General features: G+C 32.8%; 52 protein-coding genes, 1 pseudogene and 1 CRISPR repeat array (2 of these 54 only partly in view). Of the genes and pseudogenes, 10 read left to right on the forward strand and 43 right to left on the reverse strand.

Features of this window, described 5'->3' with window-relative positions; translation table 11 throughout:
* The 4 genes from V1503_RS24225 to V1503_RS24240 form a co-directional block, all read right to left on the reverse strand.
* On the reverse strand, positions 1–787 hold the 5' portion of the coding sequence (locus V1503_RS24225) for a DUF3895 domain-containing protein (RefSeq protein WP_410629771.1). It extends 254 nt beyond the left edge of the window; the window shows 787 of its 1,041 coding nt (coding positions 1–787); it begins with the start codon at positions 785–787; its stop codon lies off the left edge, out of view.
* 584 nt (positions 788–1,371) lie between these two features.
* Positions 1,372–1,734 (reverse strand): hypothetical protein, encoded by a 363-nt coding sequence (locus tag V1503_RS24230; RefSeq protein ID WP_410629772.1) that lies wholly within the window; start codon positions 1,732–1,734, stop codon positions 1,372–1,374.
* Between the two features lie 104 nt (positions 1,735–1,838).
* Entirely contained in the window at positions 1,839–2,408 is a 570-nt protein-coding gene (locus V1503_RS24235; protein ID WP_410629951.1) for a hypothetical protein, read from the reverse strand.
* 67 nt (positions 2,409–2,475) lie between these two features.
* Positions 2,476–2,673, reverse strand: a complete 198-nt coding sequence (locus tag V1503_RS24240) for a hypothetical protein (RefSeq protein ID WP_410629774.1) — start codon at positions 2,671–2,673, stop codon at positions 2,476–2,478.
* Between the two features lie 752 nt (positions 2,674–3,425).
* Between V1503_RS24240 and V1503_RS24245 the strand changes: the two genes are divergently transcribed.
* A complete protein-coding gene (locus V1503_RS24245) occupies positions 3,426–4,133 on the forward strand; it encodes a hypothetical protein (protein ID WP_410629775.1) in 708 nt (235 codons plus the stop codon).
* A 134-nt stretch (positions 4,134–4,267) separates the two neighbouring features.
* Here V1503_RS24245 and V1503_RS24250 read toward each other — a convergent pair.
* Positions 4,268–5,826 (reverse strand): IS3 family transposase gene (locus V1503_RS24250; RefSeq protein ID WP_410629777.1). Its coding sequence is split into 2 segments (ribosomal slippage): positions 4,268–5,184 and positions 5,184–5,826, totalling 1,560 coding nucleotides; the frame shifts between segments, so codons are not numbered across the junction.
* Positions 5,827–6,116: 290 nt separating this feature from the next.
* Here V1503_RS24250 and V1503_RS24255 point away from each other — a divergent pair.
* Entirely contained in the window at positions 6,117–6,299 is a 183-nt protein-coding gene (locus V1503_RS24255) for a hypothetical protein (RefSeq protein WP_410629780.1), read from the forward strand.
* 157 nt (positions 6,300–6,456) lie between these two features.
* Here the strand turns inward: V1503_RS24255 and V1503_RS24260 are convergent, their stop codons facing one another.
* From V1503_RS24260 to V1503_RS24290, 7 genes are all read right to left on the reverse strand, one after another.
* Positions 6,457–6,957, reverse strand: a complete 501-nt coding sequence (locus V1503_RS24260) for a DinB family protein (RefSeq protein WP_410629784.1) — start codon at positions 6,955–6,957, stop codon at positions 6,457–6,459.
* A 313-nt stretch (positions 6,958–7,270) separates the two neighbouring features.
* Positions 7,271–7,834: a GNAT family N-acetyltransferase gene (locus V1503_RS24265; protein ID WP_410629785.1), complete on the reverse strand. Its 564-nt coding sequence runs from the start codon at positions 7,832–7,834 to the stop codon at positions 7,271–7,273.
* 795 nt (positions 7,835–8,629) lie between these two features.
* On the reverse strand, positions 8,630–9,451 hold the full coding sequence (locus V1503_RS24270; protein ID WP_410629788.1) for an SDR family NAD(P)-dependent oxidoreductase: 822 nt from the start codon (positions 9,449–9,451) through the stop codon (positions 8,630–8,632).
* 114 nt (positions 9,452–9,565) lie between these two features.
* Positions 9,566–10,282, reverse strand: coding sequence for an SGNH/GDSL hydrolase family protein (locus V1503_RS24275; RefSeq protein ID WP_410629790.1), 717 nt, complete (start codon positions 10,280–10,282; stop codon positions 9,566–9,568).
* A gap of 161 nt (positions 10,283–10,443) precedes the next feature.
* Positions 10,444–11,034, reverse strand: a complete 591-nt coding sequence (locus tag V1503_RS24280) for a TetR/AcrR family transcriptional regulator (protein ID WP_410629792.1) — start codon at positions 11,032–11,034, stop codon at positions 10,444–10,446.
* Between the two features lie 99 nt (positions 11,035–11,133).
* Positions 11,134–11,274 (reverse strand): hypothetical protein, encoded by a 141-nt coding sequence (locus V1503_RS24285; protein ID WP_410629794.1) that lies wholly within the window; start codon positions 11,272–11,274, stop codon positions 11,134–11,136.
* A gap of 46 nt (positions 11,275–11,320) precedes the next feature.
* Complete coding sequence (locus V1503_RS24290) at positions 11,321–11,551, reverse strand: hypothetical protein (protein WP_410629796.1); 231 nt, start codon at positions 11,549–11,551, stop codon at positions 11,321–11,323.
* Positions 11,552–11,656: 105 nt separating this feature from the next.
* Between V1503_RS24290 and V1503_RS24295 the strand changes: the two genes are divergently transcribed.
* A complete protein-coding gene (locus V1503_RS24295; RefSeq protein WP_410629798.1) occupies positions 11,657–11,803 on the forward strand; it encodes a DUF6019 family protein in 147 nt (48 codons plus the stop codon).
* Between the two features lie 893 nt (positions 11,804–12,696).
* On the opposite strand, the gene V1503_RS24300 is transcribed toward V1503_RS24295, so the two are convergent.
* The 6 genes from V1503_RS24300 to V1503_RS24325 form a co-directional block, all read right to left on the reverse strand.
* On the reverse strand, positions 12,697–13,107 hold the full coding sequence (locus tag V1503_RS24300; RefSeq protein ID WP_410629799.1) for an NUDIX hydrolase: 411 nt from the start codon (positions 13,105–13,107) through the stop codon (positions 12,697–12,699).
* Between the two features lie 250 nt (positions 13,108–13,357).
* Positions 13,358–13,762, reverse strand: coding sequence for a cytidine deaminase (locus V1503_RS24305; protein ID WP_410629801.1), 405 nt, complete (start codon positions 13,760–13,762; stop codon positions 13,358–13,360).
* Between the two features lie 903 nt (positions 13,763–14,665).
* Positions 14,666–15,244: a hypothetical protein gene (locus V1503_RS24310; protein ID WP_410629803.1), complete on the reverse strand. Its 579-nt coding sequence runs from the start codon at positions 15,242–15,244 to the stop codon at positions 14,666–14,668.
* A 616-nt stretch (positions 15,245–15,860) separates the two neighbouring features.
* Entirely contained in the window at positions 15,861–16,256 is a 396-nt protein-coding gene (locus V1503_RS24315; protein ID WP_410629805.1) for a hypothetical protein, read from the reverse strand.
* Positions 16,257–16,491: 235 nt separating this feature from the next.
* The gene (locus tag V1503_RS24320) at positions 16,492–17,355 is read right to left on the reverse strand and encodes a NosD domain-containing protein (protein WP_410629807.1); all 864 of its coding nucleotides are present in this window, start codon (positions 17,353–17,355) and stop codon (positions 16,492–16,494) included.
* A 433-nt stretch (positions 17,356–17,788) separates the two neighbouring features.
* The gene (locus tag V1503_RS24325) at positions 17,789–18,151 is read right to left on the reverse strand and encodes a hypothetical protein (protein ID WP_410629808.1); all 363 of its coding nucleotides are present in this window, start codon (positions 18,149–18,151) and stop codon (positions 17,789–17,791) included.
* A gap of 1,137 nt (positions 18,152–19,288) precedes the next feature.
* Here V1503_RS24325 and V1503_RS24330 point away from each other — a divergent pair.
* The gene (locus tag V1503_RS24330) at positions 19,289–19,459 is read left to right on the forward strand and encodes a hypothetical protein (protein WP_410629809.1); all 171 of its coding nucleotides are present in this window, start codon (positions 19,289–19,291) and stop codon (positions 19,457–19,459) included.
* A gap of 850 nt (positions 19,460–20,309) precedes the next feature.
* On the opposite strand, the pseudogene V1503_RS24335 reads toward V1503_RS24330, so the two are convergent.
* The 5 genes and pseudogenes from V1503_RS24335 to V1503_RS24355 form a co-directional block, all read right to left on the reverse strand.
* Positions 20,310–20,792 (reverse strand): annotated as a pseudogene (locus V1503_RS24335) (peptidoglycan recognition protein family protein); the annotation flags it as partial.
* Positions 20,789–20,965: a hypothetical protein gene (locus V1503_RS24340; RefSeq protein ID WP_410629811.1), complete on the reverse strand. Its 177-nt coding sequence runs from the start codon at positions 20,963–20,965 to the stop codon at positions 20,789–20,791. The pseudogene V1503_RS24335 and the gene V1503_RS24340, both read right to left, overlap by 4 nt.
* Before the next feature lie 34 nt (positions 20,966–20,999).
* A complete protein-coding gene (locus V1503_RS24345; RefSeq protein WP_410629813.1) occupies positions 21,000–21,287 on the reverse strand; it encodes a phage holin family protein in 288 nt (95 codons plus the stop codon).
* Between the two features lie 329 nt (positions 21,288–21,616).
* Positions 21,617–21,769, reverse strand: coding sequence for a hypothetical protein (locus V1503_RS24350; protein ID WP_410629815.1), 153 nt, complete (start codon positions 21,767–21,769; stop codon positions 21,617–21,619).
* A gap of 1 nt (position 21,770) precedes the next feature.
* Positions 21,771–23,027 carry a tetratricopeptide repeat protein gene (locus tag V1503_RS24355; protein WP_410629817.1) on the reverse strand — a complete coding sequence of 419 codons (1,257 nt, stop codon included), beginning with the start codon at positions 23,025–23,027 and terminating at the stop codon, positions 21,771–21,773.
* Between the two features lie 236 nt (positions 23,028–23,263).
* Here V1503_RS24355 and V1503_RS24360 point away from each other — a divergent pair, with 236 nt between their 5' ends.
* The 3 genes from V1503_RS24360 (at position 23,264) to V1503_RS24370 (ending at position 25,618) form a co-directional block, all read left to right on the forward strand.
* Positions 23,264–24,238 carry a S8 family peptidase gene (locus V1503_RS24360; protein ID WP_410629819.1) on the forward strand — a complete coding sequence of 325 codons (975 nt, stop codon included), beginning with the start codon at positions 23,264–23,266 and terminating at the stop codon, positions 24,236–24,238.
* A gap of 62 nt (positions 24,239–24,300) precedes the next feature.
* Positions 24,301–25,215 carry a hypothetical protein gene (locus V1503_RS24365; protein WP_410629821.1) on the forward strand — a complete coding sequence of 305 codons (915 nt, stop codon included), beginning with the start codon at positions 24,301–24,303 and terminating at the stop codon, positions 25,213–25,215.
* Positions 25,216–25,330: 115 nt separating this feature from the next.
* The gene (locus V1503_RS24370; protein WP_410629823.1) at positions 25,331–25,618 is read left to right on the forward strand and encodes a hypothetical protein; all 288 of its coding nucleotides are present in this window, start codon (positions 25,331–25,333) and stop codon (positions 25,616–25,618) included.
* Between the two features lie 625 nt (positions 25,619–26,243).
* Here V1503_RS24370 and V1503_RS24375 read toward each other — a convergent pair.
* The 3 genes from V1503_RS24375 to V1503_RS24385 form a co-directional block, all read right to left on the reverse strand.
* Positions 26,244–26,666, reverse strand: a complete 423-nt coding sequence (locus tag V1503_RS24375; RefSeq protein WP_410629825.1) for a hypothetical protein — start codon at positions 26,664–26,666, stop codon at positions 26,244–26,246.
* 246 nt (positions 26,667–26,912) lie between these two features.
* Entirely contained in the window at positions 26,913–27,242 is a 330-nt protein-coding gene (locus tag V1503_RS24380; protein WP_410629827.1) for a hypothetical protein, read from the reverse strand.
* A 927-nt stretch (positions 27,243–28,169) separates the two neighbouring features.
* On the reverse strand, positions 28,170–33,737 hold the full coding sequence (locus tag V1503_RS24385) for a DNRLRE domain-containing protein (RefSeq protein WP_410629828.1): 5,568 nt from the start codon (positions 33,735–33,737) through the stop codon (positions 28,170–28,172).
* A gap of 832 nt (positions 33,738–34,569) precedes the next feature.
* On the opposite strand from V1503_RS24385, the gene V1503_RS24390 reads away from it, so the two are divergent.
* The gene (locus V1503_RS24390) at positions 34,570–34,878 is read left to right on the forward strand and encodes a YolD-like family protein (protein ID WP_410629830.1); all 309 of its coding nucleotides are present in this window, start codon (positions 34,570–34,572) and stop codon (positions 34,876–34,878) included.
* Between the two features lie 88 nt (positions 34,879–34,966).
* Here the strand turns inward: V1503_RS24390 and V1503_RS24395 are convergent, their stop codons facing one another.
* From V1503_RS24395 to V1503_RS24450, 12 genes are all read right to left on the reverse strand, one after another.
* The gene (locus V1503_RS24395; RefSeq protein WP_410629832.1) at positions 34,967–35,842 is read right to left on the reverse strand and encodes a hypothetical protein; all 876 of its coding nucleotides are present in this window, start codon (positions 35,840–35,842) and stop codon (positions 34,967–34,969) included.
* A 171-nt stretch (positions 35,843–36,013) separates the two neighbouring features.
* Positions 36,014–36,646: a hypothetical protein gene (locus V1503_RS24400; RefSeq protein WP_410629834.1), complete on the reverse strand. Its 633-nt coding sequence runs from the start codon at positions 36,644–36,646 to the stop codon at positions 36,014–36,016.
* Positions 36,594–37,103 carry a hypothetical protein gene (locus V1503_RS24405; protein ID WP_410629836.1) on the reverse strand — a complete coding sequence of 170 codons (510 nt, stop codon included), beginning with the start codon at positions 37,101–37,103 and terminating at the stop codon, positions 36,594–36,596. The genes V1503_RS24400 and V1503_RS24405 overlap by 53 nt, the downstream gene beginning before the upstream one ends.
* Positions 37,104–37,463: 360 nt before the next feature.
* Positions 37,464–38,591, reverse strand: a complete 1,128-nt coding sequence (gene dnaN / locus V1503_RS24410) for a DNA polymerase III subunit beta (RefSeq protein WP_410629837.1) — start codon at positions 38,589–38,591, stop codon at positions 37,464–37,466.
* 138 nt (positions 38,592–38,729) lie between these two features.
* Positions 38,730–38,912 (reverse strand): hypothetical protein, encoded by a 183-nt coding sequence (locus V1503_RS24415; protein ID WP_410629839.1) that lies wholly within the window; start codon positions 38,910–38,912, stop codon positions 38,730–38,732.
* A gap of 595 nt (positions 38,913–39,507) precedes the next feature.
* Positions 39,508–39,702, reverse strand: coding sequence for a hypothetical protein (locus V1503_RS24420; protein WP_410629841.1), 195 nt, complete (start codon positions 39,700–39,702; stop codon positions 39,508–39,510).
* Entirely contained in the window at positions 39,674–40,873 is a 1,200-nt protein-coding gene (locus V1503_RS24425; RefSeq protein ID WP_410629843.1) for a hypothetical protein, read from the reverse strand. Before V1503_RS24425 ends, V1503_RS24420 begins: the two co-directional genes overlap by 29 nt.
* Positions 40,874–41,140: 267 nt before the next feature.
* Positions 41,141–42,586: a hypothetical protein gene (locus V1503_RS24430; RefSeq protein WP_410629845.1), complete on the reverse strand. Its 1,446-nt coding sequence runs from the start codon at positions 42,584–42,586 to the stop codon at positions 41,141–41,143.
* Entirely contained in the window at positions 42,586–42,879 is a 294-nt protein-coding gene (locus V1503_RS24435; protein ID WP_410629846.1) for a helix-turn-helix transcriptional regulator, read from the reverse strand. Before V1503_RS24435 ends, V1503_RS24430 begins: the two co-directional genes overlap by 1 nt.
* Before the next feature lie 108 nt (positions 42,880–42,987).
* Positions 42,988–48,216: a PKD domain-containing protein gene (locus V1503_RS24440; RefSeq protein WP_410629848.1), complete on the reverse strand. Its 5,229-nt coding sequence runs from the start codon at positions 48,214–48,216 to the stop codon at positions 42,988–42,990.
* Positions 48,217–48,353: 137 nt separating this feature from the next.
* Complete coding sequence (locus V1503_RS24445; protein ID WP_410629850.1) at positions 48,354–49,826, reverse strand: S-layer homology domain-containing protein; 1,473 nt, start codon at positions 49,824–49,826, stop codon at positions 48,354–48,356.
* A gap of 78 nt (positions 49,827–49,904) precedes the next feature.
* Positions 49,905–50,186 (reverse strand): helix-turn-helix transcriptional regulator, encoded by a 282-nt coding sequence (locus V1503_RS24450; protein ID WP_410629852.1) that lies wholly within the window; start codon positions 50,184–50,186, stop codon positions 49,905–49,907.
* Positions 50,187–50,377: 191 nt separating this feature from the next.
* Here V1503_RS24450 and V1503_RS24455 point away from each other — a divergent pair, with 191 nt between their 5' ends.
* Both V1503_RS24455 and V1503_RS24460 read left to right on the forward strand, forming a co-directional pair.
* The gene (locus tag V1503_RS24455) at positions 50,378–50,587 is read left to right on the forward strand and encodes a helix-turn-helix domain-containing protein (RefSeq protein WP_410629854.1); all 210 of its coding nucleotides are present in this window, start codon (positions 50,378–50,380) and stop codon (positions 50,585–50,587) included.
* A 110-nt stretch (positions 50,588–50,697) separates the two neighbouring features.
* A complete protein-coding gene (locus tag V1503_RS24460) occupies positions 50,698–51,399 on the forward strand; it encodes a peptide arginase family protein (protein WP_410629856.1) in 702 nt (233 codons plus the stop codon).
* 295 nt (positions 51,400–51,694) lie between these two features.
* On the opposite strand, the gene V1503_RS24465 is transcribed toward V1503_RS24460, so the two are convergent.
* From V1503_RS24465 to cas9, 5 genes are all read right to left on the reverse strand, one after another.
* Positions 51,695–52,627 carry a hypothetical protein gene (locus tag V1503_RS24465; protein WP_410629858.1) on the reverse strand — a complete coding sequence of 311 codons (933 nt, stop codon included), beginning with the start codon at positions 52,625–52,627 and terminating at the stop codon, positions 51,695–51,697.
* A 54-nt stretch (positions 52,628–52,681) separates the two neighbouring features.
* Positions 52,682–53,365 (reverse strand): hypothetical protein, encoded by a 684-nt coding sequence (locus tag V1503_RS24470; protein ID WP_410629860.1) that lies wholly within the window; start codon positions 53,363–53,365, stop codon positions 52,682–52,684.
* Between the two features lie 751 nt (positions 53,366–54,116).
* A CRISPR array of direct repeats spans positions 54,117–55,738; the repeat unit is 36 nt; unit sequence GTCATAGTTCCATTAAAGCCATTGCTGTACTATGAT.
* A gap of 190 nt (positions 55,739–55,928) precedes the next feature.
* Entirely contained in the window at positions 55,929–56,249 is a 321-nt protein-coding gene (gene cas2 / locus V1503_RS24475; RefSeq protein ID WP_410629862.1) for a CRISPR-associated endonuclease Cas2, read from the reverse strand.
* Positions 56,242–57,135, reverse strand: a complete 894-nt coding sequence (cas1, locus tag V1503_RS24480) for a type II CRISPR-associated endonuclease Cas1 (protein ID WP_410629863.1) — start codon at positions 57,133–57,135, stop codon at positions 56,242–56,244. The genes cas2 and cas1 overlap by 8 nt, the downstream gene beginning before the upstream one ends.
* 101 nt (positions 57,136–57,236) lie before the next feature.
* Positions 57,237–57,671, reverse strand: partial view of a type II CRISPR RNA-guided endonuclease Cas9 gene (cas9, locus tag V1503_RS24485; RefSeq protein WP_410629865.1) — the end only. The gene runs 2,808 nt beyond the window's last position; 435 of the gene's 3,243 nt are visible here — the last part of the coding sequence; its start codon lies off the right edge, out of view — the gene reads right to left on this strand; it ends in the stop codon at positions 57,237–57,239.

Genomic DNA, 57,671 nt, shown 5'->3' on the forward strand with positions numbered 1-57,671 from the left:
GATTTAATAGAAGTATTATGGCTTCCATATACTTTTTACTGAGTTCAATATTAAGGTATCCTATATGGATAGTCCTTATGGTTATATTTCGTTCTTCTATTAGTTGTTGCTCTTTAGCCTTTTGCAACTCTCGTTCTTTTGCCTTTTCTTCTTCGCTCTGTTCTTCTTTTCTGAGCCATTCTTCTTGTTGCTTTTCAATGTGTTTCTGCCTTTTCTGCTGTTCTAACTCATTTATATGATTCTTAATTTGTGCTTTTAATCTGTTAATTTGCCGGTCTAGGAGAGGTATGTCATTTTCAAAGTGTTCTTTAATATCTTGAGGAATGCAAAAGCCATCTGGTATCAATATGTTAATATCTCTAAAGTTCCATCCATATTTTATTTTTTCTAGTATTTCGTCCATTTCATAGTCTATATTTTCAAATCCTTTAATAATGTCTCTAACTAGCTGAGCTGGTAAATTTGTGTGTTGTTCAAAATGCGTTTCCCCAAATTTATGTGTATCACCAGTTTGGTTGTTGACAACAATATACTGGTAACGAAGCAATTTTCCACAATCACAAAAGAGGTCTGATGTTTCTTTCCAAGTTTCACCCGCATCTAGAAAGTCTATCAACACCCAACTGTCTGCTATTTCTTCTATTCCTTCTGTTACAGAACTAGCTTTCCATTCTGCCAAAACATTAGAAAATATTGTTTTCTTACCACGCTTTAACTGTTCATTTATGAATTGCTTTTTGTTTTCATCCAATGTTCTAATAATGGCATCACGTTCTGATTGGTTCATAATTTCCCTCCTCGCTTGTTAATTAATCGATAATAAAAAGACAGCCCAAAGTTACCTTAATAGGCTGTGACGACAGCCTAAGATAATAGTTTTTTATTTATCTTCTATTAGTTTGATTATACTATTAACTAAAAAAATATAATTTGAAAATTTTACAATATTTATAAATTTAGTACGGTTAATATTAATTCTGTTAAATATAATAGTGTTGCTAGAGCGCTTTTTGGGTCAATTACTTTTTCTTTTATGTAATAGTTATTATCAATAAACACTTACTCAAGAGCAAAGGCTGACTAGAACCCCATCTGATAACAAATTATGTGTTGGTTTAAAACAAATTTTAATTAAAAGTATCTCAAAAAACTTGAACCTATCACTAATAAAAAGGAGACATTTTGAAAAAAGATTGATCAGTTTATACCCATGTTAATCCATATTCGCTCCATATTGTGAAATAACAATTCTCAGTTTGGGCAGTAGGAAAAACTAATCGACTCATTAATCATTGTGATTAGTTATTAATGGTAATATAAAAACATGTACATTTACTTTTGGTATTTTAAACACTCAATTGTTTCAACTAATTATTTCGACCTAATTAAAAAGACTACTGATAAAATAATGTAATACCATGCTATTAAAGAAACTGTCAACGATAGTATGACTTCAAAAATAACTGATGAAAATAGTAAAATGTTTAGAGAAAATAAAAATGATAGGAGAAATAAGGTGCCGGTAAGTATAAAAACAACTGATGATTGTTTTACATATTTGAATAATAATAATGATGGGATTGCAAAAAATGTTACATAATACGATGCTAAAAAAATAGGTAAAAATATATCTGTGAACAAAGGAAATTCATTATCCTCATAATCAGGCCAATAATTATATAAGGTGTATATTGATATTATTGCGGAAAATATCACCCAAATTATCAATCTCATATTATTCTCCAAATATTTCACGTTAGCGCCACTGATTGTGGAAGAAGACTTGTATTTCTTATCATTTAATTTTGAAAAAGAGGACTTTTTGTAGCTCTTTAAGTTTATTCAACTTTATGCCATTTAAAATCTTCTTTCTTTAATACATTTGATCCTTTAGGGTAGCCATAATAATATAATTTGTTTCCATCTTTATCATATGCCGTGGGATGCAGAAAATCTATTTGCATACTAAACGGAAACAAGAAAGAGATTTGCTCATCCTTGTTGATTTCTTTTCTTTCTACATTAGGTACCACACCAGCTTCTATATATGCTACATCTTCATCATTCGATGTTATACTCAAAAAAGAAAATTCAGTATTTTCCGATGTAAAACTCATACCTCCAACTGTTTGAAGTTTATCAGTACTATAAGGAAAATAAGTAGATGCATTACTCCTAAATAGCACTCCTGATTTTTGAGTTAAAACGGTTCGATATAATTGTTCTTTATCACTCTTAAATAGAAATATAACAGATGAACCTATTTCATACTCCCCCAACAATTCTGCATCTTTAGATAAGGAGGAATTACTTTTAGCAGCACTTAATGCCGTAAACCTATGCCCACTAATAAAAAATATCAACATGATTACAACTAACATTGTTATTACATTCATCAATTTTTTCATATTTTTCAATATCCAACCTTCTTTTTATTACTTTTCAATAAATGTTTCTATCTTTTTATATAGAAAATTATCTATGATAAAAATTCCGAAAGACTTCAATTACCAAAGGAAATACACAGACCATTAACAATATAAATCCACTATATTGAAATACCACATCGACAATATCTATTATATCTTCCCAAAAGAAAAAATGAGGGACAGGTAAAATTATCAATACAAATCCAGCTATAAATCCGTAAAAATATGTACGTTGCTTATCCATCTTAGTCCTCCTAATATAATTTTATATTCAAACTCTTTAATTGTTTCCATTTTAGAAACTCACTAAATAACGATTATACTAATTAATCAGTAAATAACCACAATTAGACATTGCAAAATACGTAAGTTTTTCCTATCTATCCATATTTACCCTCCTAATTGTACAATATAAGATTTGCAATTTGAACGGAGAAATAAGTAAACAAATAAAGGCGCTTTTCAGTATTATTTCTGAAAAGCGCCATATTGTTGAATAATATTGTCATGTAGCATTAGAGCTATTCGACTCATTAATCATTGAGTTTACAAATATACGATATCATTGTAATTGGTTATAATTACATGTTCTTTTGTTCTAACAATTACTGTAGAGTTATTTATGCATGAAGATTATTACTTTTTTAGGAGAATAAATGATTAAACAATTTTAGGGATTATAAATATTCTCTTATTTACTACCACAATCATATTGGGTATTTTTTTGAATCGCTCTTGAAGGTTTTTCCTAATAAAGTAAGTCCATACTTATCCGTTATTACACATTGACATTATATATTAATAATAGTTATAAATTAGCATTTTGGACTTTGGAGATACTTACTTTTTATACCTTTACTAATTGTTATATTACATACCTTACTTTAATAGCATTATCAAAAATTATGGTGTGGTTGATATAACAAATTTAATATTGTTATATTAACGAATAGTTTGTCTTTGCCATTTAGCAATAAAGGAGGAGCGAGAATCGAAATGTTGAAAGGTGAGTCTACCAAGAAATATTTAGCAATAATAAAAAAAATCCTTTTATTTTTTTCAATCCTAATATTTGCCTTTCCTTTATTCCTTATTGGAATATTTTATTTTTATGAGAAAGAACTTGACAGTAGCACATCTCCTAAAAACATCAACAAAATTAAAATCGTTGAAAAAGGAATGACTGTAGGGTTTGGTAGCTCAACTGTTAGAATAAAAAGTGGGTGGAGCTATATAGATAGAAAAATTTATAATGATGGGGGGACACTTACCTCTGCAAATGTTTCTATAACTTGGGAAGATGACTATAAAGCAACCATTAAACTTTTTGGAGACGAACAAATCCCCGAAATCATTAAATTTAACGCTGAAAGTGACAACCCTTTTATGGAAGGACAATATGAATTAGGCTCTTTTTCTTTTAAAGTAAGTGAATCTCCCAACCTTATCAATATCATTGAATTAAGAGAAATATCTAAATCTAAAGGACCTTCCCCATATGCAATTCTTAAAATATTTTATGGTAAAAGAGGAAGTCCTCTTCATGAGTATATAGAATACACCCCTACTGATAACATTTTTCCTGACGATTTTAAAATCAAATGGACAAATGATGAACAAGTTACTATTGAAATAGTAAAAGAAGATGCAATGGGTGAAGCCTATATAGAAGATACCATTGAACTAGATTTATCAAATCCATAAAGATATTCTAATCTTCAACAATCTAAAATGAAAGAATGGCACCATTATCTCAGACTTGCGCCATTTCGTAATATAAGGTTATCAGTTTTGATATGCTCCCTGTCTAGTAGACAGCGGAAATAATAAAAAGTCACTTAAGCGGCTTTAGCTCTATATTCCATAGGGCTAAGGCCATTTAATCGTTTTTGGTACCTATCGTAATTATAAAAATGTATATAGTCTTCTATGGCTTGAGATAATTCTTCAAAGTTCTCATATTTATTTAAATAATACTTCTCACATTTTAGTGCTCCCCAAAAAGATTCCATCGGTCCATTATCAATGCATCGACCTACTCGCGACATACTTTGTGTCATCTTAGCGGCATCTATTTTTCGTTTAAACCCTTTAGATGTGTACTGAAATCCTCGATCACTATGTATTAGTGGATAATCCCCGTTCAGTTGGTCTATCGCTCGGTCAAGAGTATTAAACACAAGAAGGTTATTATTCGAATTCCCTAAAACATAACTAATAATTGAGCCATCATATAGATCGAGAATAGCACTTAAATAAGCTTTCTTTGATACTCCATATTTAAATTCCGTTACGTCCGTTACCCATTTTTCATTCGGTTTTTCTGCCGTGAATTCGCGATTTAACACATTTTCTGCGACATGTTGAGGAGTAGAGCTCTTATAAGAATTTTTCTTTCTTCGAATGACAGACTGTATGCAGGCTACCTTCATTAGTCTATAAATACGTTTGTAATTAAAGTTCTCTTCAAATTTCCGATTGATATTTAACGTCATTCGACGATATCCATATATCCCATCGACCTTCTTATGTAGAACCATCATTTCTTTAATAATCTCTTCGTTCTGAAGTTCTTGTGCCGAAGGCTTCCGTTTTAGCCACTTATAGTAAGCACCTCTTGTAATACCTGCCACTTCACAAAGCAATAGAATACTCAGGCCTTTGCTTTCATTAAGTTCCTGAATGGCAATATACTTGTCTTCATATCGAATGCAGCTTACTTTCGCCTCCTTTCGATTTCCTCTAACTTTTTTAAGAATAAATTTTCCGCACGTAAGCGCTCATTTTCTCTTTCTAGCTTTTTCATCTGGAGTTCAATCTTCTCTTCTGGAGTTAGCTTTACTTCTTCTTTCTTTTTTCCACGTTTATCTTTAAGTCCTTCATCTCCACCATTTTCATACTTCTTAACCCATTGGTACACCTGTTGATAAGAGACCTTGTAGGTCTCAGCTGTTGTTTGATAATCTTTGCCATTCCCTAAACAGTCCATTACAATTTGTATCCGTTCTTCCCAAGTCGTATCTCTTCTGTTAGTCATAGTCCTTGTCCTTCCTTGTTTCGTATCTTTTAATTCACTATGACTATTATACTTGTAAACCCATTTCTCAAGGACGGAACAACTTGAAATTTCATATTTACGAACAACCTCACGTTGAGAGTATTCCCCTGACAAATAATCTTTAACTGCAGCTTCCTTTAATTCTTTGGAGTAGTTTTTCCATGTTTTAGAGTCAATTAATCCATCAATTCCACTTTTCTCAAATCGCTCTACCCATTTATAAATAGTATTTTTAGGAATTTGGTACATTGTTGTTAGCTCTTTTAGAGTGAAGTTTTCGTTGTTATATGCCCTCACCACTTCATGTTTAAATTCAATAGAGAAAAATTTATTGGACATAAAAAAGCCCCCTTAAGGTAATCAGATTTTATTTTTTAATCTGTCTACCTTAAGGGGAGCATATCATTTTTGGTTGACCTTTTTTCATGAAGTCTTATGATAGAGGTAGTCGGGGTAAAACGCAGCGCCAGTGTGACTTGATCCCGTCAACAAAACTGTTCGCCCCCCTACAAGTATAAACATGTTTTTGGCTGGTTGGGACATAGATCCCGTTTTACAAGCGAACCTATGGCATTATAAGGAGCTTAGGGGTTACCGACTCATTCATTTTTCTAGGAGGAGATTGATAGATGAATCCAGTGGTTGGTCTGAATGTTTCAAAAGGAGAGAGTCATGTTCTTATTAGATTTCTTACAGGAGGTTACAAAAGTATCAGGTGGGCTGAAACCTTCGGTATCTTTGAGTCAACTGGTTCTTACCATTCACCTGTTGTCCAGTTTTTAGAATCCACTTGTGTCTCATCGCTCACGTAGTACAAATCTAAGAAAGGTAAAGACAGACCCTGTGGATGCAGCTAAGCTACGTTATTCAACGAAGTAGATTCATGATTATGTAAAGAAGTTCCGGTTTTTCATTTCTGAAGAACTGGAACTAATCGATTCACTTATCATTATGTTTCGTAAACTACTATTATTTTGGTGCATCCATACCCATAAGCGCCCATTCTTCTTTGGAAGGACCGTAAATACCTGGAACACTTAGGCCTGCTTGCCTCATAAGAATAGTTATTTGTCCTCGATGATGTGTCTGATGTTGGTTCAAAAATAATAATAGGGATCCCTTCGGCATTTTTTGACCAAAGAAATCAATTTGATCCAAAAGACTCTCATCTGTCCATTGAGCCTTCAAAGCCTCAACAAATGCATTAGAAGATTGATCATAACTCTCAACTATAGTATCTACAGAAGAAGGGATAGACCAATCTTCACTAGGAGCTTCAAAACTTAAATCTCCTTGTGAACTAATAACCTTAATAGAAGTAACAGTATGCCATGCTATACGTCCTAAAGTCCAATGGTGTGGGGCAACCTCAAAACTTAAAGATTCATCATTGAGATTTTTTAGAATTTTGCTTGTTGCTTTAGCTTCGAATTCCCAGGATATTAAAAAATCATTTAAACTACGATACATCTGAAATCCTCCTCTTACAAAAAGTTCTAGTTTAAACATCCTCTATTACATTATTATTTCCTTCATAAATAATTTATTTAGAACTGTTCCTATTTAAAATGTAAAAGCACTATTTTTTCATTACGGAAAAATTGGATAATACAACACGCAAAACTGACTTATGTAGCTAATACGCTTATTCTATAATGTACACTATGTCCATTAAGTTTCCTTAAAAAATATCCCTGTCTAAAAAATTGCTTAGTAAATTCTTAATAACACCTTCTCAAACATCCTACTGTATATAGGCTTCTCTCATATTTAACAATACTAATCATTTTATGTGTTTTTTATTCAGAATATATTGATAATATTCTTCACCTTCAATATCAATCGTTTTCATGTAGGTAAAACCACTTTTTGTGATTACCCTGTTTGAGCTTTCATTATTTGTTAAAGCTATCGCATTTAGGATTTCAAGATTCGTTTTTTCAAATAGATATTTAGCCAGTCCTTTCACAGCATTAGTTGTATACCCCTTATTCCGATAGTACTCTGATATTACATAACTAATTTCTCTATTTGGAGCTGGTAGTTCATCCTTCATGGAAGTAGCTATACAGCCAATAAACTCTTCAGTCTCTTTTAAAATAATCCCTAATTTTAAACTCTTAGTTCCTATATCAGGGACAGAATGTAAAAACTCTTTACCACCAGGAATCTCCCAATTTACCAGCCAATCTAATCTTTGTTCTTTTGTTGATTTCCAATCAGGTAAAAACTCCTCAACACCAGGGTGTGTAGTAATTTCATAATATTCATCTAAATCTTCAAGTCTCAATTCTCTTAAATATATATCTCCACAGTCTATGTTAAATTCAATATTAAGTTCTTCCATATCTTTACCTCCTTGATGATGACCGAATACATGTTGCAAATGTTTTAATAATGTCCATGAGGCTGTCCATTAAGTAGACTTTTCAAGAGTTGGATGTGCCTTATCATCAAAAGAATTCTGATCGATCAATATTTTTCATGAGAAATTTTGGTAGAATTTCTTTTCTTTTGGACAACCCATCTTACACTATATGCTCCATGCCCTTAATAGGTGTGAATAGGTTCATTTCTTTAACAAGATAATAAAATTACATAGTTGTTATCATGAAGATGCACCTCTTTTAAAATTTAATACGTAAATTATATTAATTTTTTACCATAATTTTCATTATAAATACAGTTATGAAGTCTTCATTCGTTTTATACATTGACAAAACATATATGCCATTTTTAAAAATCTAAACTTATTATATTAACTTTCAATTAGTTTTCAAATGGAAGATAACTACTATGTTTGCACTTTTCCGACTTCTTTTAATATCCTATTTTCAAAAAGAAGTTGGATTTTTGCTAGTGATCACAATATCCATGTGGTGAATTAAGCATAAACTACACGTAAGATCCACATATTCTAGACATTCAAGTGGTTTAATAGGGATATAGCTTTATATATACCCTTTTTTTGACTCATTTGCTATTATGATTCTTACAAAATTCTATTTTCACTATTCAATTATCTCACTATTTTATGGAATAGGGGGAATCGATTTCAGAAAGTCGTTTTTGTCGACGTCCCCCTTGTTACAACAGGTTGCTCACTCTTCATTCAATTACTAAAACGCAAACGTATTAGTATTTATTGTTCTATATGTGCTTTTCTACCTACTTTACATACCAATCTCATTAATTTTCTGTGTGCTACTGGGAATAATGTGAAAATGATTTCCATTGTTTTTCGCATAGGCATTGGACAGATTATAAGCTTATTTTGATGTATTCCATCTATGGTGATTTTTGCAAGTTTTTCTGGAGACATCATTTTTTGCTTTTTCATTTGTTTTGTCATGATGGTTTTATCCATATTGACAGCTTTGGCATTCTTAAAAACTGGTGTATTAACGAAGGTTGGGCAAAGCGTGCTTACTTTAATGCCAAAATTTTCTGCTTCATAGTGCAGGGATGTGGTCAAACCTATGACAGCATGTTTCGTTGTAGAGTACGCTGCAGATATTGGGGAAGGACCTAATCCAGCTGCGGATGCAGTATTTACTATAAAACCGAAACCTTGTTTTTTCATCAGGTTGTATCCTATTTGAGTTCCATGAATGACCCCCCACAAATTAATATCCATTATTTCTTTCCAATTCTCAATCGACATATCATATAATTCGCCATACATAGCAATACCCGCATTGTTAAAGAGATAGTCTAGCCTACCAAACTCTTCGTATACATTAGTAATTACAAGTTTCACACTTTTGAATTCAGTAACATCTAAAAATACATATCTAGACGTTATTCCTTTTTTGTTAAGTTCACCTTCAAACAGCTTACCCTCTGATTTATTAATATCTGTGATGATTACAAATATATTATGGGATACTAACTCGTTACAAATTGCTCGACCTATTCCAGACGCACCACCCGTGACAATAGCTACTTTTCTGTTCTCTGCCATCAGTCATCTCTCCTCTTTAACGAAATATCCCACTTATCTATTAATTGCTACTAAATAGTATCTTTATTGTTGTATAAGATTTGGTACTATGTTTTAAGTTGTTTCTATTTTATATTACGTATATAGAGATTTATTTAATGACTTCTTCTTTTTGTCATCAAAAATATCATCTATCATTTTTTCATATTGATTGGCTACAAGTGTAGCCCCAACTGAATTTAAGTGAATACCATCAAGGGTATAATATAACCCTCTTTTTTCTGATAAACGATCAATTCGATTTATGTTTTTATAAAAAAGAACATCAATTAAGATTCTTATGGTGCTAGTTGAAATATAATCAGAACTATTTTTACCATTAAGTTTTTTTTCAAAGTTGTCATGGAGATTTAAGTAGGTTACATTGGGGTATTGATTAGATATAGCATGAATAATAGCACACAATTCTCTTACTTCATGATTTGAGTCATTATCTAGTTGTTCTCCTACTATAGCTGGTGTAACTGTAACAATTTTTGCTGATGATTCAATCAAAAGATCAAGTACCTTCTGAAAATACACCTCAAATTCCTGATGATTTTTTGCGATAGGTTGTGCTTGTACTCTCAATAATTTAGAGTAGACATCGTTAACTCCAATCCATAAAAATGAGACATCGTACTTAGAGCTTTGTGGTTTTTTTAACAAGCGGTTATATAAGCTAACTACGGTTTCTCCAGGTTTTCCATGAATATCAATGACAGCGTTTTCATATCTTGTCTGAAGAATTGAAGCAAAAGATACTCCTGGCCTTCCTTCTGTCAAACTATCACCGATTAATCCAATTCTCATACACTTCCACCTCAAATTGTTCTTATTTTTTCGGATGTATATTTCCATATTTTTGAACCACATAAGAGTGTTGATGATCCCATTAATAAAGTAATCGATATACTTTTCAGCTGTATTTTTGAACGATCGTTCAAACTTACATAAAAATATAATGAGGAGTGTCAATCTTGAATTGATTTTAAAAATATCGTTACAGCATTATCAAAAAGACGTTCTAGTGTGACAAAATCTAATATTCCAATAGACGCACATAATCCACCTAGCCATGAACTATATAGCAATGTCGTTTCTTGGATATTCATAATTGAAAACTCTCCACTTTCAACCCCTTCTTGAAAAATCTTAAAATAAGCTTGATTTGGTACGGCAGTGAGATCTGTGTATAAATTCTTGACAGTCTCTGGATCTACATGCTGATTCGTAGCCATTTCACGCCCGGCTTGTAGTAAAGGGGTTTGAAAATTATATAAAACGTGTCTTGCCATACCATATAGTTTATCAGTTGCATTGCTGTAAGAAATTTCGGTTTTCAGCCATTTTTCTCTCCATTCTGTCATTGATTTTTTTGCTAAAAATACAAATAACATTTCTTTATTTTCAAAGTAATAATAAATATGGCTTTTACTTAAACCTGTTACTCTGGATATATCACTTATAGAAGTTGCTGCATACCCTTTTTGAGAGAAAAGTGCTGTGGCATGCTTAATAATTTTTGACTTTGAATCATCTTTTGATTCATTTTGAGTACTCAAATCATCACTCCACAAATATCAACATAATTTTGAACGATTGTTCAAATATAGAGTATCATATAACAAAATTAATAACAATACTTTCCACAAATAAGTCTATCATTGGTATATTTCTTTTTCAAAAGGAAAGCCTCCAAAACAATTATTTTGATCTGCTTTCTCAATCACTTCTAATAGTTCTTTTTTCATTTCTTTAGCAAACCACACTTTATTATCAATAAATCCATCAAATGCATGCATTACTTTTTCCTTTAAAGAGACTTGTTTCGTTTTAATCCCCTCCTACTTACCCAATTGGCTTTAATCTCAGTTCAAGCTCTTCTACTTCCATTCCTAGAAAATCGGCTGCTTCTTCTGCCTCACCAAGTTCGTAAAATCTATAGGAACTATTAATATCGTTTGTGTAACCTGGATTAAATAATGAATCTGATAAGTTTGTCTTAATTACTTCTGGAAAGTCTCCTTTAATTTTAGAAGGAACCATTCTCGAACTGTAAACTACATATTCTTTATCCATACCTTCACTCTCCAGTTAAAAATTAGTGAACACAACTATAATTATGTTTACTAATCTTTGTTATAATTTTCCTTGTACATATCTTTTTTAATGGAGTGATTCATTTTGGAACTTTCGCTTTTATTTGCTATACCTATTATTTTGATCATCTTTTATGAAATAATAAAACGTGCTGTTAAAAATGGTATCGATGAATCTATGACGAGTAAATTGATTAGACAAGATATTAAAAAAAGACATGGGTCGAAATAACGACACTACAAACACTCCCATTTTGTAACGGGTATTGTAAATAGATGGATCACCTGTCCTATACCAACTGGAATCTATTAGCATAGTATATTGTATAAGACTATAGGAGGTGTTAAAAGGTGGATTTATTTAATAATGTGGCACTTATATTGGTTTTATTTATCTTGTTGGTTATCGTATTAGTATCAGGATTAGAATCTAACATGAGAGCTCTACTATTATTAAACATATAACAAATAAAAAAGCCACCGACATAAGTCAGTGGTTGTAATACATAGGGGTTGTTCAAAAAATTTACCGAGATATTGAACAATCTATAATAGTATGTATATATACCCAGAAATAACTTTTTTATGATTTATATCTCTATCCTTTAGTGCTAGGATTTTTCGCTCAAAAAAACGCGATGTTATATCATCGCGCCATATTGTTGAATAATATTGTCATGTAGCCTTAGTCTAATCGACTCATTAATCATTGAATTTACAAAAATAAATAGCAATAACCACAATTTCTACTATGTTCCATATAACCTTGTTAAGGACTTTATTTTTTCCCGATTAACCAATTAATCACTGGTCATTATGGACAATACCCATAAATATCCTATTCCTAAGAATCCAATTGATATAGTAAGAAAAAAGATGGATAGATTAATGATCCATCTTTTTTTAAGGTCAAACCCTAAATTTAACATTATTACACCGATGATAAGTATAAAAATGTTAATATGAATTATCCCAAATCATACACTCCTTCTTTTTGTTCATTCAATAGATATATTACGAAACACAATATCACTTGTGTTTACTTAATAGGTAACTATCCTTAACATAGTCCAGATAGCCTTTACTAGCTTCTTGCGCCATATAGTTGAAGAACCGGAGGGTTTATTAACCTTGAAATGTATAAGGAGAAGAGGCTTTTAGTAAGCTATCCACTCCATAAGGATGATAAGGCATTAATTCATTAGCCCTTTGTATGTCTACCCACTCAATTTCTGAAATTTCGTCTCTATCTATAATTGAAATTTCTCCCTCGATGACTTTTGCTTTAAATGTTATAAATAAAGCGTGATGTCCCTTTTCTTTAAAAAACGCTTCATTGACAGCTATAACCTCAGCAGCTTCAATTGTTAAACTTGTTTCTTCCTTAACCTCTCCAACAACTGCTTGTTCTAAAGTTTCCCCTTGTTCCACTGCACCACCAGGAAGAGACCAACCTCCACCCTTATTATTAACCATAAGGATTTTATTCTCATCCTCTTTATAAATAAAAGCATATGCTACATTTACTCTATTCATTTATTACACACTCCTATCTATTTTTTTCAGGATTAAATCATATATAACAGAATGTTCTGCAATTTCTCTGCAAGTTTGCTTAATACTAATTATTTCAAAGTCAGCTAGTTTAGACAATCAAAAAATAGACACAATTCTTATTCCTGAAATGGGCCCGATAGTCGAAAGCTTGAATTCGAGATAACTTGTAATATGTTCTTCGATTTAAGCCCCCTTTACTTTAAGTACATTACTTCACAAACTCTACATTTTAGTTATCTTCATAGACTTTATACCAATGGTATGGTTGTATTTCCTTCAACATTTTATATTCCAGTTTTCCATTTGGATTGGTTATAGCTGCCTTTACATTTTCTCCCCAGTAAAATAATCTTTCTTGGCAGATACCACAAGGAGTTAAAATTTTAAATTCGGCATCTTCATCTTCTCGCACAACACAAATAGTGTGTGTGACCTTTGCATTTAATTTATGTGCTTCAAGAATTGCACCAGTTTCAATACACAATTCTGTTGAAGCATTGATAACTTCTGGTGAAACACTGGTTAAGATTTGACCATCTTCAGTGTACATCGCCGCAGCTCCTCCCCAACCAGAAGGATACCTTTTTTCTATTAACTCAATCGCTGACTGATAAATCCGCTCTTCAATACTCAATTTTATCCCCCTATATCATCATTAAAAATTATACTACTTTTCTGAGAACCACTGTTCCATTAAGCTGAAAAATCCTTACTAATTATTTCAAAATTATCTATATTCCACAAGGTTTTTTATTCCATAACATCCATTCATAAAGAAAGGGGCTTTTCTATTACAGAGCTTTTTGCCTCTGATTCAGTTCTTTTAAGTTATTATCTCGATTTCAAGTCTTCTACAATCTAGCCCTAAAATGGATAATGGCACATATCTATGTTTCAGATATGCGCCATATCGTATTATAAGATTCGTAAATTACCTGGTGCCCATTCTTAATAGACTTATCCTTAAGGTACTCAGGATCGCCTTAACTACATTCTTGCGCCATATTGTTGAACAACACTATCGGTTACTTAGTTGGAAACTCAACTTATGTTTACTAACACCTCCTGTTGCAAAAACTTTTTATGCAAGAAATTAAGGAAATAATAAGATTCCCCCTCTTCAAAACCTTTATAATTAACAATATATAAAATCATGTATATATGAAAAATTTTCAACCTTTAAAAAACGTTGTTATATTAAGGATTGTGAAATTGTATTGGTTCCGATAGTTATGATTATGTAAACTAAGTTTGTATATCTTATTCAATGATATACAAAGAAGCTGAAGGTTCATTAACAGCTTCTTTGACTTTTGTACACCTAAGATAATTGAATAACCTGCAGTGAAAGGGTAGTAAAATCTACAGAAGTTCCTGGCATGTCGGTGTCTATGACAGTAGAAACTACATCACCCCCAGTTAAGGTACGAATGGTGGTTCTTGAGAGTGGGAAATCTATCAGCCCTGAGTTAGAATCAAATATAAATAGTCTTGTATCATCCCGAGTTACGTTATTAATTGTTAAAAAATGAGTGTATCAACTTAATCTAATTACATTAAGAACTGGATCAGAATAAACTGGGGTATTAGCACCAACACTATCAACAGTTGGTGTATCAACTGTTATTATGTCATTCACTGCATTACTATATAAGACAGTTTTAGCTATCGGAATTTCAATCGCACCACCAGAGGTGTTTTCTATATCTAAATTCCCTCCAGTTATCACAGTGCCATTTGCTCTAATTTGAAAGAATATCCTTTCTGTATCTTCTAAATCACAGTATGCTCCGAATGAAATTTCATAAACCCCAGATTCAGTTAGTTGGATACTTTGATTACCCATTGGCACAGTTATATTTTGACAAGGTCCCAGATTTCCAAAAGATACAGTACCACCTTCTTGTGCCGGTACTTCACCGGGGGATCCATTTATTTGACAGAATCCTAATGCGGTACCTGGTGGTCCCGTTGATCCTGTTTCTCCAGTAGGTCCTTGAATTCCCATTGTCCCCTGTGGTCCTTGAGGGCCTTGAGGACCTTGTTTCCCCGGTGGTCCCTGTGGCCCTTGAGGTGGTGGTGGAACAACTCTACATTTACAATCTTTATCTTTCATTATTATTTTCACCTTCTATAATTGTTTTAATTTATTTTATGGTCATTTTCTATAGAAAGTTTGGACTAACATGCTTAGCGTGACAAAAATGTACTGAAGTCTATGTAAATTGTGTGTGTTTAAACAAGTTTCTATAGTTGCTATTATGTAAACTAGAATTGTATATTATATTCATTGTTATACAAGAGAAACGCAGAACTCGCCATTAAAGACGAGTTCTGCGTTTCTCTACAACTATGTACAATTATCATTTCCTTAGCTCAGGCGGTGGTGGTATGGAGCCTCCTCCTACTCCGCCTTCAATAGCATAGACTGTGTATTGATTAACCATTATTTTCACCTCCTTGAAAATATCAGATAACTTATTTACCATTATATTCTTTATTTTCAGAAAATACAATCTATTATTATTATGAAAGCTAATTAAGAGGAAACTATTTATGTGTGAACTACACGCCACTTAACACCTTCTACCGTTATTCTACACTTGTCTCAATAGGGTGTACTCTTTTGAGACTCTTTGGTTCAAAATATGTATAATACATTGGCTCCAATTGTTCAATGTATGGGTAGCGACTTTTCAAAAATAATAAGGGCTGAGACAGCCCTAGAATAATTAATTTGAATCAAATAATCTACAAATTGCATAATCGAATACAATAGGGTCCCCATTCACGGGATTCGGATTGGTTGCTTTGATTTCGACTATATTTGCAAAATTAAAAGTCCCTCCTTCACCTTCAGCTAATGATATATTTACATCCGGTCCACTTTGAGGTACAAAGGTTAAATTTACTGGTCCACTGGGTAGATTATCGAAGCCGCTATTACCATCTATAGAAAGCATCCCTGTTGTACCGATCTGGTTTGAAATATTCCGATAAAACACACGGGTTTCTCCAGCTTGAATCCTAACTGAAATGTCCGCATCTGTCTGGTTACATAAGATTTTGCAACATTTTGCTGTGTCAACCTTAAATGGGACTTTATTTTTACATGTGCAGGCACTCATTGAATCACCTTCCAAATAAATTAATACTATAAGATACGTATCACTTATTGAGAAAGTGTGTGTGTTTAACTACGAGGATCAATTATATAAAAACTAGTTAACTTCCTATAACTACTATTATGTAAACTAAAAATGTATAAAGAATACAACCTTATACATTTTTAGAACACTAGACTTTCCAGACTTTCTAACTTTTCTAACTCAATCTTTAGTAATCAATAACAGTCTACTATTACTATAAAATTTCTTTTTCAATTTTATTACTATTAAAAATAGTTCCTTCCCCTAAATTTACAATATCAGCTGATTTATTCCACAGAAAAACGTTTCCTATTACTTCGGTTTTATTTCCAACTATAGTTAGTCCAACATTACTATCAACAACAAGATTATTTAATAATTTATTATCATCTCCTAGAATATCTACACCCTCAAGTTTATGAGATTTAATGATATTTCTAGAAATTTCATTCCCAGAATTTTGTATGATAATTGCAAAATCATTATTAGCAATCAGATTTTTTGAAAAAACATTGTTAGTTGAATTTATTGTTAACCATCCTATTGCTATCTCAGACTCAAAAATGGTATTGTTTTCAATTAAATTTCGAATTGCACTCCCTTCTGAGCAAATAAATCCACCTATTACATTTTCATCGCAAATATTATTTCTACAAATATTTGAACTCCCTGCAATATTTACTCCAGTTATAACATTTAGACGAAATAAGCAATCTTCAATGATGTTATTATCTCCTCTTAGAAGACAGCCGTATATAGCATTTGATGTTGCTGATACATCTATAATCCTATTCTTGTTTCCTCTTAAGAAAATCGCAATTGAATAGTTAGTAATCACTAAATCTTGAATGATCACACCTTCTACACCTTTAATATCTATACCAATTCCTGTTTGGTTGAATCCCCTAATTGTGACACTGGCTCTGTCTAATGCTTGAATTGTAATGAAATTTTTATCAACAATGACATTTTCAGAGTAAGTACCCTCTTTGATCTTAATGATATCTCCTGATTCAGCCTGATCAATAGCCGAATTGATTGTTGGTGTGTCATCTGAAGGCACAATAAAAATGGTCAAATCATCACTTCCTTTAGGTTTGGGATAAGATATATTATTCGTCTGCTCTCCAAAATGATTGTATGCTGTGTGATATATACAAGGGTATATTGCAGCAAAATCTCCTGTTATAAGGGTATGACAACGGTTCATTACGAAATTTTGTTTTTAAGGTAAAGGGAGCTAAGCTACGATATACCGCAAAGTAGAATCCTGATTATGTAAAATAAAAATAGTTCCAATACTCCATTATTGAAGAACTGGAACTAATCGACTCAATAATCATTGTGTTACGTAAAAATGATTTATTTGACCTATCCATTCATACAAGCTTAACTAAAATACTTCCATAAAATAAATTACACCCTTTATTATCACTCACTCTCCTTGTCGCCTTCTTTCAAAAAACAGGGAGAGTTTACATATCTTAAGATAATAAAAATAATGTTCCTACTTAGTAACAGTCATATGGTACATCTATAAAATCATTGTTATATACAGGTGTACCTACCGTACAATTATCCTGGTCACGAAAATAAAGATTTGCGAAAACACCCATACATTTACACTTATTTTCAGTTTCTATAACAAGTTCAGCGTGTCGAGACATTTCGAAATCAAATGCTGCCCGAGTGTTCGGATCAATGACTATTATCTCTTCTTTAATCAACATTGGTTCATTTTCATCTTCCCAATCAAATGCTGTAGCTTTTATTGTACATTCCTCTTCGCCACGATTTAGGATTTCTGTGTGTCCTTCAACGGTACCTACTTCTCGGTACAAAACACCGGTAGTTCGTATTTTTCCTTTGGCCATAAATACACCTCCTTTAACCTTTATAGTTCATTATATTCATTAATTAGAGAATAGCTTGGATATGTATATGTGATTTTAAAAAACTATGCTTTTATATAGAAGCATAGTTTTTGTCTTTTTATGGACAAAAGCTCAAAATAAATAAAGTTATAATGCATACAATATAATCTACCAGTAGAATCCTTGTATAAGGCTATTTATCACCTCGCGAAAATTTCGGGAGGTTACATAATATCACTTGTGTTATGCGCCCATAAGGGCAGATAAAAAATCGCTGGATGGCAACAGCGTAGGTTAAAATTCACAATCGAAGCCTATCATCACCCAACTTATCCGAAGGGGAAACCTAACGGGGAGTGTAGCATGTTGCGTAAAGCCATAAGTTGACGAGTTACCACGCCACGACTGAAGGGCAAGATGAATTTTGTAAACAAGGAAGAAAGCTAAACTGCTTGAACGATAGTCTAAGAGCGATTAGTGATGCGTATAGCGAAAGGTAACTGTAACGCTATAAGGATAAGGGTTGATTATAGAAACATAGTAAGAGGCCAAGTGTATCTTATCCTCTCAACTACCATAAGTAGAAACAGACGAAAGTCGCTTCCTCCATTACAAAAAGCTTGTTTCTATCTGTCTAAATGGGGATTACCTAAGTCGGAATGCCTCAAAGGTTATGGTACGTACGGTATCTGAATATCCGATAAGGTAACGGAGTCCTCGTAGTAGTCCGAGATAGGGAAAGCCTATCACATGGCAAAGGAGGACAGCCTATCAGTTTAATACAAAATGAGGTTAATGCGTGAGGCATTATAAAATCTAAAAGTAGTATTAAACAAGTCTAAACATTTAGATGATAAGTGGAGAGCCGTATACATTGAAAGGTGTAAGTCCGTTTCGGAGGGGAGCGTTTGGAAACCTGTCATAGCAATACGACAAGGCACCGGGCGCTTACCCTAATACTATAAACTATTTTATCTGCTACCCTCATCTTTACAATGATTACAATGAGAATAAAAAAGTATTATATATAGGATTTTTTGTAGAAAACATAGACCTTATCAATAAAAGTTAGTATAATTTAAATGTTCAAATTATTCTGTCAAAGAGGTGATTTAGTTAAGAAAAAATTAATGATGTTTGCAGCAAACCTTCACATTACTATTCGGGATGGGGCTAGGTACATCTAATACATATTATCCACCACCACCTTCTGATGATGGTGGTGGTACTGGTGGTACTGGAGGCGAAAATTGTGATCCATATCCAGATGGTATTTCTCTTAATAAAATTTGTCCACCTGAAGATTAAGATGCCAATGTCATTTAAAGTACCTCTCCATTTGTGACGAGGTACTTTCCTTTTGTATCTAATCACTCTTAGATACGATAACCACAATGTCCATTTTGTTTACTAACTCATTATTAATTATTGTTATAATTTACCTTGTAAATAACTTTCTAACTTGAGGTGATTAGCTTGGATGCTATACTTTTTCTTGCATTATTTGCTGTACTATTTTCTTTTTTGTCTTTTATGAGATACTAAAACGCGCTGTAAAAAATGGTATCGATGAATCTATGACGAGTAAATTGACTAGACAAGATATCACTTAAGTTGCATAAAAATGATTTATATCACCTATCACATTTATACAAGCTTAATTAAAGATACTTACATAATATATAGTACACCGTAAATACCACACTTTCACCTCTCTGATGCTTCCTCCTTTCATGAACAATCAGCGAGGTATACATATGTTGCTGTGATGCTCTCAGGCCAATTTATCTTTTCTTTTATGTACAAAAAAAAAGCCTCTATCCAGAAGAATAGAGGCAATACAGTTGGAAATTCCCATCCGATTTATAAAATATGTATCCCCTGCCAGTTTGGTGAGGGCAGGGGTATTCGTGGAAGCCATTCGTGATGTATTATAGTATATGCAAATGTTATATATTGGTATACATTATTTCAAAGCTCGATCAACAATAACTGTGTTTAAAAATATCGCTTCATCAAGAGTAATTTCTTTCTTTTTAGCTTTTTCTACCCATTCATTACTCTTTAAAATGTTTCGATCATATGCGTTTTGGTAGGCTACTTGTAAATCTTTGTATTGCCAATCCTTCAATTTCATGTTTACTTCCTCCTGCTTTGAATTTAATTCTGCTTCAATAGCTCTTAGAAACGCATTCCATCTACCCTCACCTAAAATTCGATGAGGACAGTATTTATTTGACCAATCTTGGTGTTTTTTTACCTTATCTATACCCCAATTACGCTCTTTTAACAGTTGAGCAACATATTTTACTGTCAATGCTTCTGCTTTTCTATATCGCTCTCCCCCACCTTTTTAGTAACAAATTTCAATACCAATTGATTTACGGCTTCCTTTACCTTTGAGACCATCCCCACAATGCCAGGCATTTCGATTAATTGGAATACCTTGGACAACTTCTTTGTCATCTACCGCATAATGGAATGACACTTCATTATTATTGTAAATCATATACTTAATTTCATTTTCTGCTGGAGCATCATTTGCAGTATTATGAAGAGTGATATACTCAGCATTCATCGTATATGGGCATTTAAGTTTATGTTTAGTTTTAGATACTAGGCTTTTACGTACTGGAATCATTTGTGCTCACCGTCTTTATTCTCTGGATAAATAACTTCTCTTCTTTTATTAGATCTTTCTGTTTTCGCTTTGATTTCAGATGCTACACTTTCTACAACTTTAATTGGCACCCATTTTCCCCACCCAGCACGTTCAAAATTAGCAGCCGCACTCATTAAGGTGTGATAAATCAAACCTCCAGTTATTAACGAGAAAAACATACCAATTTCAATTTCGTACAGAATAAAAATGGTCGATAGTGTTTTTGTCAACTATGTTTCCTAGCACTGGAAGCAAAAACATAACTAACGTTCTGTAAATGCCTGATTTCCCATACTCAGACGTGTACGTTCCATCAATTTTTGATGCTCTAATTCCACTTACCCAATCTAATACTGTAACGAGTGCTAACATTGCAATAAAGATTAAATTTCCTACTCCATACATGAAGTTTAACGCAGTTCCAATAGGGCCTAATTTTATAAATCCCGCTGAAAATTTTTTAATTAAATTCATGTTATCCCCTCTTTTTCTCCATAATTAAAAGCCCTTGTGACAGGGCTTGAATTTACCGTTATTCACCTCAATGGGTATTGTGTCTACTAAAATGTCTACAACTATGGATTCATAAAATAGATAAATCAAAAATACTTGTTATTCCACAATATGGCCCTAAAATGATAAGAACGCTAACCTTTATTACAGATTAGCGCCATTTTGTGGAATATTAACTTTGAAGCTTAAACACTATGAAACACAACTAAACTTGTGTTTCATAGTGCTTTTTAATATAAGAGATTTTGCAATGAACTAAATTTGGTTGTCAAATATTCCTGGATTATATATTACTCATCAGGCCAATCAGGTTCTGGTAAATTATTAAAAGTTACAATTTTTTGTTCACCGGCATTAGGTGCCGATTCAGCATTGACTAATTCTGACATAGATGTTCCATAAATTATTGATCCAATTAGAAAAACACTCAACAATTTTTTCATTTCAGTATCCTCTTTCCTTGTTAAAAATATTATGAAGAGCTTCATTACTTAATGATAAATATTTATATGCTTTTTGATGGTATTTAATTTCAGAATAATAGGAAGCCATTAATTCTCCGTATTTAGATACTAATTGCCATTTTTTATTTTTCAGAAAAAAAGGTAAAGCATAAGACTCAATGTATTTGTACATTTCTTCACAATTATTATTTAATTGATGCGAGTAAATTGTAAACACCATGACATTTGTTGTCAAGTCCTTTTTAATAGACAATTCTATAGTTCGATTTATTAACTCTCTAGCTACTTCTCTTTCATTCAAATATATATATGATTCAGAAAGTCCCGATAAAGTTATAATATAATCTTCAGAGCCAAACTCTTTTATTTCTAAACTTTTCTTAAAATACTGTGAGGCTTTGTGATACTCTTTTTTCAAAAAATACAAATTACCCATATTATGGTAAATTTTAGCTAAGTGTCTATTACTATTTAATAACTCTGCTTTATCAATTAATGTGAGGTAAATTTCTAATGCTTCATCAAAAGCTCCTGTCTGTTTTAAATTTATTGCTATAACCAATTGGGTATCAATAATTCTTAGATAATTATTGTCCTTTTGAAATTTTTCCAAAGCTTTTTCACCATATAACATAGAAAGTGAGTATTTATTTAATTTTCCATAAGATAGAGACAAATAATAATAGACTTCACTTGGTGGATCTTGCTCTATTTGTTGTATCTTCTTTAAAATATCAAGAGATTTTTTTGGATTATTTTTCTTATGATAGTAGATAGATACAAATAAATCATATAAAATTCTCTCATGTTGGGAAAATTTTTTTTCTTGTTTCATTAACAGGGCCTTTATATGTTGTGCTTTACTAAGCTCATTAAAAAATAAGTAATAACGGAAAATTACTATATTAAATAAAAAGACAAGTGTTGTAGATTCAATCCATTCTTTTTTTTCAATAATATTCGTGTAAATCATTTGGCTTTTTTGTATATTTAAACTTGTTAACGCTTTATTCAATGATTTAATATCTTTTTCGATACGGTTAATGTGGTGTTTCTCTTCTGATAATTGAATATTTAATCTCTCACAGAGTAAATGCATTGTTTCTTTGCTCATTTCTGTTGAGTTATTTTCAATTTTACTCAAATGAGATACTGAACAAATTCCTTCAACCAATTGTTGTTGTGTTAAACCAGTCCGCTTCCGATGGTAGTATATAAGTCTTCCAAAATTCATCATAAACTTCAAATCCCCAAAATTATTTATAATAACTACGTATAGCAATAATCTTCTATCGAAATCAAAATAAATTTCCCAATACAAATTTATCATACTTTGCTTTATTATAAAACTCGTTGTTCATCGGCCGATTTTCAATAAAAACTTATTAGAATAATGTTGTTTTATGAAAAATTCAATATTAACATAACTAATACTTATACGTACATTTGTAATCATTCTTTAGAGGGGGCATAATGTTAAAACGATTTTTAATCCTGTCCTTATTTTTACCAGTAATTATTTCATCATGTATTTATTTTTTTCTTACTACAAATAACGATAGCAAATCTCAGCCTTCTCTGATAAACGCACAGTATGTTGTAAGTGTTTTTCAAGAATTATTTGAATCTGAGAGTTCTTTTGGAAAAGAAAAACCTAACTCAGATTCTGTAATACCTTGGGGAATTGAAAAAGTAATAAGTCCTTTTATTCCGTCTGACAACTTTGGTAGCGGGGTCAAAATTGCAATTTTAGATAGTGGTATAGATAAAAATCACGAGGATTTAAAAAGTAGTGTCGCAGGTGAATTTAATGCTATTTCTCCAAACACTCCTGTAATTGATGATCTAGGACATGGGACAAATGTAGCCGGAATAATATCTGCACAGAATAACGATGTTGGTATCATCGGCATTGCACCAGGTGCAGAACTATACTCTATCAAAGTGTTAGATGAATTTGGATATGGAGAGTTATCCCACATACAGGAAGCTATTGAGTGGTGTATTGATAACAAAATACAAATTATTAATATGAGTTTTGGAATTGAAGAAGACAAGGTTGAACTTCGAAATGCAATAAATAAAGCAATTAATGCAAATATTGTTGTAGTGGCTGCTGCTGGAAATTCTAGTAATGGGAGTGTTGAATACCCTGCTGCATACGATGAAGTCATATCTGTAACTGCAGTAGATAAAGAAAATAACATAGCCTCATTCTCTCCAAACGGAAAAATAGATTTTGCAGCACCTGGAGTTGATATTCTTACAACAACGACCAATAATAGTTACCGTTCATATAACGGGACATCTCTTGCAACAGCACATATCTCTGGAATTGTTTCTTTAATCTTGCAATACTCTCAACAACTGGGTATTGAAAAAAATGATACTTTCTTGCATGAAAAAGTGTACGAGATATTATTAGATATGTCTGAGGATTCATCGTAAAAAAGATAAGACAACATTTTCTAAAAATATTCATTTCAATACATTAATTAAGGAGAATTATAATGTTTAAGAAAATATTACCATCTATAATGGCTTTGATTTTGGTATTTGCTTATACCGTAAATGAAAAAACATTTGCAACGAATAACACCGAAGAAAATAGATATGTTTTTGCAGATGACGAGTATTTTGAAGAGTTAGATATGACTGCAAAAGAAGTAAGAGATAATATTGAAATTATCACAGATAACGAACAAAAAATTATAGCAAAATTCGAAATTGAAAATTACAATGCTAAAATGACATATGATAAGGAAACAAAGGAAATAACGGTAAAAGAAAAATATAAAGAGCAAGACCAGGGTAACAAAAATAAAGATGTAGAGAATGATTACATAGTTCATGTTAACGATCTTTATTACAATGAAGATCTTAAGAAGAAGATACTTGATGTAGAGTTTGAAAACATTACTACTGGTAAAAAACATAAAGTAGTTAAAAACAAGGACAACGTTAAGGCATCAGCAATCCCAATAATTGTAGGTATAGGCGCTGTTATAGGTACTGGCCTTCTCGAAGCACTTGCAGCTGCCGCACTAGTTATTATTATTAGTGCACAAGAATTTGCTCGTGTTGTTGAAATTATAGAGAAGTTAAGAAATAACAATAAATACGATTATTATGCTGCTGCAATTCAAAATGATAATGTATATGTTGGTCCAGCTATAACTAAAACAGATGCTACAAATAGAGTAAAGTGGTCAAAATCTGCAGCGTTTGAGGAAAGGGATGTTTGGGCAAGAAATCAAATTTTAGCATACAATCTTGCAGATGCCGCTGCTCAATACGTTTGGGGTTACGAAATACACGGTGGTCAGACAACACCAGGAAATGGTTATTACTACCATTACCATGCATCCAACACTAAAAAACCTGAAGATTTTGGAAAGTTACCTTCTCATATCTTTTTTTGGTAAACTAATCTAGAATCTATACTGAGCCAAAAGATAGGAACATTCCTTTTGGCTCGACTTTTATATAATGGAGAATTCTCATAAAAGAGGACTAAATGAAATCAAAGGGGTCTTATCAATGATTATAGAATTAGATTATTTTCAGCACCAGGACTATATAACTGTTCCTGCCCACGTTGGAAAAAATATAGATGATATTAAGGTTAAATTTTATACTTGGTTAAATGATAAAGGTAATGACCATAAATATTGGATATATCATAATGGTCAAAAAGATGGTCTTTTAGTGAATACAGAAGGACTTGTGGAATGGCTTAACACTCACTATCTAAAACAAGAATCAGCAAAAATAATTGAGGGTACTCCAGAAATTATTGGTCAAGTAGAAAAAAGAATATGGTTTTAAACTAAGATTATGAGCTGAGTCAGCTCTTTTTTTATTTGCTTGCTATCAGCCAAAACGTCCATTGAGTTATATAGAATTTTCAAAAAACTTCTCCTTTAAAAGAGAAGTGATTTGATGTTTGTTTATAGTCTGATCAAGCTAAGTAAGTCTAACTAGATATAGGGATGTATCTTATTAAAATTTATAACCTACAAAATAATTAATTAAAAAAATCAGAATTCCACAATATGGCCCTAAAATGAATATTGGCATATATCTATCACTTCTGGTTGATCTTTTTTCTATAGCTATTATTCTTCATCTAGCCGGGATCGCCTTTACTATATTCTTGCACCATATTGTTGAATAACATTTAATTAGTAAACAGAACTAAGCTTCTGTTTACTAATACCTATCTTAATAGTTTTGATTTCAAAATTACAAGGTATGTAACAAAATCAGAATTTCATATTACCTTTTCAATTTTAAGCAAGTTTGATGAAACTATCCCATTATAGACTAATAGTCATGAAACTTCCTTTAACTGGCTATTAAGTAAGCTAGAATTGAATATGACATTCATTAATATACAAAAAATTCAAAAAAGACTGGATACACCAGTCTTTTGAATCCAACCTCGGGGGTGTCAACTGTATCTAATTACATGTAAAAGTTGGTCACCGTAACTAGGAGAACCATCGGCAGTAGGTGTTGAAACGGAAATCACTTCATTCATAGCACTGCTTTGATATAGAAAAGATTTTGAAACTGGATAGGTTTCAGATGAAGCAGCTGCAGGTCTAAGTTGAATGGTTGATCCAATAGATCCTGTAACATCAGAATTAAATTGAAAAGAAAGATTTTCATTTAGATTCATATTACAATTTGTCTCAAATGAAATCTCATATATTCCAATATCAGAAAGCTGGATTGCATTATTGTTATTGGCTGTTGATAAATCGATACAGGGACCTGGTACGCTAAACACGACATCCCCACCAGGTGATGCAAATTCTGTTCCCTCTCCTTCAATTTGGCAGACCCCTAGTGGGTTACCTGGTAATCCCATTGGTCCTTTTGGTCCAGGTTTCCCAGGAGGTCCCTGTGGTCCTTGTGTAGTGCTGGAACAACTCTACATTTACAATCTTTTTCCTTCATTATTATTTTCACCTTCTATAATTGTTTTTACTTTATATGTATGGTTATTTGCTATAGAAGGCTGGACTAACATATATAACTTGACTTAAATGTGCGAATATCTATGTTAAAAGCTCTTGTGGAGCTAAGCCACGGTAAACTGAAAAGTAATTGCTGATTATGTAAAATATGAAAAAGTTCCAAATTTTAATTTTTGAAGAACTAGAACTAACCGACTCATTAATTGTCTAAAAATAATAAGGGACGCTAATCTATATTTCAGATTTGCACCATATTGGTGAATAACAATTTCAGGTTGTTCATTTTTCAAAAAAAAATTATTAATCAATGTGTCCCGTAGTTGATACACATTCAATAACCAATTAATAGATTTAAACACCTCTTTATCACTTATATTTCCATCAGTTATTAAGCCTGTTAGCTTAATACCACTATCTCTACCATATTCATCATAGGTGTTAATTATTAATTGGATACCATTACTCATATCTATTATCTAATCTTCATACCCTTTATAATAAGGCCTAAAGCATTCACTTATATTAACCGTTACACTCAACTCATAATTTAATCAAACAAAACGCAGTTAGCTGTTATTAGCGGTATTATAGATTAATTTCTGTTAATGCACTGTATGAATCCTATCAAAGTACCAATTTAATAAAGTAATTCCTTATATCTACAGGTAGTTCTTCTACCATAAGAATCTCTAATTTATCAGTACCTGGTATAGTCATCAGTACAAAGGTCTTTTTGTCATATTTAAAACAGTTTAAATTGAGGTATTCTTTTTGGATTATTAGATGTAAGAAACTCATAATCTTCCAGTTTGAAGTTTGACTCATATCCTTCCAATGCAGCTTCAAACTCATAAAATTTAACTACTTTATTATGCACCTACAAAACGACGGTCAAACGGTAATAAAGAAAGTATCAGCCAACTTGTCTCAAGATTTTGTTACATTCCTATTGAGTTAAAATGACCTCATAAAAAAATTTTTTAAACGACTTTATTTTTCGTAATCATCTGAAGGAAAACCCATACTGATACGGTAACTCAATTACATACAGCTTAGCATGGAAAAACCTCGAATAGTTCGACTATAAAAAAATGTCTACTATCCGAGGCCCTGTGTGAAAAACTTTTTCGATTATTTGGTAATAAACCAAAATATAATATTTACATGTACATAAACCTAATACCTTTTGATTCGAAAGAATTCTCGTTTAAGTCATTTATTTTTAGTTTTCTCTTTCCGCTCAAAAATGTAAATAATCAACAACGAACCTCCCACACATAAAGTAAAACCAACGAACAAATAATAAATATTTTTAGGAATGTTAAAGACGTCAACTAAATAAAGAAAAATAAATACATATAGAGATGCGACTACATATTTTATCCAACTTTTCATTAGAAATCAATATATCCATTTCTTGGCTTTTTGTCCTTTTTATCAAGATATCTTGCTATAGCTCCACCTACGTCTGCATAGTTCAATGCAAATGCTACAGCTGCCCCTACAGCAAATGCTAATTTTTTAGCGCCCCAAGCTTTAAGCCTACTTACTACAGTTTTATAAAACATTCGTTTTGCTGCCTTTTTTCCTTTTTTAATAATATAGGCTTGAATTGCACCAACACCTCCACCAACTGCAAACCCTAGAGCTGTGTTAAGAAGTGCTGCCACAGTCCTTACTTTTATTCTCCAATGTCCAGTAGGATCAATATACATTATAGGGTTATTTCCAACATAAGCATATAAATTTAAACTTGACGGGTCTTCCTCAAAACCAAGAAACTTGTCTCTAGTAAGAAAACGTCCATCCTTTGGATTATAATAACGAGCCATTAAATAGTATATATCCGTTACTTCATCATAACGATAACTAGCATATCTATAAGGGTTAACTGATGCTAGTTCACCTGATTGAGAGAGAATGTTCCCCCAAGCATCATATTGATATTCTGCAACAATATTACCTACTTCATCTGATAGAGATATTACATCACCATGACTATTTATTTGATAATAATATGTCACACCCTCTTTAGTCATTGTTACAGGGTTTCCGTCAGCATCCCAAGTGTATTCTGATATAATATTATTATTTTCATCTGTTTCGTAGATAACTTTATCGCCTTGATAATGAAAGTTTATTTTTTCATTAGTCGATGTAGTCATGCTTGTTCGTCTACCTAGATGATCGTACTCAAAAGTAGCTATTACTGTACCATTGTTATCTTGTACTTCAATCAAACGGTTATTTTCATTATAAATAAAGGTCTTTTCTCCATTATTTATAAGATTTCCATTCGCATCATAATTATACGATTGACCATCTACATCAGTTAACTGGTTACCTGAATCATATGTGTAATTTGTAGTTGTGGTACTAAGGCCATCTGAAAGTATCTTTTTTGTACGATTTCCAACAGCATCATATTCATAGGATATCTCTGCACCATCTGTTAATGTTTCTTTTGTTAGACGATTTAAACTATCGTATTGGTACAATATATTTCCATTGTTTGTTTTAACTTCAGTCAGATTACTGTTTTCATCATACGAATACACATATTTATCAATCACATTGCCATTTGTATCATAATTAACAAGTGAGTGTATTATATTGTTAGAATCATACTCAATTGCAGAATACGTTCCGTTTGAACGTTTTGAAGAGATAATATTACCTCTTTCGTCATATACGTATTTAATAATATTGTTATTGTTTCGTTCCATAGCAATTATTTGATCAAGCTGATTATACTTAAAACTATTCGAATATTCCTTAGCACCAGCAGTTACACTATATGAAGTTATGTTCCTGTTAGAATCATATACATAGTCTATTACATTCGAAGATTTTTCAGTACTTTGAACCAAATTACCATCATTATCATACTTATATGTTGTTCCTGTCCCAAAAGGATTCATTACTGAAGTGATGTTTCCATTTGGATCGTACCCGTAACTCCATTTTTCAATGCCATTGTATAAAACCTTTTCTAACCGATTTAATTCATTATGAGTGTATGAAATTATATCACCATTAGGGTTAATAAGTTTTGTCTGGTCACCGTTTTTATTATATTCAAATTTTGTTATTTGTTGTAGCGGATTAACAAATCTTGACAATTGATTAAATTCATTATACTCATAACTAGTTACCTGATTTTTTGCATCGGTAACACTTGTTCGATTTCCTTCTCCATCATAAGTATATATAGTCTCATTTAAATTTGTATCTCTTACTTTGGTTAAAAGATTTCGACCATCATATTCAAAAGTAGTCTTTTGATTTTTTGCATCAGAAAAACTTATTAAGTTCCCAACTTTATCATATCCATAAGACACTGTATTTCCAAGTGGGCTCTTTACATTTGTAATGTAATTACCGTTTGCATCGTAGGTTAATTGAGTATGAGAAGCACCAACCTCTAAACGCATCGCATCAAACCAAGCTGTTCCTGTTTGATTATAAAAATAGTAGTATACATCGATCTGGTCAAATGCCTTTTTAGGGTTTACTTGTGCTGCAATATGTTGCCAACCTTCCGCTGTTGGATCAAAGAATTCAGAATTAGTCCAATCAATAGTACCATCTTTATGATGAATAGCTACTTGTACTAAATAATATCCACCATTCGGATCAGCTCCATTTTGTTTTGACCACCCCGATAAAGTAAGTGGCGTATTCTCATCCCCTACTAAAGAAATAGACTGTTTAATATACTTATTTTTTCCTACTTCACCAGTTAATTTAAGGGCATTTTCTCCAACGTAAGCATTAGTTCCGTCTAAGGTATCATTTACAGAGAAGTTTCCACTTGTTAACCAATCATCAAGGTAACCATCTTGATTACTATCTCTTTCAAATCCTGAATTTTCAACTAAGTTATACGCACCTAAAACAGTACCTTTCTCAATTTGAATTGCATCAAAATACGCTTTTCCTTCACCTACAAATGTTCCGACTGTAACACGTATTTGTGAAGTATTTACTGGTGCGTTATCAATCACCGTTTGTACTCGAGTCCAATCATGTGATCCTGTAAGTGCATAAGAATAGGTTTGATCAAGCCATGTTCCAGTTGAAGTATAATAATCAATTTTAAGTATTGCTGTACCAGTCAAGGCTTCAGTTTTCACATAACCACTTGCAATGTAATTTTCATTTTCCTCATACGGCATCATTTCTGAGTAGAGAACAGCCCATCCTTCAGGTGATGATACGCTTATTGATTTGTTACCGAACTTTGAAACATCTTCCCAAGCATAAGTTGCAGATGTACCTGTCTCCGTGTATTGGGTCCAATGGTCAGGCCAGTTATCCCCATCACTGTCCCTTTCAAAACTAGGGTTAGATAACAGATTATCTGCTACAGACATTTTGTGAGTAGAATATTCTACATTTCCATTACTTTGATATTTTTGTGAAGCTGTTTGTTGGTATGGATCAATTGATTCCGTATTATTATTTTTTTCATCATATTCATATTCACTAATGTTTCCATTAAAGTCTTGCTCTTCTATAATGTTGTTTTCATTATCATACAAATAGAATGAACTTGTATCTTTAGGAGATTGAAATTGATTGATATTTCCATTTTCATCATAAGAATATATATATGCTTCTGATCCATTTTTCTTGTTTATATTTGGTTCTATAACTTTTGTAAGATTATTCTTATCATCATAACTAAACGTAGTAACAGCTTTATTTTGGTCATCCAATGGATTTTCTGTAATCTGAACAATATTTCCATTCGAATTATACGAGTAATCCACACGATTTCCTTCTCCATCAGTTACAGAAGTAACTGCAATATCTGGATTATAGGAATAGTCTGTTTTACTAGTATCAACTACACCTTCAATTGTAATAGGTTTACTTATACTTTTCACTCGGTCAAATTCATCATAAACAATAATAGTAGTATTCTCTCTACCATCCTTTATTGATGTAATATTATGAGTTGAGTCATAACCAAAAGTTGTTCCATATCCTGCAGGATCTATAACTTCTGTAAGATTACCTAATTCATCGTACTTATAGCTTGTTGTACGATTAGCAGAATCAGTAATATCAGATACAAATCCATTTGAACCGTAAGATAGAGTTGTTACTCTTCCAGATGCATCAGTGATTGAAGATAATTTACCTGAATTATTATAGCCATAAGTAGTTTTATTGCCGTTTTTGTCCGTTATGGTACTAATTTTCCCAGAAGTATTGTATTGATATATTGTTCCATCTACTTCAGTAATTGTGTATGTTCCATCAGTATTTTTTGTAAAGGAGACATATAGACCATTAGGTGTCTCATATCCTCCATCTAAGGATTGACCAAAAATATGGCTAGTATTATCTTTATCCATAAATGTGATAGGACCAAATCCTGAATCATTCAAACTTGACTCTAAATTGCTCCACCAACCGTACCCAAACATACCAAACTTCTCTGATTTTCGGCTGTTATACGTGCGAGTAACTTCTGTAGTTACGCCAAGCCCAGGTATGTCTAAATCTATTTTTGAGAATAACAGATTTCCATTTACAGGATTAACTCCATCTTCTGTAATATCCCAATAACTTTCGAACCCAATTGGATCAACTGTGTAATTAATTGTTAACCTAGGTGTAAAATTCCCACTGTTAACTTGATTAAATACCCGTGATGGTGTAGAAGATTCATTTTTCTGCACCAACATAAAACCATAGTTCCCTTGGTCGCCACGATACCAATCATTTGCCAAGTTGGTTATTTCCCATTCCCAATAGCCATTTGCGATATTGTTTGTTTCTGTAAATTCTGGATTAGGATCAATCGATGGTTGTCGATTCCAAGTTGTAGTTCCAGCTTCCCAATCATCCAAAATACGATATAAATCTATAGATGCAGTAATTCCATCAGTTTTCGTTTGATAGGCATGGAATGTTGCATTAGTAATATTACTGTCACTTGGTAGAGTTGGTAAAGTAAATGCCAAAAGCGAACGAGTTACTCCATAGGATGTATCGAAACCTGTTCTCATAGAAGGGTGACTATATGCTACAGAATCTGGATACGCAGTAGCTACAAATGTATCAAGTAAAACATCCCAGTGGTTAATGGTTGGATCAATTGTTACCGGATATTTAGTTTTAGGATCCTCTAGAAAAGTAGAATCGGCTACAACGTCAACAAAAATCTTTCCTTTTTCTTCTTTTAAGGCTAAAATAACATCTTCAGAATATTGTCCATTTGCATCAGTCATAAATGGCTTCTCAAAATACCACTGCTTGTTACCTTTTTTATCTTTAAAAATAATCAAACCTTCTTCATCAGTCGTAGCAGTCAAGCCTTTCAGTTTCAACTCAAATGAAAAGGTATTCTCACTAGGAACATCATTAAGTATAATATCTTCCTTAACTCCATTTCCTTGCATTTGATAACGAACATCTGCTTGATCAAATATCTCACTATAAGTTATTTCGTTATCTTCTATTTTTCCTTTTACTTTCTTTTCCTTATTTTTTGTAGGAATAAGGGATATGCTATTCCCATCTTTTTCTATAGTCACAAGGTCTGTTCCACCTGATTCTTCAGAGAAAGCAACATTGAAATTATTAGCTGAGTTTTCAACCTTATTTTTTTTGTCTTTTTTCTTTAAGGTATTATCTATATTTTTCCATTTTTTATCTTTAGGATCTTGATAGAAATGCGGTTCCAGATAAATTTCCTCTGTAAAACTTCCATCTGGATTAAGGTACCTAGTGGAGTATTTTGTTCTTTTCCTCTTTAATTCTAATTTTTCTTTGGGTAGCTTTGATGGCATTTCACCAATATCTGCTTCAATTTCTTGTTTTTTTACTATTCTTTCTTTTTCTCCTTTTGCAGCGTTTGCAATATTAGGAGCTACCGCAGTAAAAATTAAAAGAAACGATAAAAATATAGCAATAAAACGGTAGTATTTTCTAAACGATGGTGACATTAATAATTCCCTCTCTCTTACTGTTAGTCTGTCCGGACTTTACTAGTATAAAGTAATAAAGAAACAACGAATATATAATAATAATGGTATACAAGGTATAATATCCTACTAATGGAATTAATTTTTCAATTGACATTATTCATTTGAAAACAAATTTATTAGTGTGGGTACGTACTTTGACATAAAAACCATGAGGTTATTGCACATTTCGTGAAAGGTTATAGTATTGTGAAATATTTTAGTTGTTTGACATATACTTGTAACCATTTTGACATACTTAAATGTTATAGTACTCATACACCTCACATAAATCGTAAACTATAGCTGAATCATAAACATCTAAACGATTATGATAACTGATGTCTTGTCCGGAATAAGGTTATTAGTTCAATAGAAGCTGTTCTGACTATAGTGAGTTGTGGGGTGTACAATATCACACATAAGCGAAACTTTAGGGGAATAAAAAAATTTTTATGATTACGGCAGGAGAGCCTTATTCAATTTGAGGTAGTCACCATATTATACTGACTGATAAATCAAAAAAACTTGTTATTCCACAATATGGCCCTTTTCTTGAATAACTATATTGTCGTTCAGATTTTCTATCTCTAATTATAAAAATCCCTTTAGATATATATCCAAAGGGTAAAACGTCGTATCTTTTTTATAAGCATCGCGACTTTATTCAAAACATCGCATCTTTTTTATAAACATCGTGACTTTATTTCAAACCAACATTTGTACTCTTATATAAAGAACCTAAAATATTGTAACTTTTTTTGTAACTAAACGAACATATTTTCGTATATAATAATAAAAAGGAGTGATGCAGTTGGAGGATAGAGGGATTAAAAAGTGGGCGTCTGCTTATATGCTACAGGATGCAAAGGATGACTATTTTAAATTAAAAAGACCAGAATTAGATGAACACGAAATTGAGGTTATAAATAATACCATAGTAGAAGCTATGGAGCATACAAACGAAGTTGTAGTGACATACTTTGAAAATGGACAGTTTAAACCATTTGTCGGTCATATTCATTATGTTGATACGATGAATAGACATATTAGGATAATGGATAAGTTTGAGGATATTTATAGGATTAATTTCAATGATATAATTGACGTTCAAATGAGTTAACAGCCCCACAGGATGAGATGTAGGGCTGTTTTTTCATGAAAGCAATTCGTGATGTATTTTATATTATGCAATTGTTATTTTTTTGTATTCATTTAAGGTTTGCTTTTTTGCGGAGCTTTTCACCATTTTTATTAACAGCTTCAAAGATATGCCCCTTATGAGAACAATAGATTGATGTAATAGGTTGCTCTCCATCCCACGTCCAGTAAGTTCTTCCGTTATCGTTGAAATAGACCAACGCGTACTTCTTTGGAAATTCTGTGAAATACTGCAAGGCTTCATGTTCACTCATATTCGTATCTTCTATCAAAATGCTCACAAGCTTTTCCCCAACTGTGAATGTTAATGTATTATTCTCTTTACAATCAGGACAGATTATTGTTTTCTCTCCAGCATTTTCTTTTATTGAGACCACTTTTTTGTCGCACCGTTGACCACATTCCTGACATTGTCCATCAAATCTCTTATGTAGTTCCGCTATTTCTTTCTTATCATGAGTCTTTTGTTTTCCCTTGGTTTTTTTCTCTGCTTGTGGTGTAGGTTGTTGTGCGTTTAAGTCTTTTATTCTAGTACTCTTTTCATCTTTTGATGCTTTCACTTTCTTGTCTTGTTTTTTATCATTCTCTACATTATCTTTTTTAGGGACATACTGAGCTTGGAAACAGATTAAACCCATATCCCCCTCTACTATATCCATTGGTAAATCTAACGTAACTTCCCCTTGAATCATCAATTTGTTCGCATTTTGGAGCGTGTCACCACATTCATCAATACTCTTCTGTAATTTTTTCCATTGTTTCTCACTGAGAATAGCAGTGACCGCAACTTGTCCCGGTTTTGGAAGTGTTTTTGGAGGAATCGATTTGCTTTGTTCCTCGAAATCTAAGCAAAATATTTGTTGGTTCTCAAATTTACAAGGTCTAATGTTGATAGGTTTTCCAGTCACTGTTAGTTTCATTGCCATTTCACTTGCCACCTCATTTTCCATATTTACATATAATTATAAGTTAAAATAAGAAAAATGAACAAGGACACTTTGTTCATATGTTGCTCCTGCTAATTATTGAGATTGATAATTTATTGAGGGTACAATCAAAGCAGAAAACCTTATCCTTCAGGTGAATTAAGCTCAAAATCAAAATCCCCCGTGAGACTCAATACTACTGATAATGGTACGAATCACTTTTTCATCATTGCCTTCTTTTGTTAATTTTTTTATAAAATCCATATACAACATGGCTATAACATCCTCAACTGTAAAATCAATACCTTCAATAACGTTAGAAAGATCGTACAGTAAAACCTCACCTCTGTATATCTCAGTCCGTTTAATTCGAATAGTTAAATATGCATATTTTTTTTCAGTTTGAGAGAAATAATCAGTCGTTTCTTCCGTCTCGAAAATCCAGGTATTAGTTGTTAACTGTTTTAATTTCTCTCCATTAATTGTTTTCAGGTTTTTTTCTCTAAACTCATCTATTTTATTTACCAAATTGATTCCTAATTTTTCAAGAGAAAAACCCTTCCGAATTTGATTGAGGAACTGTAAATATAACAATGAAATAAGCTTATCTAAACAGACATGTTGAGATTCACTATTTAACGCTTTTATATCGGAAATTAATACATCTCCACGCAAATAATCTATTAAAGGAACCTTAATATCTATATATAAATATGTTGGTTCAGGAATTAATCTCCAAACACCCTTTTTCTTAGAACCATGTAACTTTTCTTTTAATAGATTGAAGTCGCTGAAAGATTGCACTATAATTATCTCCCTTCTCAATATCTTTTAACGCTGACGTAACCATCATATATACCGCTCTACGGTCAGATATCCCATTTTCCATAGCTATCCCATTTAGTCCACCTATCTCCTGATAATAGAACTCTGGTGGCTTTGTATGCATGTAATTTTTCGAATCACAATAATCTTGTTCCCAGTTCACAATGTGTATGTTTTGTAGAGCATACAGCAATAGCAATGTATTATATTTAGTTTCTCTAATTTCTATCTCGGGAAAATAATATTTAAAGCGCTTTAATGAAGATTTTAATTCTTTTCGTAAATGTATACTAACAGGAAACTTTACATCATGAGCTTTATCAAAGTGCATATTTCGTTTACGTGAAGTTTGCTTCTTCGAAACAACTTCTATTCGTTCCTTATTTTTATCCTGATTATATTTTTCTTCAAATAATGGATTTAAGTTACCCAACATCTCCTCTCCCCTCTCTTTGTAATAAATCTATAAATTTTACAGGGTCACTTTTCCAGTTTTCCTGTCTTGTACTAGCGTATGGAAGGGAGGGGATAGTTATGACTCAAATTATGTTTAGAATTTTAAAAAACAACCTATACTGCTATTAGAATGGTGACGTGAAGGAGAGTGAACACTATGGGGAAAAAAATTAATAAAGATACTGCAAGTAACTTTTCTAAGCTCTTAGAAAAAGCGGGAAAAAAAACAGGAGCTAAAATTGTAAAAGTTAAAGTAAAATAAGTTATCAATATATAAAATGTTATATCTATCAAATTTTTTCAAAATAAACAGCCCATATCTGATTGGGCTGTTTATTGATTATCTGACTGGTAACAATAAATCTACAGAAGACGTATCATCTTCCGAGGGATACAAAACAATCGGTTTCATCGGATCTAAAAACTTAATGATTACTTCTTTTCCTGGTATCGCTCCAATTGCGTCAAGCATGTATTTCACGCTCAATTTAAGTTGAATATCTCCGCTTGCATCTTTTATAAATAATTCTTCGTGAGCTTTTGCCAACTCGGTTTTCCCTTCCATTTGAAGAATTGGTAATGTACTTTCAGAATTTAAAGTTAGGCAAATAATCTTGTCTTTTGTAGCCTCTAACATTACTAACAATCTTTTCAAGGAAGCAGCTAATTCCTCTTTATGTACCTTACAAGATGTTGAAAACTCTTTTGGAATTAACCCTTCAGTCCTAGGGAACGTACCTTCAAGCAGCCGAGAAGCAAATAGGATGCTCTCACTACTTATTTGCACATTGTTTCTTGAAAACTGAATAGTAATTGACTTTTCATCTAATGGAGAAAATGTTTTTATCAATTCCTCTACAGCTTTACCAGGGATCACTATTCCATCGAAAGCTTCTTGTTCCTCATTTAACTTAATACCATATGACGAAAGCCTATGAGAATCTGTGGCCGTAAAAACGACTTCCCCTTCTCCTTTTCCTTCCATATGCACTCCTCCCAAAATTGGGCGGTTAGCACTTTCCGAAACAGCATATAGAGTAGCATTTAATCCGGCTACAAATTTGTTTGCTAGAACTTCAAAAGATGTATCAAATTCTTCTGTTTGTAAGATAGGGAAAGACGATTCATCCATTTTACTTAGATCATATTTATTTTTCTTTACGGTCAGTGTGATTTTCGTTTTCTTGATGTCTATAGTGATTTCTTCTTTTGGTAGTTTTTTTAATAACTCAAAAAATGTTTTAGCGTGTACCAAAAATGCTACTTCACTTTTCGTTTGCGAAACATCTTTACCAGTACACCTAATGGTTTTATCCCCATTTGTAGCTATTAATTCAACTTCGTCACCTTTCGCTTGCACAAGTACACCTGTAAGTAATTCATTTTGTGCTTTGTTGTCAATCGCACCTAATACTGTTTTTAGTAATTGTTGAAATGAACCTACTTCTTTTATTGTTATTGTTGACATGGTTTTTCCTCCTAATAAAAAGTGTTTTAAAAATAAAAAGCCAAAGCATTCTTTTAGCTTGTTTGCTAAAATCGCACTTTGACTTCCTGATGGTAATAAAGTTTCCTCTTAACTCCATGCATTCTAAGTAATCTTTTGTTAAACCATAAACTGATGCCAATTCACAAGTTTCACATGGTAGTCTTCTTCACTAAATTCCTTCAGGTGTACATACCAAATGCCATCTACCTTAATTAACCCTTCTACAGTACTTTCTCCATATAATGTGTATACCTCTTGACCTATTAACTGTTCAACTTCCTCTTTTAGTTCATTAATCATCAACCTATACGTCCTCCTTTTAATCTTTTTATAAAGCCAGAGTAGCCACCTTTTGCTTGTGTTCGCTAGGTGAAACTTTAGCTTCTATAAGCTATGGAGCTATTTTCCTAAAACGCAAAAAAGCCCTATGAGGACATGTTCTTCCAAAAAGAAAAATGTCACCCATAGGGCTTGGTTCTCGTTAAAGGGCTCAAATTTGAGCAGAAAATTAATAATATATTCTATTTTAGATTATTTTTCACTAACATGCAATGTACTTCTACATCTTGGAAGTGTGAAAAAACTATATATCTAAACTAACAATTAAACTCATTCCTCATAAACATTATAAAGAAAATTTATGTTTAGGAGGAAATACTTTAGGTGAAAATGCATAATGATTAGATTAAAGGAGATGGAGATTGCATGAGAGAAAAAAAGAATAAGGCAGATAAGATAGTAGACATACGAAAAAAAAGAGTGAAACCAACTCCTAGAAGGAGTATGGAAGAGATATTAGCAGGGCGCCGGAGGAAACGTAAAAAAATAATAGATAATCTACCAAAATAAAAATGACCATCATTGAATTGACGGTCATTTTTTATGTGAATTACTCTTAGTTATTTATTGTTTGTAGTTCTTTTTCAACTTCCTGATTTAGTTTTTCTATATAAGAACGTCTTTTTGCCTGTCGGTCGCTAATGATTTGTCTTTGAGGGCGAGATGGTACAGGTGAAACACGTTCCCAACCAGGAACTGATTCTTTTCTAGACTTATCTGGGTTATTTGTTTTGGCTTTTGCGAAACTCATTTTTCTCGTCCTCCTCCTTGGTTACTTTCCCTTCCATCAACAAACACAATGAATGAAAGATATTCATTATATACTTTGAATCTATTATATCATCGGTTGCTAACAAATACCAAGCTCTAGGGTTTCTTTCCTTATCAATCTGGAAATTAATTATCCATTCAGAGCTTTTTAGCTTCATGTAATAGCTTATTATAAAGTAACCTTCTTTGGTTTGAAAAAACTGAGGCACGCTCTCTTTTTCCGTTGCTACAATAACTGCAGGTATCATACAGTCATCCAATTCATTTTCATGTATATTAAGGGATACTTCCGAATCAATGTACGGCTTTTCAGCTGCTATTTGAATCAAAGTATCACCTTCCATCGTATACAAAGTAAAACCAGTTAGTAATCTCAGGTCTGAGAACCTATAGATCCCCTTTGACATATCTTTTAAGAGTAAGTTAATTTCCGATAGAAAATCAAGTAAATAGGTGACAATATCTTCTGTAAATATAAGTTCATCTTCTAGTAGCGCAACAGCTTCTTTATATTTCTCTATTGCTTCTTCATGCTTTTGTTGTATCAGATCCTTCTCACTTTTCATCTCTTGGACCCGTTGTGTGTGTTCTTCTTTTAATAATTGTACAGCTCTATGTACATCATCTTGTTTTGTAACAACTCCATTTACATACTGTGATAGTCCTGCATAAGAAAAGTTTGGATCAATTACAGAATGATTTAATAACTCATATTCGTTCTTTCTGAATTGCATGTAAGCTGGAAGGTGAAAATCAGGATGGTATACATTAAGCATTTTGCTAAAATATAGTGGGGCTATAACAATTAGAAAAAGTATAAATGAAGCTAACCCTATTCCAATTAACCAGTACCACTGTATTTCTGTTAACCACTTAGTTGTAGTAGGAATAACTCCTCCAAACAGGAGAGGTATAATTGTCAAGTTTATATTTGTTATGTCTTTTTCATCATTTTTAGAATGCGTAGGTTTTAGTTTAGTAATTACCTTAAAGAATTTTGGGATATCCTTCAACTCTAGCATTAAGAGATAAACAAGCCAATGTGAAGTTACTTGTGTTCTACTGCTGCTATTCGTGAATATTTGTAATAGCCTGTCCATTCTAGGCGCAATGTTATATAACGTTCCATGATAGTTCGGTTTGTTTTCCAAACTGCTCACCTCTTCAAATATAATTATTATACATAAAAAGCAGTATTCCTCTTACCTCTTTCATTATTATGTTCTCATCATTTACCTCCTTCGCGTTTTTAAGCTCAAATAGCCCTATGAGGACACACTTCTTCCGAAAAAGAAAATGTCACCCATAGGGCTTGTGGCTCGTTTAAGGGCTCACTTAAGAGCAAATAATAAATAATTATAATAAGTTAAGTATAGAGGATAATTAACAAACTATCAAACATAGAAAAAATCAAGTTTTTATTTCTTGTAAAGCCCCCCTTTTCCCTCATCTACAACACCCTCATTCTTGCTATCTATTTTCGATTGTTTATTTTTCATAAACCGAGCAAATAATCCTTGCTTTTGTTTTGGTCGAGCTAGCTTCTGATACGTTTCTTTTGATAGAATAAGTTGTCCTAGATCACTCATGATATCCTGAATTGATTCATTTTCTTTCTCATTTAAGCTGTTCCATATGCCCTTTCCATCCATTAACCACTCATTTATGTTTTGAATGGTAGGGAAATGCACCATTTTTTCTACCCCATAACACCCTAACAACATCTTTTCGTACTTTTTCTTCAAATATGGAGTTGATTCATTTGCTATCACAATCATCTTCTCTCCTAATTGTTCTGCACTCATGTACTCCACCATTTTTTTATAGGACTCATGCTCTCTGTTTACTCGTACAGGGTCGAACTTGGTTGTTAAAATAATATTGTTAGCCTGTCTTAAGATAAGCTTCTCTTCTTCATTGTGAACACCATGAGACATGTCATAGATTAAAATAGGAATTTGTCTTGCATAGCCTACTAAATGAGCTGTTTTCATCATATCCCACTTTTTATATGTTTCTCTCTGATTACGAATAAGGTATGTCACATTATGAATCTCAAGGTCACTACCTTTTTGTACCTGTTCATTTTCCTCTAGTTGCCTATGCCAACTTTTCCATTCACCTTTTATATGTTTAGAAGCATCTAATGCGTCAAACCAATATGGCTTTGCAAATGGACTCTCTAAAACGCCTACATGCAGGTTTAACGAGGATAAGTACTCTGCTAGTATTCTACCTATAATAGATGACCCAGCTCCTTCAAATGCGCTTGCTACAACAATTAGATGGGGTTGAATGACTAACTGTTCATAGATGGGGACAAGGGTTTCAATCACACGCCCTTCACGTGGCTTTTTCCCTTCATGAATGATACTCTCCGCTTCTTTTTCTTTTCGCTGTTGCTCCAGCTGTCGTTCACGCTCTTTCTGCATGTCTTCAGTTACGGTATCAACTTTTCCCCTGAACTGTTCGATGTTTTTGTAAGCGGGAGCTGCTTGGAGTTGTTCTATGTATGCAGGAGGAAGATTGCCTTCATGAAAAATATCCAGAATGTTTAGTGTAGTAAGTTTTGTGAGGAATACATCATCTATCGGTCTGTCACAAAAGAAGATGACTCGTAAAGATGAGCTAATCTTTCTAAGTTCTTCAATGACCAATATCCATTCATCATCACTGTTTTCCTCTAAGCCTACTAAATCGTCTCCTATAAATACGATAGAAGGCATAAGTTCAAAGACGCGGTTAACTAAACTCTTTCGTGTTGTAACTGTTGACACAACTTTCCCTATATTATTTTGTTCAAGGTCACCTCTAATCAGCTCGTCTAATTCTTCATTTCCTGTACCTACAATGATTTCATTCATCATCTCATCACCGACTTGTTTTCTAGGAGACTCGAAAGAGTACTCTCAAATTCTATAAGGGTCACGTCACATGTCCCTAACATTTCATATGCTAATCTAACCGTTCGACTCCACACATAAGGGGATACATCACGCTCGCCTAATTCCATTTTGACGACTGTACTTCTACCAGTGCCTAATTGTTTTGCTAGTTTTTCCTGCGTGAAGCCCATCTTCTTACGCAAAACACTGATACATTCACCTTTGTTTTGTGGTGTGATTGTATAAAGTACCTTTCTTTCCATAGTGGTCATTTCTTTTCCCTCCTGTTTTATATAGAAAAAAAGACGCACCTAACCCGTAAAGGTTTAAGTGCGTCTTCCGCTACATTTCCGTATTTGATTACAAACAATTTTACCACACTATTCAACACGTATCAATTCGAAGAATTGATGAATTGAATCTTTATCTACGTTCACTATGACTTCATCGTTTCTGATAATATCATTGGAGTACAATACTTCAAATAGAAAAGTGTAAGGTCCTTCTGGTAACTTGTCATGGTCGTCCTCTGCGATTTCACCTTCCCACTCTGTTCTCTCTAAATTAACAGGAGCTAAAAGGGTTTGGTCACCTGTCTCCATCATAGTAACAAGGACATGAGTGGCTATCAGTGTCGAATCAGTATCCGTTGTATCAGCTGATAGTTTAAAAGCTTCACCTGCAAGAAAAGTATTAATATCCCATGGTTCATGAATGTTGCCACTATTTCTTAGATTATATTTTTGACGCCTCATCTCCCATGCGATAGGATGATTCACCGCTCCTTCAATATCTAAATCGAGTATCTCAATGGTATCTGTGAAACTTACTTCAGGGCTCTTGCCATCGGTTACATATTGAGTAATCATCCAGTTCCCAATTTGGTCACTAATAAATGATAGATTTCCACTGCCATCTACTTCATCATCGCCTGTTTGGTAAGTAACTATGCTACCGTCTCGCTTTTCGACTGTGTAGCGGTAGGTGAGCGGGTCGTTGTCTGCGTCTATAGCAGTTGAACGTAATGTGATTTGTTGACCTATATAGTATGGACTTTGGTGTGTAAACCCCGGTGTTGGGGGTGTATTAGATGTTCTGACAGGAATAATCTGTTCAAACCACTCTGAGTATTTTTGTTCTCCTGTAGCTTCTTGTACTCTTTTTCGAACTCTCCAATCCCCTTCAGATTGAAAATGAGCGGTATTATCTATGGAATTATAATTTGAAAAATTAGTCCACTCATTTCTTGAAAGTGAATAATATTGCCAATAATGAATCAGGTCGTCACCTTCGGGATCATATGACTCATCGTACAAATTTACAGTATCGTTTGGTTCAATCCCCTGTGTTGGTGAATAAGTAAAATATGCGACTGGTGGTTGGTTAGGTACTGTGCTCACATTTTCTACAGTCTCAGTATGAACAGCATATTCTCCCTGAAAATCTTGCACTGTTAATTGAATTTCATATGTTTTTCCAGTTTGAAGCCAGGATGGCGGAGAACTTCCTGTTGCGTACCATCTAGTTGTACCTACTTCACGATAATGCCACCATTTCTGCTTAATTCCCTTTTCACCATCAGAATATTTGTCTAAATCATAAGAATAATCATATACTGTAATTCTTCCACTTCGCGAGTACACATCGAACTCAGGTATAGGCTTCCTGTGTACATTTAGAATTAATTCAGACGGTGGTGACCACTTACGATATTCGTCAAAAGAGTTATCACTTTCAACAGGGTTGTCCCTTGCTTCACTGTTTAATGTATATCTTCCGACTTTATCAAACTGTGTTACAGGTTGACTTAATTGTTGTTCATGAATATCCCAAGTTCCCATTGAATTTTCATAGAAGGTTGCATCATGCCTGTAGACATGTCTTTCACTGTATTTAGGATCTCCTTCAAAGTCAGCATAAGATTCCTCATAATTTACATTGTCATCTAAAGTGACAGTAATTTCTTTAGACGTTGACTGGCTATATTCGGCTATAATTTCGTTAGCTAATGTAGTTAATGAATTCGTTAGATTACTGTTATTTATGAACATTCCTTCTATACTATTTGAATAATTTAAAATAGCATCGTGTTGACTTTGACTTACACTTGAACCAAATGGATAGTATTTAATGTCATTATTTAATAACACATTGGCAAATGTAGTTTGATAAGTAGTATCATTTAATTCAGAAAAAGTATCTTTAAAGATTGGAACATAGTATTTTGGGTTTGTAGTATCCCAATCAAAATCCAATAAATCATTATCTAAATCAAGTGTAGTCGTTTCTTTAATTGTACTGATTGTGTCAGTATTGTGATCTTTGAAATACACTTTATCACCAAGTAAAAAAATTTCATCATAAAAATTACCTGAATATAAGACTTCTCTATTACCATTAATGTCGTATTGAACAATATAATAATTATTTATTTCTAGCTGTCTATCATATTGTCTTTCTGCTACATAAAAAGTGGAGTCATCTTCTGATACTTCAAAAGCATATTTATCTACAACTCCTTCAGTTTGAGCTGTAAATAGAAATTGTACTTCATGGGAGTCTTGGTGAAAGCGATACACGTCTTTTCCACTTCCGTTATTAGTAGTGTAATATACCCAATCATTAGGTGTAGATTCTAACAAATATCTCACATCATAAACATAAAGATTTCTTTTTCTATATCCGCTATTGTATCTATCAGTTATCTCAAATTCCACAACCCTATCATCATCATCATCAGTTAACGTATAGAACCTAGTATCATCATCTGTTAATAAACCATAATGATAATCATCTAGGTCCAATGTCCATAGTGGATAATCCCTATCACCCTTCCAATAAAATGTAACTGGTCGGTCGTCGTCACCCTGATAGTACAAATAATTACCACTATCACTTATATAGGCCCCGTGATCATAATCATCATTACGGATTGTGTATTTTAGACGTCCTGAACTACTGCCATCATCGTATAGACGGCCTTCCCAAAATTTTGAATACCCACCATGATTTGAATTACCAACGTGTTCACGATAAAGAAAGTAGTTTGAATACCTTGACATAAATACAGATGAATACTTAAGAGAATCTGCGGTTATTTTTGCTACATTACCAGTTCGAACATTATAGTACGAAGTATCCGGCGTACCCCATGAATTTGTTGGAAGTTCCTGAAACAATAAATAATTTCTATTAGACACAGCTAATAGTCGGTTAGCTCCAATTCCTAACGATTCTGCTCTATTTCCATACGGATATTTTTTAATTGCGTAATTCAAGTTAATATTGTTTTCATGTAATTTAGGTAATAAAGTGCTATTGATGGCTGATCGTAATTCTGATTCCGATATATCTTCATCTCCAATCGGAAAATTTATGTTCACTGTTACATATTTGCTAACCTCATAATCGAAATCAGGTGCATAGTTATTCACATCAACAATCTTTAATTCTAATTCTTTATCTGTCGTATCATCCTTTAGAGCTTCACTAGGATCATAAAACTCCGGAATAACATCCTCGCTTCCACCTTCGATTACCTCTAATTCTAGTTTATATTCACCAACATGATTCACACGGTAATCAACTTCTATGGTATTACCATCATCCATAACAGTTGGGGTTTCATCTTCAAAATTTCCGTCATTATCAGAATCAAATGTAATTGTCCATATCCTTTTTGCAATTGTATCTCCATCAGGAGAACGACTATTATCTGTTGCTTTTATAAATGCGTAATCACTGTTTTCTTCTCTATATATAGTAGTCTCTGTATTAAAGTCAGCTTCAGGTGGTTTATCTGGGCTAATGAAGATTACTGTTTCTGTGGTATCTGAGTATCCATAATTATTTTTTACGGTAGCTGTAATTTTGTAGTACCCTTTCTCTTTGAACATGACTGGTTTTGTGATAACCCCATCTAAGCTACCAGAATATTTGATACTCTCGACGTTTTGCCCTTCTACTGGTGTTATTTCTATTTTTGAAAGCTCCCATTCCATCACACTATCACCAGGAGTTTCACTTTCTGAAATATCAATATCAATCTTTTTATTGACTTTCAATTGACCAATTGTTTTAATTCGAGCTGTAGGAATAGGTTCTAGAACTTCAATCTCTTTAATTGTTTCGTCATGTCCACCTCGAAAATCGTCTACACCATGCCACAATTCAAAAGTCCCTATCTCTTTAAACGTCACTTTTACAAGTTCATCTTCAATTATCTCAAGGTCGCCTATGTCTTCGCTTCCATTATCCCAACCATACAGAGCAATTTGACCGTCAGGGTCGTAAGAGCAAGAATCGTAATAATAACTATCCCCCACATAGGCTTCATCTTGTCCACTGATACAGGCGATAGGGTCTAGGTTAGCCTCACCGACTGTGATAGTGTATTCAACGTCATCTTTTTTCCCGTTTTCATCTGTGACAGTTAACACAACATTTTTCTGTCCTTCAGTCTCAAATTCATAGTTTGGATTCTGTTCAGTAGAAAAAACATCACCAGAATATTTCCATTCCCACTGAACAATTTGTAGATTATCAGGGTGCATACTTTCATCTCTAAATCTCACATTATCTCCAGCGTTAGGTGACGTTGGACTCCATCTAAAATCTGCAATTGGTCCGTTAGGGTCTTGAGGATCAGTACCCCCTCCACTTCCAACACTGATTGTTTCTGTTTTGGAAGTTTGACGTTCAACTCCATCAATTACAGTCACTTCAACTCGATAATTCCCTTCTCCAGTAGATTCAAAGTTTAACGAAGTCTTATGTGTAGTAGATTCATCTCTTGAACCTGAACGTTTGCTACCGGTTAGCCCTGAGCGATTATAAACAACTGAACCCCTAGGGTCAGTGATTTTCACGTCGATAGCAGCATCATCATATGTAAAAGCATACTCACTGAAGTCAATGTCAACATATACTGTTGAATCCGATTGTCTTGAGAGGTTGATAGAGTCTACGGAAGGGTACTCAGTCACCCATGCATATACAAGACCATAGTTTTCACCGCCACGAATAAATTCTTTTTCAAACTTGATGTATGCACCTGACAGTTTTGCTATGTCTCCGAGGTAGGTCATGTACTCTCTTGTACCATCACAAGGATACTTTGAATCATTACAAATTAATTCAACATTTCTTAGATTCGTATTTACATAATCAATATCCCCATTGAAGGTTTTAACCCACTTTTCAATTGTTGAATAAGAATTATCAACAATCGAATAACCAATTCTTGAGTCACCTTCTCCCGTAAGATGCATTGTTTCTCCAATTTCAGTGGTTGGTGAATATGGTCCGAAATGAGGAGTTTCCCCCCATGAAGGGATACCTCCAATGTACTCCTTAATTTTCACTATGTTATTTCTCATATAGAAATAACCTATTGAGTCTGCAGTTAAATCATTACTATCGATGTGAGTCCCTTTTTCATCACCCTTGTTTGGGTCTCCGGCAACCGCATCAGGATAAGGGTTTAGGCTGATAAAAGCTTGACCAGGTATTACGAACAGAAAAAGTGAACCGATAACTAATAGTGATATTAATAATATAATTTTCTTTCGCTTCGATAGCATTTTCAATCGTTCAATTAGTCTCGACAAATATTTTAACCCCCTTTGTGAGCAATAAAAAAAGACGCACTAAACCTGGTAAGGTTTAAGTGCGTCTTCCGCTACAGTTTTTATTCTATTAATTAGGACTATATCATTTCCACTATAAAAATTCAAGAAATGATATGTTATTTGTAATCAGGTTTTAACTGTTCATTAGATATTTCAATTCTGTGAAATTTAGGAATATCTCGAGTGTATAATTCGAGTTTTTTAGATACTTCTACTAGCGGGACATACATTGTATCATTTAATAATTCAGGAGCAATAGTGAGAGAAATCATTTCTCCATTTAACTTTGCTTGTTTATTGTTATGTTTTAGCTCTAATTTGTTTCCATTCACTTTTATAATTAATGTTTCACTATCAATTTCAACATCACCATATTGCTTATATAGGGATAATCCATCTATCATATCTACTTCTTTTTTCGTATATGATTTTGAAGCAAACCGGTCAGTATTAACGGAGTCATGTCGATAGATTGGATAATGGATAGACTTTAATTGAATATCTATTATAATCCCATCTTTACTTGTTGGTCTCGTGGGTAAAACGTTTTTAGTAAAATCAATGAAATCAAATGTTTTAGTACCATATTCTTCATACATCTTTAATTGCCTAATAGGCATAGTTCTTCGATAATCAAAATACCAGTCTTGTTGGGGGTGATTCGATAATGTATCTTGTCCGACAACAAAAGCATCATAGAAAGGGTATCTATCCTCCATTTTTTGTCCCGAACTTAAAAGTCCTCCTCTTTCAGCTTGCTCAAAGTACTCTTCTGGAGTTAATCTGAAACTGTCTCCATGTGAAATAAACTCATACAACTCCTTGATATAGTCAATTACTACAAGATTATCAATTCCTTTTTCTTCATCAATCTCACGAGCTAGTATCTTTCTATCTCCATAGGTTTCTCTCAATTGCTCCACAGTCATTTTTTTATAATCGTCTGTTGCTATAGGTTTCACAGGTTCATTTGTCATAGCACGATACACAAACACTGCAAGTTGCGCTCTTGTGTTACTAGCATCCGCTCGAAAAGTATTATCTTGATACCCTGTTGTGATTTCATTGTGCCGAAGAATTGAAATATAACGATAAGCCCAATGCTGTGTGTCTATATCATTAAAATCCTTGTCAGAAAACCCTTGTATATTAAAAGCATTTACTATCACCTTCGCCATTTGAGAACGAGTTAACTCCGCTTCAGGGTCGAATATCCCTGTTGATTTCCCGTCGAAAATTCCAGCCTTCACAACCGCTTGTATATATGCGTAATCTGAATGCTCGGTGGGAACATCGTAAAATTCCCTATATCCTTTTGCATCTTCAAGATCAAGATTCAACGCTTTTGCTAGTATACGAGCGGTTTGTGCTCTTGTCACAGTAGCATCAGGAGCAAACGTATTACCTTCCCTAGCTTCTGCAATGCCTTTTTCTTTTAGATACTGAATTTCCTTAAAGGCCCAATAACTTTCAGATACATCTTGAAAAGCTACTGTTTCAGCATGTACTACTGAATCATTTGGAATTACCGCTGAGAAACCACTGAATGCTATACTCATAGACAATACTATAGGTGCAAACTTTTTCATCATATCCCCTCCGATTCTATTAATTCTCTTACTACTAAACTCTCAAAAAAATAGCTTTCTGTAAAGAACAATTGACACTCAATCTATTTTATATCGTTGTTTTTTTAGCTTTTCGAGTAATATTCTGATTACTAACGCCAGAATTTCACGCACATTATTTTTGTCCATTTTTGACAAAATTGTAGATAGTCTATTCTGCACTGTGCTACTTGAGATCATTAATTTTTTTGCAGCTTCATAATTCGTACAACCCCGCATGCAAAGTTCAAAAATCAACTCTTTTTCTTTATTCGTCAGCTCATATTCAATCGCAATTTCGTCAATCACGTTATGTAGTATTTTCTTTTCTATTCTTTTCAAATAGATCACCTACCCCCGTCAAACGAAAATCTCATTACCTTAAACTAATTATAACATTTTAATGTACTTTTTGTACAATATTTTGTATTCAATATAGTGAATTACTAAAAAATTTATATTTATTCGTAACAAACAATTCTTGTGGTAAAATATTTTATAAAATAGTAATTATATATAGGTTCTCAAACGGGGTGATAACAATTATTACTTACAAGCCACTGTGGAAATTGTTGATTGATTTAGATATGAACAAAAAACAATTAAGGGAGGCTACAGGTCTATCCCCAACAATAATTTCAAATATGACTAAAGATCAATATGTCAACATAAAAACACTCGAAACGATTTGCTTAACTTTAGATTGTAAAATTGAGGATGTTGTTGAAATAATAAAAGAATAGTGTTCTGATTGTATTGTTTCATTAAAGCCATTGCTGTACTATACATTTACGAGTATTTTCTAAATTTTCATATATACTATAGATAAGGTCAATCAGGGGGGAGAGAGCTAATGAGAGACGAGAATAAAATATACTTTCCTGAAAAGAAAATTTATTTTATGGATCAGCACAAATGGGCATTTTATATATGGGAATTAACAAGAGAAAAAGGGTTAATACAGCCTAACGCTACTCTTTTTCATGTGGACGCTCATCTAGATGATTGCCCTTTCGTTTTAGAGGATAATCCCGAATACATAAACATTAAGGGCTTAGAAAACATAAAAGCTTTTACAGAGAATTATGTTAATATCGATACGTTCATCTGGCCAGCATTCGGTCGTGAAACAATCAATAACATTATCTACGTTTCAGATTTTGCAGGTAGTAATGAACCTTTCGATGATTGGAGTAGGAAACGAGTAGAAGGACGCATATATGAGGGTGTTAGAGTTCACTCCATTCAAGAACTAAAAAGAGCAATCTCACTTGGAGAAGTAGAACCATATATTCGGGATAATTCCTTAATACTCAATATTGATTTAGATTTCTTTAATGAAGAAGATTTATATGATTGTAATCCTCTATTGTATTCAGATCAAGAAGTAAAAGAATCTTTAACCTACCTAAAGAATTTATATAATTGGGACTTGATTACAGTTGCATTATCACCTGAGCATTGTGGTGGCAAGGAAGCATGTAATCATTTGTTTCATCTATTCCTAAACGTATTTGAGCTGGATTTAAAGAAAGGAATATCATGGGATGAATAAAAACTACTTATAGTTTATTATGCTATGTTAAACACCACAGTAATTAAGCTGTCATAGTTCCATTAATGCCATTGCTGTATTATGATAGGTAGTCGAAAAAGCCTGTAAAGACAATATTTACAGGCTTCACATAATATTTTCCCAATAATTTTTTTGTATTTCCCCTACAAATATTATCGCTTTTCAAAAAAAGAACATCTCCTCTTCAAGTGTGAAACAATTGATTGCGACCAATATTATAATGCTGCTAAGGATGTCCCTTTCAGTATAGACAAAGACTATATTATTATCTTTCTTATGGAATGCTTACATACATTCCCTCTTTAGTCATTTCAGGATAAACACTAAGTGTATTCCAATATTTCAAGACTGTTTCCCCTAATCCTTTTAGTTCGTAAACATCATTCCAATTTGGATATTTCTCAAATAAATCTTGTAATCTTTGATTCAAACTATCCCATACATCTGTAAAACCTTTCTGTTCAACCGCATCATTAACCATAGAAATAACTTCATTATTTTCCTTCAAACTATGAAGTGTACCACAAACTGTTGCTGCTATTTTTAAAAGAAGTGATGAGTTTTCTTCAAGGCATTTCATAAATTTATTTATGTTTGCGTGAATACGATATTCTTGAATGTCCTTATCAATTACTTCTTTTATATTTTTAATTAAATATAGTAAATATCCAATTAAATTACCAAAGCTTTCAGATTCAACTGTTGTGTAAGATAATCTCTCTACTATATATTCACGCCAAATAATATCTGCACGAATAATTAACATATGTTCTAAATGCGTTAAACCAACACCTCTTTTACCATCTTGTGAGTATACTCTTTCTAAGTTGGCATTGTCATGTATATGACATAATTCATGGTGAAGATAATGAAACGATTTATTGGCAATTTCCTTCTCGGAGAATAAACCATACAATATATTATCACTGAATATTATTGACTGTTGTAGTTTATCATCTTCACTATAATGCTTTAAAACTTTTGCAACAGCCTGACCATGTTCAGTATTAGTAGCTCCATGTTCACTAAGTCCATGGTCTCTTTGGAATTTAATTACATCTAAAAAGAAATCAGAGGTTACAATAATGGATTTAAGACTTTCTAATTCAAGGTGATCATTTAATTCTGTAATTCTGTCATTTAAAAATCGGTTTAAATTTGCCCTCTGCTCATTATTAAAGATTTCTGTATTATAAATAATGTCCACTCATCTTCACCACCATATTTATAAATAAATCTACACCCATAACATGACTTTATTTTATTTGATTTTTTTGTCTAATTCATTTAATAATTTAATATAGTTATAAAAATCTTCTGTTACATTCATGCTCTTCAGAGTATTTAATCCTGTCGAATTAATTACTGTTGATGTGTTCTTTAAAGCCTCTAAAATCATAAAATAAGTGCAAGTTTTTATATCTAAAAGAATTTCAACGACTTCTACATCTATGTATCGATTCAATTTTAGCACTTCATCAATATATACCTTTGTATTTTCTTTTGACTGATAAAGAAAATCTACGCACTTTATCATTGCTGTAGAATTCCTTTTTAGTGGAATAATGACATAAGGATCTATTTTACTCATTAGCAACTCAATTTCTGGATAAGATACTGAGTTTCCAAGTTGATGATTAGCAATTTTTTGTAGTTCTTTAAGCATTAATTCATTTTCTTTATGTATATCACGAATTTTTTTATTTATTTTATCTCTTAGTATCCACTTACTATATTTATCAGGCAAATAAGTTACTATCATATAAAATATATAACTCACTACATACGATAAGCTACAAGCATAAAGTATTTCTCCAAGTTCCGATCCCCAACTATAAAACTCTGGTGTATCCTTCCATATAAATTGCGTAATAGCAATTATTACAATAGAAATTAGAAGACCGATACTTATATATAAATTATAAAATTTTAATAAATATCTCACCCGAAACCTCACCTAATTAGTTTTTAAACTTACTTACCAACTCATTAATCATCGTTACTATATATATTTTATCATTTTAAGTTATTAAAATGTTTCTTTTTATATAATACACATCGGATTAAAAAGTTTTGTTTTCTCCTTTTAAAACTGAGGATGGTGAGAGTTATACAATTGATAATTTCACACTTGTTAACTCATATTATATATCCACTAAAGCCTTTGCTGTGCTATTCTCTTGTCAACTGGAACAAGATATACATCCGAAGTCATATTTCGATTAAAGCCATTGCTGTACTATGATAGGTAGTCGAAAAAGCCTGTAATGACAATATTTACAGGCTTTTTGTGTATTATTTTAAACTGTATCATATGATTTTCTTTTTTGACTGTATTAGAGTACTTAATTTGGCATACCTTGAATACTATATATTATCATCAACTTTTCAGGCTATAAGGAGGTGATGTATATTAAAGTTTATCAATCGCTAAAGCTTACTATCTCTTTTCTGGGACAACACATTTCTTTACAGTACTATAAAAATATAAAAAAATAGACCCTAGAAAAGGCCTATCCATTTGAAGAATCGCTTGTCACATTAGGCCGTAGAATATATTGTTAGGACTACGGTCTTTCTTATTATATGAAGGCTTCTTTCCTTATTATGAATGACTTATTCTAAAACATTTACACATTTAATTTATCCTCATGATGTATAATATCTTTATTAGCTCTGTGACTATGTATTCAAGGGTCATAGTTCCATTAAAGCCATTGCTGTACTATGATTGATTTTGCCTGCTTTTGGCATGTTCAACCGTCATAGTTCCATTAAAGCCATTGCTGTACTATGATACCGTTATTTTTGGACTCTTTACAGTCGATGTCATAGTTCCATTAAAGCCATTGCTGTACTATGATTTAACCAGTTCCCACCTCGTAAGCGTGCTTGTCATAGTTCCATTAAAGCCATTGCTGTACTATGATTAATCCCCTTTTCGGGAACTAATTCGTTTCGTCATAGTTCCATTAAAGCCATTGCTGTACTATGATCATATGAATTGTTCTGAGGTACTACCTCTTGTCATAGTTCCATTAAAGCCATTGCTGTACTATGATCAATAGGTACGGAAGATGCACCAGCAGGAAGTCATAGTTCCATTAAAGCCATTGCTGTACTATGATGAAGACGTTCAAGCTGACCAACTAGCTTACGTCATAGTTCCATTAAAGCCATTGCTGTACTATGATTCATATCGAATAGGATCTTTCCAATGTCTTCGTCATAGTTCCATTAAAGCCATTGCTGTACTATGATACATACGTTAACTGGGAGCAAGGTCATAGGTCATAGTTCCATTAAAGCCATTGCTGTACTATGATTTCATCCCAACCGGGACAATCGAAAATTCCGTCATAGTTCCATTAAAGCCATTGCTGTACTATGATATATGTACGAGTATCAACAATGCTGAAAAGGTCATAGTTCCATTAAAGCCATTGCTGTACTATGATTTACGATCTCTATCACACCATGTATACATTTGTCATAGTTCCATTAAAGCCATTGCTGTACTATGATATCCGCCTGTTACGCCGTTCGTCATCGTATGTCATAGTTCCATTAAAGCCATTGCTGTACTATGATCAACTTACCTAATACAAAAGCACCAAAACCGTCATAGTTCCATTAAAGCCATTGCTGTACTATGATATATGGATTTAAATGCTAGAGATTTTAACAGTCATAGTTCCATTAAAGCCATTGCTGTACTATGATAAAGGGAATGCGAAGTTGTCACATCTGTTAGTCATAGTTCCATTAAAGCCATTGCTGTACTATGATAGAATTACTTGGTACGACGACGGTTTTGATTGTCATAGTTCCATTAAAGCCATTGCTGTACTATGATCAACTCATGGAGTTTATGAGGGATAATGCGTCATAGTTCCATTAAAGCCATTGCTGTACTATGATGTGTGGTTACATCTTTGGTATCACGAATATGTCATAGTTCCATTAAAGCCATTGCTGTACTATGATATAACAGTTGGTTTGAAAAAGAAAAATATAGTCATAGTTCCATTAAAGCCATTGCTGTACTATGATTTGAGTCGAATTGCACTACTGGAGAAGATCGTCATAGTTCCATTAAAGCCATTGCTGTACTATGATTAATATATCTGGATTATCAAGCGCTTGTGCGTCATAGTTCCATTAAAGCCATTGCTGTACTATGATAGAGAAAACAGCATTGTATATCGACGTGTAGTCATAGTTCCATTAAAGCCATTGCTGTACTATGATAAACCTAACGGGGAGTGTAGCATGTTGCGTAGTCATAGTTCCATTAAAGCCATTGCTGTACTATGATAGGTAGTCGAAAAAGCCTGTAATGACAATATTTACAGGCTTTTTTGTATATTATTTTGAAGTGAATCCTATGATTTTTTCCTTGAATTTTATCGTTTTTCAAAAAAACACCCTTATATTTTAAATTATTTTCTATCTTTATTTTTCCCCGTTGTTTAAATTATAGACCATGCAGATATAGTATTCCTTATTTAAAATAACGAAAGTTGATTGGTTGTTATATGCCTTTCATTTGTTGTGTAATCTCCAAGTAGTAATCTCATGCGTTCGTATTGTTTTTCTGTAACAGGTAAAGCTCTAATAGAACCTTTAGGTGGTATAACCTTTTTGATGTTGTCTAATTGACGTTCCATAGATTCGTGACCATTGCATAGTCGGCAATAAACGCTATATTGCATCATATCAAACCCTTGATTAAGTAAAAAGTTTCGGAACTTTGTATAATCACGACGCTCCTTTTTTGTTTTTACTGGCAAGTCAAAAAACAATAAAATTCTCATATAATTACTCATACTGATGCACCCTTAATGGGAGCACTTTTGGCAATTTAAGATATAAGGGGTCCTGCTGGCGACAACATGCTATAAAGCTTTTGGTGATATCATCTATGGCAGTTGTGATTGATCTATGGCTTCCATCTATATAGACATTCATATTCAATAAGTTTACTATATCTGCTTTTGTTTGGGTGTCCCACTGATCTAGTTCCTGTTGAGCTACATGACAATCAACGATTGGTCGTAAAACCTCCATAAAATCATCAGCAAGATTAAAGGAGTTTAATTGATTGTCATGATCTATACCCAAGCATGTTGTAAATCCGTAATTTGTTAAGGATCGTGCTACAGCACTACGCATGATCGAGTAACCATAGTTTAAATACTTATTTAGCTCACTATCAGATCTTCTACTAAAGGAGTCTCCAAAAAGATATAGGAAATATTTCCTTGCTGCATAAGCTTCCCGGTTTGAACTATCTCCTGATTCTACAGTTTTTGCAATATTTTCAAGTTCCTTAGCGCCTTCCTTACTTAAATAATCTAAACAATAAGCTTGGTTTAGAATTTTTTGTACAACAATTCTTTGCCAGATTCTTTTTTTAAACGGTTTAGATAAACCTAACTGAGTCTTTAATACAGTTAATTGTCTTGAGTGCTGATGGTATCCAGTTAAAATACCATTAGGAAGTTTCTTATCACTACATGTAATTAAGCTTATTTTATGATCGACACATTGACTAAGTAGGCTAGAGGTAATTGTAACCGCAGGAGCTTCAATCAAAATTGATGCGATGTCTTGTAATGGGATAGTAAGAATTTCTTCTCTCTGGATAATCAACTGTTTATTTTTTACTGATAAACGAGCGTTTTGAGTAATCATAATATGTCTCCAGCTCATAAAAACTTCTCCTTTCATTCTATGTTTCTACTATCCTACCCAAATGAGAGAATTTTAAAACGGTAGATTTATAATATTTTTATCTACCGTTTTGAGTATATTTATATATTTATTTTCTGCTTTGGCTTCCTGAATGATTGTCTTTTCTCTTGTTTAACCATTTTAATATCACCAAGAATACCAACTTCATATTTTTCAAGTAAATCGAGTGATTTAATACTGAACCTAATTTCACTAGATTTCGATGGCTTATTAATATCTTTTAAATTTATTCTATCAGAGTTAATATCTAGAGTAATAAAATAGAAAAACTGATCTTCTTCTGCTTTTTTAACTCGTATTAAATCATAGGGGTGTAGACTAAATTTGAAGTCATATGTTTCATCGATTGTAATCCACTGATCGTACCCTTTACCAGTTGTCACAGCTTTGTTTGGGAATTCGGATAAACTTGTGTCCATAACATAAATCGGAACCATATATAACTTTCCTTCTTTTTCAAACAAATCAATTCTTACTAATTCTCCATTTTGTGC

Source organism: Nanhaiella sioensis, from assembly GCF_046557775.1.
Taxonomy (GTDB): Bacteria; Bacillota; Bacilli; order Bacillales; family SM2101; genus Nanhaiella; species Nanhaiella sioensis.

Excerpts from the sequence above, each read along its gene's own strand:
- V1503_RS24230 (WP_410629772.1), bottom strand. The coding sequence starts at position 1,734 with ATGAGATTGATAATTTGGGTGATATTTTCCGCAATAATATCAATATAC.
- V1503_RS24235 (WP_410629951.1), bottom strand. The coding sequence starts at position 2,408 with ATGAAAAAATTGATGAATGTAATAACAATGTTAGTTGTAATCATGTTG.
- V1503_RS24240 (WP_410629774.1), bottom strand. The coding sequence starts at position 2,673 with ATGGATAAGCAACGTACATATTTTTACGGATTTATAGCTGGATTTGTA.
- V1503_RS24245 (WP_410629775.1), top strand. The coding sequence starts at position 3,426 with ATGTTGAAAGGTGAGTCTACCAAGAAATATTTAGCAATAATAAAAAAA.
- V1503_RS24255 (WP_410629780.1), top strand. The coding sequence starts at position 6,117 with ATGAATCCAGTGGTTGGTCTGAATGTTTCAAAAGGAGAGAGTCATGTT.
- V1503_RS24260 (WP_410629784.1), bottom strand. The coding sequence starts at position 6,957 with ATGTATCGTAGTTTAAATGATTTTTTAATATCCTGGGAATTCGAAGCT.
- V1503_RS24265 (WP_410629785.1), bottom strand. The coding sequence starts at position 7,834 with ATGGAAGAACTTAATATTGAATTTAACATAGACTGTGGAGATATATAT.
- V1503_RS24270 (WP_410629788.1), bottom strand. The coding sequence starts at position 9,451 with ATGGCAGAGAACAGAAAAGTAGCTATTGTCACGGGTGGTGCGTCTGGA.
- V1503_RS24275 (WP_410629790.1), bottom strand. The coding sequence starts at position 10,282 with ATGAGAATTGGATTAATCGGTGATAGTTTGACAGAAGGAAGGCCAGGA.
- V1503_RS24285 (WP_410629794.1), bottom strand. The coding sequence starts at position 11,274 with ATGCATGCATTTGATGGATTTATTGATAATAAAGTGTGGTTTGCTAAA.
- V1503_RS24290 (WP_410629796.1), bottom strand. The coding sequence starts at position 11,551 with ATGGATAAAGAATATGTAGTTTACAGTTCGAGAATGGTTCCTTCTAAA.
- V1503_RS24300 (WP_410629799.1), bottom strand. The coding sequence starts at position 13,107 with ATGAATAGAGTAAATGTAGCATATGCTTTTATTTATAAAGAGGATGAG.
- V1503_RS24310 (WP_410629803.1), bottom strand. The coding sequence starts at position 15,244 with ATGAAAGATAAAGATTGTAAATGTAGAGTTGTTCCACCACCACCTCAA.
- V1503_RS24315 (WP_410629805.1), bottom strand. The coding sequence starts at position 16,256 with ATGAGTGCCTGCACATGTAAAAATAAAGTCCCATTTAAGGTTGACACA.
- V1503_RS24325 (WP_410629808.1), bottom strand. The coding sequence starts at position 18,151 with ATGGCCAAAGGAAAAATACGAACTACCGGTGTTTTGTACCGAGAAGTA.
- V1503_RS24345 (WP_410629813.1), bottom strand. The coding sequence starts at position 21,287 with ATGAATTTAATTAAAAAATTTTCAGCGGGATTTATAAAATTAGGCCCT.
- V1503_RS24350 (WP_410629815.1), bottom strand. The coding sequence starts at position 21,769 with ATGAAAAAATTGTTGAGTGTTTTTCTAATTGGATCAATAATTTATGGA.
- V1503_RS24355 (WP_410629817.1), bottom strand. The coding sequence starts at position 23,027 with ATGATGAATTTTGGAAGACTTATATACTACCATCGGAAGCGGACTGGT.
- V1503_RS24360 (WP_410629819.1), top strand. The coding sequence starts at position 23,264 with ATGTTAAAACGATTTTTAATCCTGTCCTTATTTTTACCAGTAATTATT.
- V1503_RS24365 (WP_410629821.1), top strand. The coding sequence starts at position 24,301 with ATGTTTAAGAAAATATTACCATCTATAATGGCTTTGATTTTGGTATTT.
- V1503_RS24370 (WP_410629823.1), top strand. The coding sequence starts at position 25,331 with ATGATTATAGAATTAGATTATTTTCAGCACCAGGACTATATAACTGTT.
- V1503_RS24375 (WP_410629825.1), bottom strand. The coding sequence starts at position 26,666 with ATGGGATTACCAGGTAACCCACTAGGGGTCTGCCAAATTGAAGGAGAG.
- V1503_RS24380 (WP_410629827.1), bottom strand. The coding sequence starts at position 27,242 with ATGAGTAATGGTATCCAATTAATAATTAACACCTATGATGAATATGGT.
- V1503_RS24385 (WP_410629828.1), bottom strand. The coding sequence starts at position 33,737 with ATGTCACCATCGTTTAGAAAATACTACCGTTTTATTGCTATATTTTTA.
- V1503_RS24395 (WP_410629832.1), bottom strand. The coding sequence starts at position 35,842 with ATGGCAATGAAACTAACAGTGACTGGAAAACCTATCAACATTAGACCT.
- V1503_RS24405 (WP_410629836.1), bottom strand. The coding sequence starts at position 37,103 with ATGTTGGGTAACTTAAATCCATTATTTGAAGAAAAATATAATCAGGAT.
- dnaN (WP_410629837.1), bottom strand. The coding sequence starts at position 38,591 with ATGTCAACAATAACAATAAAAGAAGTAGGTTCATTTCAACAATTACTA.
- V1503_RS24415 (WP_410629839.1), bottom strand. The coding sequence starts at position 38,912 with ATGATTAATGAACTAAAAGAGGAAGTTGAACAGTTAATAGGTCAAGAG.
- V1503_RS24420 (WP_410629841.1), bottom strand. The coding sequence starts at position 39,702 with ATGAGTTTCGCAAAAGCCAAAACAAATAACCCAGATAAGTCTAGAAAA.
- V1503_RS24430 (WP_410629845.1), bottom strand. The coding sequence starts at position 42,586 with ATGAATGAAATCATTGTAGGTACAGGAAATGAAGAATTAGACGAGCTG.
- V1503_RS24435 (WP_410629846.1), bottom strand. The coding sequence starts at position 42,879 with ATGACCACTATGGAAAGAAAGGTACTTTATACAATCACACCACAAAAC.
- V1503_RS24445 (WP_410629850.1), bottom strand. The coding sequence starts at position 49,826 with ATGAAAAAGTTTGCACCTATAGTATTGTCTATGAGTATAGCATTCAGT.
- V1503_RS24460 (WP_410629856.1), top strand. The coding sequence starts at position 50,698 with ATGAGAGACGAGAATAAAATATACTTTCCTGAAAAGAAAATTTATTTT.
- cas2 (WP_410629862.1), bottom strand. The coding sequence starts at position 56,249 with ATGAGTAATTATATGAGAATTTTATTGTTTTTTGACTTGCCAGTAAAA.
- cas1 (WP_410629863.1), bottom strand. The coding sequence starts at position 57,135 with ATGAGCTGGAGACATATTATGATTACTCAAAACGCTCGTTTATCAGTA.